This is a genomic window from Pseudomonas sediminis (genome assembly GCF_002741105.1).
Classification (GTDB): domain Bacteria; phylum Pseudomonadota; class Gammaproteobacteria; order Pseudomonadales; family Pseudomonadaceae; genus Aquipseudomonas; species Aquipseudomonas sediminis.
Map to the genome: position 1 here is coordinate 1 of NZ_NIQU01000008.1, position 57,671 is coordinate 57,671.

53 protein-coding genes, 2 tRNA genes and 1 rRNA gene (1 of these 56 running past the window's edge) are annotated in these 57,671 nt (G+C 61.7%); 24 read left to right on the forward strand and 32 right to left on the reverse strand.

Annotated elements, in window-relative coordinates:
* The 5 genes from CDO35_RS18070 to ilvC form a co-directional block, all read right to left on the reverse strand.
* Positions 1–98, reverse strand: a 16S ribosomal RNA gene (locus CDO35_RS18070); the annotation flags it as partial.
* Positions 99–664: 566 nt separating this feature from the next.
* Positions 665–1,291 carry a protein-methionine-sulfoxide reductase heme-binding subunit MsrQ gene (gene msrQ, locus CDO35_RS18080; protein ID WP_099526060.1) on the reverse strand — a complete coding sequence of 209 codons (627 nt, stop codon included), beginning with the start codon at positions 1,289–1,291 and terminating at the stop codon, positions 665–667.
* A complete protein-coding gene (msrP, locus tag CDO35_RS18085; RefSeq protein WP_099526061.1) occupies positions 1,291–2,301 on the reverse strand; it encodes a protein-methionine-sulfoxide reductase catalytic subunit MsrP in 1,011 nt (336 codons plus the stop codon). Before msrP ends, msrQ begins: the two co-directional genes overlap by 1 nt.
* 66 nt (positions 2,302–2,367) lie before the next feature.
* Positions 2,368–3,183 (reverse strand): CDP-diacylglycerol--serine O-phosphatidyltransferase, encoded by an 816-nt coding sequence (gene pssA / locus CDO35_RS18090; RefSeq protein WP_026088416.1) that lies wholly within the window; start codon positions 3,181–3,183, stop codon positions 2,368–2,370.
* A gap of 147 nt (positions 3,184–3,330) precedes the next feature.
* Positions 3,331–4,347 (reverse strand): ketol-acid reductoisomerase, encoded by a 1,017-nt coding sequence (gene ilvC / locus CDO35_RS18095; RefSeq protein WP_037001483.1) that lies wholly within the window; start codon positions 4,345–4,347, stop codon positions 3,331–3,333.
* 126 nt (positions 4,348–4,473) lie between these two features.
* Between ilvC and ilvY the strand changes: the two genes are divergently transcribed.
* Positions 4,474–5,355 (forward strand): HTH-type transcriptional activator IlvY, encoded by an 882-nt coding sequence (gene ilvY, locus CDO35_RS18100; protein WP_099526062.1) that lies wholly within the window; start codon positions 4,474–4,476, stop codon positions 5,353–5,355.
* Between the two features lie 52 nt (positions 5,356–5,407).
* Here the strand turns inward: ilvY and ilvN are convergent, their stop codons facing one another.
* The gene (gene ilvN, locus CDO35_RS18105) at positions 5,408–5,899 is read right to left on the reverse strand and encodes an acetolactate synthase small subunit (protein WP_003462832.1); all 492 of its coding nucleotides are present in this window, start codon (positions 5,897–5,899) and stop codon (positions 5,408–5,410) included.
* A gap of 1 nt (position 5,900) precedes the next feature.
* Positions 5,901–7,625: an acetolactate synthase 3 large subunit gene (locus CDO35_RS18110; RefSeq protein WP_099526249.1), complete on the reverse strand. Its 1,725-nt coding sequence runs from the start codon at positions 7,623–7,625 to the stop codon at positions 5,901–5,903.
* 402 nt (positions 7,626–8,027) lie between these two features.
* Between CDO35_RS18110 and CDO35_RS18115 the strand changes: the two genes are divergently transcribed.
* Complete coding sequence (locus CDO35_RS18115; protein WP_099526063.1) at positions 8,028–8,462, forward strand: DUF4124 domain-containing protein; 435 nt, start codon at positions 8,028–8,030, stop codon at positions 8,460–8,462.
* Between the two features lie 16 nt (positions 8,463–8,478).
* On the opposite strand, the gene CDO35_RS18120 is transcribed toward CDO35_RS18115, so the two are convergent.
* From CDO35_RS18120 to mrcB, 3 genes are all read right to left on the reverse strand, one after another.
* Positions 8,479–8,808: a YqcC family protein gene (locus CDO35_RS18120; RefSeq protein ID WP_099526064.1), complete on the reverse strand. Its 330-nt coding sequence runs from the start codon at positions 8,806–8,808 to the stop codon at positions 8,479–8,481.
* Positions 8,808–9,488 (reverse strand): tetratricopeptide repeat protein, encoded by a 681-nt coding sequence (locus tag CDO35_RS18125; protein ID WP_099526250.1) that lies wholly within the window; start codon positions 9,486–9,488, stop codon positions 8,808–8,810. The genes CDO35_RS18120 and CDO35_RS18125 overlap by 1 nt, the downstream gene beginning before the upstream one ends.
* A 67-nt stretch (positions 9,489–9,555) precedes the next feature.
* Complete coding sequence (gene mrcB, locus CDO35_RS18130) at positions 9,556–11,874, reverse strand: penicillin-binding protein 1B (protein WP_143507346.1); 2,319 nt, start codon at positions 11,872–11,874, stop codon at positions 9,556–9,558.
* 114 nt (positions 11,875–11,988) lie between these two features.
* Between mrcB and CDO35_RS18135 the strand changes: the two genes are divergently transcribed.
* The 4 genes from CDO35_RS18135 to CDO35_RS18150 all read left to right on the forward strand — a co-directional run bounded on the left by CDO35_RS18135 (position 11,989) and on the right by CDO35_RS18150 (position 15,270).
* Entirely contained in the window at positions 11,989–13,551 is a 1,563-nt protein-coding gene (locus CDO35_RS18135) for a bifunctional aminoglycoside phosphotransferase/ATP-binding protein (protein ID WP_099526066.1), read from the forward strand.
* A 93-nt stretch (positions 13,552–13,644) separates the two neighbouring features.
* Positions 13,645–13,989: a pentapeptide repeat-containing protein gene (locus CDO35_RS18140; protein ID WP_099526067.1), complete on the forward strand. Its 345-nt coding sequence runs from the start codon at positions 13,645–13,647 to the stop codon at positions 13,987–13,989.
* 105 nt (positions 13,990–14,094) lie between these two features.
* The gene (locus CDO35_RS18145) at positions 14,095–14,367 is read left to right on the forward strand and encodes a TfoX/Sxy family protein (protein ID WP_099526068.1); all 273 of its coding nucleotides are present in this window, start codon (positions 14,095–14,097) and stop codon (positions 14,365–14,367) included.
* 105 nt (positions 14,368–14,472) lie between these two features.
* The gene (locus CDO35_RS18150) at positions 14,473–15,270 is read left to right on the forward strand and encodes a cyclic nucleotide-binding domain-containing protein (protein ID WP_099526069.1); all 798 of its coding nucleotides are present in this window, start codon (positions 14,473–14,475) and stop codon (positions 15,268–15,270) included.
* A 295-nt stretch (positions 15,271–15,565) separates the two neighbouring features.
* Here the strand turns inward: CDO35_RS18150 and CDO35_RS18155 are convergent, their stop codons facing one another.
* The 6 genes from CDO35_RS18155 to CDO35_RS18180 all read right to left on the reverse strand — a co-directional run bounded on the left by CDO35_RS18155 (position 15,566) and on the right by CDO35_RS18180 (position 20,754).
* Entirely contained in the window at positions 15,566–15,973 is a 408-nt protein-coding gene (locus CDO35_RS18155; RefSeq protein ID WP_099526070.1) for a nuclear transport factor 2 family protein, read from the reverse strand.
* 61 nt (positions 15,974–16,034) lie between these two features.
* Positions 16,035–16,919: a ChaN family lipoprotein gene (locus CDO35_RS18160; protein ID WP_099526071.1), complete on the reverse strand. Its 885-nt coding sequence runs from the start codon at positions 16,917–16,919 to the stop codon at positions 16,035–16,037.
* 15 nt (positions 16,920–16,934) lie between these two features.
* Complete coding sequence (locus CDO35_RS18165) at positions 16,935–17,702, reverse strand: heme ABC transporter ATP-binding protein (RefSeq protein ID WP_099526072.1); 768 nt, start codon at positions 17,700–17,702, stop codon at positions 16,935–16,937.
* The gene (locus CDO35_RS18170) at positions 17,702–18,688 is read right to left on the reverse strand and encodes a FecCD family ABC transporter permease (RefSeq protein ID WP_166432425.1); all 987 of its coding nucleotides are present in this window, start codon (positions 18,686–18,688) and stop codon (positions 17,702–17,704) included. Before CDO35_RS18170 ends, CDO35_RS18165 begins: the two co-directional genes overlap by 1 nt.
* Before the next feature lie 50 nt (positions 18,689–18,738).
* Complete coding sequence (locus CDO35_RS18175) at positions 18,739–19,635, reverse strand: heme/hemin ABC transporter substrate-binding protein (RefSeq protein ID WP_099526074.1); 897 nt, start codon at positions 19,633–19,635, stop codon at positions 18,739–18,741.
* Positions 19,636–19,689: 54 nt separating this feature from the next.
* Positions 19,690–20,754: a hemin-degrading factor gene (locus CDO35_RS18180; RefSeq protein WP_099526075.1), complete on the reverse strand. Its 1,065-nt coding sequence runs from the start codon at positions 20,752–20,754 to the stop codon at positions 19,690–19,692.
* A gap of 192 nt (positions 20,755–20,946) precedes the next feature.
* Here CDO35_RS18180 and CDO35_RS18185 point away from each other — a divergent pair, with 192 nt between their 5' ends.
* Positions 20,947–23,157, forward strand: coding sequence for a TonB-dependent hemoglobin/transferrin/lactoferrin family receptor (locus CDO35_RS18185; RefSeq protein WP_099526076.1), 2,211 nt, complete (start codon positions 20,947–20,949; stop codon positions 23,155–23,157).
* Between the two features lie 137 nt (positions 23,158–23,294).
* Positions 23,295–23,612 (forward strand): Rieske (2Fe-2S) protein, encoded by a 318-nt coding sequence (locus tag CDO35_RS18190; RefSeq protein ID WP_041980719.1) that lies wholly within the window; start codon positions 23,295–23,297, stop codon positions 23,610–23,612.
* 54 nt (positions 23,613–23,666) lie between these two features.
* On the opposite strand, the gene sfsA is transcribed toward CDO35_RS18190, so the two are convergent.
* A complete protein-coding gene (gene sfsA / locus CDO35_RS18195) occupies positions 23,667–24,374 on the reverse strand; it encodes a DNA/RNA nuclease SfsA (RefSeq protein WP_099526077.1) in 708 nt (235 codons plus the stop codon).
* Entirely contained in the window at positions 24,364–25,545 is a 1,182-nt protein-coding gene (locus CDO35_RS18200; protein WP_099526078.1) for a pyridoxal phosphate-dependent aminotransferase, read from the reverse strand. Before CDO35_RS18200 ends, sfsA begins: the two co-directional genes overlap by 11 nt.
* A gap of 258 nt (positions 25,546–25,803) precedes the next feature.
* Here CDO35_RS18200 and dksA point away from each other — a divergent pair, with 258 nt between their 5' ends.
* The 16 genes from dksA (at position 25,804) to CDO35_RS18280 (ending at position 45,967) form a co-directional block, all read left to right on the forward strand.
* The gene (dksA, locus tag CDO35_RS18205; protein ID WP_099526079.1) at positions 25,804–26,250 is read left to right on the forward strand and encodes an RNA polymerase-binding protein DksA; all 447 of its coding nucleotides are present in this window, start codon (positions 25,804–25,806) and stop codon (positions 26,248–26,250) included.
* 50 nt (positions 26,251–26,300) lie between these two features.
* Positions 26,301–27,185: a tRNA glutamyl-Q(34) synthetase GluQRS gene (gene gluQRS, locus CDO35_RS18210; protein ID WP_099526080.1), complete on the forward strand. Its 885-nt coding sequence runs from the start codon at positions 26,301–26,303 to the stop codon at positions 27,183–27,185.
* A 142-nt stretch (positions 27,186–27,327) separates the two neighbouring features.
* Entirely contained in the window at positions 27,328–27,504 is a 177-nt protein-coding gene (locus tag CDO35_RS18215) for a hypothetical protein (protein WP_003244646.1), read from the forward strand.
* Complete coding sequence (locus CDO35_RS18220; RefSeq protein WP_099526081.1) at positions 27,488–30,442, forward strand: sensor histidine kinase; 2,955 nt, start codon at positions 27,488–27,490, stop codon at positions 30,440–30,442. Before CDO35_RS18215 ends, CDO35_RS18220 begins: the two co-directional genes overlap by 17 nt.
* Before the next feature lie 53 nt (positions 30,443–30,495).
* The gene (locus CDO35_RS18225; protein WP_099526082.1) at positions 30,496–31,929 is read left to right on the forward strand and encodes a sigma-54-dependent transcriptional regulator; all 1,434 of its coding nucleotides are present in this window, start codon (positions 30,496–30,498) and stop codon (positions 31,927–31,929) included.
* A 769-nt stretch (positions 31,930–32,698) separates the two neighbouring features.
* Positions 32,699–34,093 (forward strand): polynucleotide adenylyltransferase PcnB, encoded by a 1,395-nt coding sequence (locus tag CDO35_RS18230; protein ID WP_099526083.1) that lies wholly within the window; start codon positions 32,699–32,701, stop codon positions 34,091–34,093.
* Positions 34,090–34,578 carry a 2-amino-4-hydroxy-6-hydroxymethyldihydropteridine diphosphokinase gene (folK, locus tag CDO35_RS18235; protein WP_099526084.1) on the forward strand — a complete coding sequence of 163 codons (489 nt, stop codon included), beginning with the start codon at positions 34,090–34,092 and terminating at the stop codon, positions 34,576–34,578. Before CDO35_RS18230 ends, folK begins: the two co-directional genes overlap by 4 nt.
* 264 nt (positions 34,579–34,842) lie before the next feature.
* The gene (gene panB, locus CDO35_RS18240; protein WP_099526085.1) at positions 34,843–35,643 is read left to right on the forward strand and encodes a 3-methyl-2-oxobutanoate hydroxymethyltransferase; all 801 of its coding nucleotides are present in this window, start codon (positions 34,843–34,845) and stop codon (positions 35,641–35,643) included.
* Positions 35,640–36,497, forward strand: a complete 858-nt coding sequence (panC, locus tag CDO35_RS18245; protein WP_099526086.1) for a pantoate--beta-alanine ligase — start codon at positions 35,640–35,642, stop codon at positions 36,495–36,497. The genes panB and panC overlap by 4 nt, the downstream gene beginning before the upstream one ends.
* A gap of 80 nt (positions 36,498–36,577) precedes the next feature.
* Positions 36,578–38,242 carry a glucose-6-phosphate isomerase gene (gene pgi / locus CDO35_RS18250; protein ID WP_099526087.1) on the forward strand — a complete coding sequence of 555 codons (1,665 nt, stop codon included), beginning with the start codon at positions 36,578–36,580 and terminating at the stop codon, positions 38,240–38,242.
* 149 nt (positions 38,243–38,391) lie between these two features.
* Positions 38,392–40,329, forward strand: coding sequence for an acetate--CoA ligase (acs, locus tag CDO35_RS18255; protein WP_099526088.1), 1,938 nt, complete (start codon positions 38,392–38,394; stop codon positions 40,327–40,329).
* Positions 40,330–40,398: 69 nt separating this feature from the next.
* Positions 40,399–41,271 (forward strand): oxygenase MpaB family protein, encoded by an 873-nt coding sequence (locus CDO35_RS18260; protein ID WP_099526089.1) that lies wholly within the window; start codon positions 40,399–40,401, stop codon positions 41,269–41,271.
* Between the two features lie 73 nt (positions 41,272–41,344).
* Positions 41,345–42,361, forward strand: coding sequence for a class I SAM-dependent rRNA methyltransferase (locus CDO35_RS18265; protein ID WP_099526090.1), 1,017 nt, complete (start codon positions 41,345–41,347; stop codon positions 42,359–42,361).
* A 102-nt stretch (positions 42,362–42,463) separates the two neighbouring features.
* Entirely contained in the window at positions 42,464–45,346 is a 2,883-nt protein-coding gene (locus CDO35_RS18270) for a DUF748 domain-containing protein (protein WP_099526091.1), read from the forward strand.
* Complete coding sequence (locus CDO35_RS18275) at positions 45,343–45,651, forward strand: DUF2845 domain-containing protein (RefSeq protein WP_099526092.1); 309 nt, start codon at positions 45,343–45,345, stop codon at positions 45,649–45,651. Before CDO35_RS18270 ends, CDO35_RS18275 begins: the two co-directional genes overlap by 4 nt.
* A gap of 13 nt (positions 45,652–45,664) precedes the next feature.
* A complete protein-coding gene (locus CDO35_RS18280) occupies positions 45,665–45,967 on the forward strand; it encodes a DUF2845 domain-containing protein (protein ID WP_099526093.1) in 303 nt (100 codons plus the stop codon).
* A gap of 215 nt (positions 45,968–46,182) precedes the next feature.
* On the opposite strand, the gene CDO35_RS18285 is transcribed toward CDO35_RS18280, so the two are convergent.
* The 14 genes from CDO35_RS18285 to glmM form a co-directional block, all read right to left on the reverse strand.
* Positions 46,183–46,380 (reverse strand): CsbD family protein, encoded by a 198-nt coding sequence (locus CDO35_RS18285; RefSeq protein ID WP_017675326.1) that lies wholly within the window; start codon positions 46,378–46,380, stop codon positions 46,183–46,185.
* A 57-nt stretch (positions 46,381–46,437) separates the two neighbouring features.
* Complete coding sequence (locus CDO35_RS18290) at positions 46,438–46,791, reverse strand: BON domain-containing protein (protein ID WP_099526094.1); 354 nt, start codon at positions 46,789–46,791, stop codon at positions 46,438–46,440.
* Positions 46,792–47,139: 348 nt separating this feature from the next.
* Positions 47,140–49,245: a polyribonucleotide nucleotidyltransferase gene (gene pnp, locus CDO35_RS18295; protein WP_079782876.1), complete on the reverse strand. Its 2,106-nt coding sequence runs from the start codon at positions 49,243–49,245 to the stop codon at positions 47,140–47,142.
* A 171-nt stretch (positions 49,246–49,416) separates the two neighbouring features.
* Complete coding sequence (rpsO, locus tag CDO35_RS18300) at positions 49,417–49,686, reverse strand: 30S ribosomal protein S15 (protein ID WP_004424394.1); 270 nt, start codon at positions 49,684–49,686, stop codon at positions 49,417–49,419.
* A gap of 170 nt (positions 49,687–49,856) precedes the next feature.
* Positions 49,857–50,777 carry a tRNA pseudouridine(55) synthase TruB gene (gene truB / locus CDO35_RS18305; RefSeq protein ID WP_099526095.1) on the reverse strand — a complete coding sequence of 307 codons (921 nt, stop codon included), beginning with the start codon at positions 50,775–50,777 and terminating at the stop codon, positions 49,857–49,859.
* A gap of 3 nt (positions 50,778–50,780) precedes the next feature.
* Entirely contained in the window at positions 50,781–51,173 is a 393-nt protein-coding gene (gene rbfA / locus CDO35_RS18310; RefSeq protein ID WP_004424397.1) for a 30S ribosome-binding factor RbfA, read from the reverse strand.
* 109 nt (positions 51,174–51,282) lie between these two features.
* Positions 51,283–53,766, reverse strand: a complete 2,484-nt coding sequence (gene infB / locus CDO35_RS18315) for a translation initiation factor IF-2 (RefSeq protein ID WP_099526096.1) — start codon at positions 53,764–53,766, stop codon at positions 51,283–51,285.
* Between the two features lie 27 nt (positions 53,767–53,793).
* Complete coding sequence (nusA, locus tag CDO35_RS18320; protein ID WP_099526097.1) at positions 53,794–55,275, reverse strand: transcription termination factor NusA; 1,482 nt, start codon at positions 55,273–55,275, stop codon at positions 53,794–53,796.
* Positions 55,276–55,435: 160 nt separating this feature from the next.
* Positions 55,436–55,894 (reverse strand): ribosome maturation factor RimP, encoded by a 459-nt coding sequence (gene rimP / locus CDO35_RS18325; RefSeq protein ID WP_099526098.1) that lies wholly within the window; start codon positions 55,892–55,894, stop codon positions 55,436–55,438.
* A gap of 129 nt (positions 55,895–56,023) precedes the next feature.
* Positions 56,024–56,100 (reverse strand) — tRNA-Met (locus tag CDO35_RS18330).
* Positions 56,101–56,197: 97 nt separating this feature from the next.
* A tRNA-Leu gene (locus tag CDO35_RS18335) sits at positions 56,198–56,283 on the reverse strand.
* Between the two features lie 7 nt (positions 56,284–56,290).
* Positions 56,291–56,668, reverse strand: a complete 378-nt coding sequence (gene secG, locus CDO35_RS18340) for a preprotein translocase subunit SecG (RefSeq protein WP_099526099.1) — start codon at positions 56,666–56,668, stop codon at positions 56,291–56,293.
* Between the two features lie 3 nt (positions 56,669–56,671).
* Entirely contained in the window at positions 56,672–57,427 is a 756-nt protein-coding gene (gene tpiA / locus CDO35_RS18345) for a triose-phosphate isomerase (protein ID WP_099526100.1), read from the reverse strand.
* A gap of 65 nt (positions 57,428–57,492) precedes the next feature.
* A protein-coding gene (gene glmM, locus CDO35_RS18350; protein ID WP_099526101.1) for a phosphoglucosamine mutase crosses the window boundary here: on the reverse strand, positions 57,493–57,671 show its final stretch. The gene runs 1,159 nt beyond the window's last position; the window shows 179 of its 1,338 coding nt (coding positions 1,160–1,338); its start codon lies beyond the right edge, outside the window — the gene reads right to left on this strand; it ends in the stop codon at positions 57,493–57,495.

Below are 57,671 nucleotides of genomic sequence, written 5' to 3' on the forward strand. Positions count from 1 at the left end.
CGCTAAATCAAGGAGCAAGCTCCTCTCATCCGCTCGACTTGCATGTGTTAGGCCTGCCGCCAGCGTTCAATCTGAGCCATGATCAAACTCTTCAGTTCAATACTGCTTGGGTTTTGAGAAAACCCTAAACTTGGCTCAGCAATCGCAAAACTTTCAAATTAATGAAAGGTAACTCTCGAATTAACGAGTGTTGCTTTGTGATGCTGATAATCAGCTGACTATCAGTCTTACCTCACAAGCACCCACACGAATTGCTTGATTCAGTTGTTAAAGAACAGTTGGTTAAGTCTTTCGTCTCAACCGAGGCCGCGCATTCTACAGCAGCCTTACTACCTGTCAAGCTGTTTTTCGATTTTGTTTCCGGAGAAACTTCTTTCTACTCAACCACTTGCGCCTTCGATCCGAACTTCTTCTCTCCAGCGGGAGGCGCATTCTACAGCGTTCAAAACCGCTGTCAACACCTCTTTTCTACCGCTTTCGATCCATTCGACCGAACCACCAACAGGACTCAACCACCACCCTGTCGACCGGCGCGCATTCTACACACCAGATCCAGCTTTGCAAGCCCTTCATTCAACTTAACTTATTGATTAACAAGAAGTTTTTGAAGCGCTTCATCGCTGAAGTGGCGCGCATTCTACATCCGGCAGAATATGCGTCAAGCTTATATTTCAACTTTCTTCGGATTTTCTCGCCAAAGGACGCCAGCTCGCTGCAACCCACTTGCCACTGCAGAAACACGCATCAGCAACAGCGCCCCACCGATGAGCGCATAAGCGAGCCACTCACCCAGATCCGCACGCACCACCCAGAGCATGTGCAGCAAGGCCAGTAACAGGATGACGTAGACCAGACGGTGCAGAGCCTTCCACTTGCGGCCCAGCTTTCTGATGCTGAAACGATTCGAGGTAACGGCCAATGCCAGCAAGCCAATGAACGCCAGCGCCCCAACGATGATGTAAGGACGCTCGGAAAGATCGCGAAGCACCAGCTCCAGACGCAACCCGGCGATAAACAGCCCATAGCCGGACAGGTGCAGCGTTACGTAGACAAAGCACCATAGACCTAACTGTCGGCGTACAGCGATCCAACCGCTCCAGCGGGTCAGCTGCTGCAGTGGCGTCATTGCCAAGGTGATCAACAGAAGGATCAGAGCACCGAGCCCCAGGTTATCCACCAGAACCTTTCCAGGGTCAGGTCCCAACGAATCGAAGACAGCGCAGTACAGCCAATACAGCGGCGGCACCAATGCAGCCAGGAATACGCTGACGCGCCAGAGCCTGTAGCGCATCAGTAGTACCTCGCCAGATCCATGCCCGCGTAGAGGTCAGCGACCTCCTCGTAGCCATTGAACATCCGGGTGTCGATCACATTGGGGCTGAACAACCCGCTGGGCAAACGCCGCTCGGTTGCTTGAGACCAGCGCGGATGATCCACCTGCGGATTGACGTTGGCATAGAAGCCGTACTCGTTCGGCGCAATGCGCTCCCAAGTAGTTTTAGGCGCCTCGCTCACCAGGCTTATACGTACGATGGACTTGATGCTTTTGAAGCCATATTTCCAAGGCACCACCAGACGCAAGGGAGCACCGTTCTGGTTCGGCAGCACTCGGCCGTACATGCCGACAGCCATGAAGGCCAACGGATGCATGGCCTCGTCCAGACGCAGACCCTCGACATAAGGCCAATCGATCAGAGAGAACCCCGAGCGCTGGCCCGGCATGCGCTCACGATCGACCAGCGTTTCGAAGCGCACATAACGAGCCGATGAGGTGGGCTCGACCTGCTTGAGCAGTTCGGCCAGAGGAAAGCCCAACCAGGGAATGACCATGGACCAGGCCTCGACACAGCGAAGTCGATAGATACGCTCTTCGAACGCATGCGGTTTGACCAGATCCTCGATGGCATAGCGCCCCGGCTTGCCCACCTCGCCATCGACCATCACCGTCCAGGGCTCGACCTGCAGCTTGCCGGCATTGGCCACCGGATCGCCCTTACCTGTGCCGAACTCATAGAAGTTGTTGTAGTGCGTCGCGTCCTTGAACGGCGTGATGCTTTCACCTTCAGCCGTAATCGCTTGCCAGCGCGTGGCCGCCAGTTTCTCTTCGAACCAGCCAGGCGCCTTGGCGGGCTCGACATCGCTGTAGCGCCCTTGGGCTTCGGCACTGGCCCAACCAGGCATAGCCGCCATCGCAGCCAGCGCCAGCGAGCCCTGCATCAGCTTGCGACGGGAGAGGTAAACGGATTCCGGGGTGACTTCGGACTCAAGAGCCCGAGAAGAGGGAGGTACTCGGATGAGCATGGCGACTCCGCGACTACAGTTTGAGAAACGAACTGTAGACCACGGAGTGCAGGAGAAATTACAGCGTCAGGCAGATTTACGACGACGCAACTGCAGCAGGTACTGAATCGGACCGGAGGCTGCGTAAGCGAGGAAGATAAGCAGCAGGATACGGGGCGGGTCGCTGAATACCACCGCGAATACCAGCACCACGGCGAGAATGGCCACGAATGGCACGCGCCCTTTCAGATCCAGGTCCTTGAAGCTGTAGTACTTGATGTTGCTGACCATCAGGCAACCCGCAGCAGCGACCAGCAACGCCACCGCAAAGGACATGTTCGAGCCCTTGATACCGAAGTCGCTGAACGCCCACACCGTACCGGCAACCACGCCCGCCGCAGCCGGACTGGCCAGGCCGATGAAATAGCGCTTGTCGACGCTACCGATCTGCGTATTGAAACGGGCCAGGCGCAAGGCTGCACCAGCGACATAGATGAAGGCGACCATCCAGCCAACCTTGCCCATGCTGCCCAGCGCCCATTCGAATGCGAGCAACGCCGGCGCAACGCCGAAGGCAACCATGTCTGAAAGCGAATCGTACTCGGCACCGAACGCACTTTGCGTATTGGTCAGGCGCGCTACGCGACCGTCCAGACCGTCGAGCACCATGGCGACAAATACCGCGGCGGCAGCCACGTAGAAGTTGCCGTTCATCGCATTGATGATGGAGTAGAAACCGGCGAACAGGTTAGCCGTGGTGAACAGATTGGGCAGCAGGTAAATGCCACGGTGACGCACCTTGCGCCCTTCCGCGTCCTGCCCTTCCTCTATGTGCTCGTCGATCGGCAGCAGGCTTTCCAGATTATCGCCAGCCGGCTTTTGATCCTCGGGACCTTCACTCATGAACAGCACCTTGCAACGGGTTTGACAAATTTCGACCGGGACGACTGAACTCAGTTCGCCAATCAGCGAGCTGGCTTTATACCAGAAGCCTCGCCCCAGAATGAAAAAACGCGGCATAAAGCCGCGTTCTTTCGCACATCGCAGACCTTAGTTCTTGGCCTTGTCGACGATCTTGTTGGCAGCGATCCACGGCATCATCGAACGCAGTTGCTCACCGATGACTTCGATACCGTGAGCGGCGTTGTTACGACGCTTGGCGGTCATCGACGGGTAGCCAGTGGCACCTTCGCTGATGAACATCTTGGCGTATTCGCCGTCCTGGATGCGCTTCAGAGCGTTGCGCATGGCCTGACGGGATTCAGCGTTGATCACTTCCGGACCGGTGACGTACTCACCGTACTCGGCGTTGTTGGAGATCGAGTAGTTCATGTTGGCGATACCGCCTTCGTACATGAGGTCGACGATCAGCTTCAGCTCGTGCAGGCACTCGAAGTAGGCCATTTCCGGCGCGTAGCCAGCTTCAACCAGGGTTTCGAAACCGGCTTTGACCAGTTCGACGGTACCGCCGCAGAGAACGGCCTGCTCACCGAACAGGTCGGTTTCGGTCTCGTCCTTGAACGTGGTTTCGATGATGCCGGTACGGCCGCCGCCAACGCCCGAAGCGTAGGACAGAGCGACGTTCTTGGCATTGCCGGAAGCGTCCTGGTAAACAGCGATCAGGTCAGGGATGCCGCCGCCTTTGACGAACTCGGTGCGAACGGTGTGGCCCGGAGCCTTCGGCGCGATCATGATCACGTCGAGATCAGCACGCGGTACGACCTGGTTGTAGTGGATGGCGAAGCCGTGGGAGAAGGCCAGGGTGGCGCCCTTCTTGATGTTCGGCTCGATCTCGTTCTTGTACAGCTGGCCCTGGAATTCGTCCGGGGTCAGGATCATTACCAGGTCGGCAGCGGCGACGGCGGAAGCCACGTCAGCGACTTTCAGGCCATGGGCTTCAGCCTTGGCAACGGTAGCGGAGCCTTTACGCAGACCGACGGTGACGTCGACGCCGGAGTCTTTCAGGTTGCACGCCTGAGCGTGGCCCTGGGAGCCGTAGCCGATGATGGCAACTTTCTTGCCCTGGATGATCGAGAGGTCACAGTCTTTGTCGTAATAAACTTTCATGTTCTTGGCTCTTGTGTATCGAAAAGGATGGGGTGCGGAGCACCGCGACAGAGAGACCTTAAGTGATTCGAACCATTGCGTAAAATGATATATTTGCAACACCACATGCCGATTTATGAAATATAAATGGACAGTCACTCTCTCAGGCTTTTTCTCTCCCTGGCTGACAACCTGCACTTCGGTCGAACCAGCCGCGAGCAGCATGTCAGCCCTTCTGCGCTCAGCCGTAGCATCAAGCAGCTAGAGGACGAAGTCGGCGCTGCGCTGTTCGTTCGCGACAACCGCTCAGTCCGCCTGACCCGCGAGGGCCAGCAGTTTCGCGAGTACGCGAGCGAGGTCATCAATGGCTGGCAGGCCATTCGCCAGACCTTCATGCAGGACCAGTTGAACCTGCATGGCGAGCTGTCGCTGTACTGCTCGGTCACCGCGAGCTACAGCTTCCTCTACGACATCCTCAGCAGCTTTCGTCAGGACTACCCGCGTATCGAAATGAAACTTCACACCGGCGACCCGGCAAAAGCAGTCGAGCGCGTGCAACAAGGGCTGGAAGACCTGGCCATCGGCGCCCTACCCGACAGCCTGCCGGCCGGGGTCAAGTTTCAGTCGATCACGCGCTCTGACTTGCGCTTTATCGGCCCCCAAGCGCCCCAACTGCTGAACGAGGAACAACTAAAGAATCCAACGGCAGATAATTGGAAAGACGTGCCGATGATTCTTTCGGAAGAGGGCCTGGCACGGACACGCACCGATCGCTGGCTGAAAAGCCACAACATCAAGCCGCGCATCTATGCCCAGGTCAGCGGCAACGAAGCGATCGTCAGTATGGTCAGCCTGGGTTTCGGTATCGGGGTGGTGCCGCAGATCGTACTGGATAACAGCCCACTGACCGCACGCATTCGCATCTACGACATCCAGCCACCGCTAACCGCTTATGACATTGGTTTGTTCGCGCTGGAAAAACGCCTCAAGGACCCGCTGATCGCAGCTTTCTGGAATCGCCAACGCTGAATTTCGGGCAATAAAAAGCCCCGCACCAGGCGGGGCTTTTTCACCATGACGATCAGATACTCAGTACCTTGTCGCCACGTGCGATACCGGTGACGCCACTGCGTACAGTTTCCAGGATCGATGCAGTACCGACAGCCTGAATAAAGCTATCCAGTTTGTCGCTGGTACCAGTCAACTGCACGGTGTAGACGCTGCTGGTCACATCCACGATCTGGCCGCGGAAGATGTCGGTAGTACGCTTGACCTCGGCACGCTGAGCGCCAGTGGCCTTGATCTTGACCAGCATCAGCTCGCGCTCGATGTGGGCGCTTTCCGACAGGTTGACCAGCTTGACCACCTCGACCAGTTTGTTGAGGTTCTTGGTGATCTGCTCGATCACCTCATCCTGCCCAACGGTGGTGAGGGTCAGGCGCGACAGCGTCGGATCCTCGGTTGGCGCAACGGTGAGGCTTTCGATGTTGTAGTTACGCTGGGAGAACAGACCAACCACGCGCGACAGGGCGCCCGGCTCGTTTTCCAGCAGCAGGGAAATGATGTGTCGCATCTTAGGTCCGCTCCGTCTTGCTCAGCCACATGTCACGCATCGCACCGTCTCTGATCTGCATCGGATAGACGTGCTCGCTGGAATCCACCGCGATGTCGAGGAACACCAGGCGGTTCTTCAAGGCAAAGGCTTCCTCCAGCTTGGGCTTGAGGTCCTTCAGCGAAGTGATGCGCATACCGACATGGCCATAAGCCTCGGCCAGTTTGACGAAGTCCGGCAGCGACTCCATGTAGGAGTGCGAATAACGGCTGTTGTACTGCATGTCCTGCCATTGGCGAACCATGCCGAGGGCACCGTTGTTCAGGTTGACGATCTTCACCGGCAGGTCGTACTGCAGGCAGGTCGACAGCTCCTGGATGTTCATCTGGATGCTGCCCTCACCGGTGACGCATGCCACATCGGCTTCCGGGAAGTTCAGCTTGATGCCCATTGCGGCCGGGAAACCGAAGCCCATGGTGCCCAGGCCACCGGAGTTGATCCAGCGATTGGGCTTGTTGAACCGGTAGTACTGCGCCGCGAACATCTGGTGCTGGCCCACATCGGAGGTGATGAAGGCATCGCCCTTGGTCACGTCGCACAGGGTTTCGATCACGGTCTGCGGCTTGATGATCGAACCGTCGCCCTCGTTGTATGGGAACAGACGACCATTGCCACGCCACTCGTCGATCTGTTTCCACCAGCTGGCAACGGTGTCCTTGTTCGGGGTTTCACCGATTTCCTTGAGGATGGCGACCATCTCGGTCAACACGCTGTCCACCGGGCCAACGATCGGGATATCAGCCTTGATGGTCTTGGAGATCGAGGCCGGGTCGATGTCGATATGAATGATCTTGGCGTTGGGGCAGAACTTGGCCGCGCCGTTGATCACACGGTCATCGAAGCGCGCACCGACGGCCAGAATCACGTCAGCATGGTGCATGGCCAGGTTGGCGGTGTAGCTGCCGTGCATGCCGAGCATGCCGATGAACTGGCGGTCGGTACCCGGATAGCCACCGAGGCCCATCAGTGTGTTGGTCACCGGCAGGTTGAGCATCTGCGCCAGCTCGGTCAGCGGCGCAGAGGCGCCACCCATGATCACGCCACCGCCGGAATACATGACCGGACGCTTGGCGGCCAGCAGCATCTCGGCCGCCTTGCGGATCTGGCCGGAGTGACCACGTACCGCCGGGCTGTAGGAGCGTAGCTTGACCTTCTTCGGATAGACGTATTCGAACTTCTGGGTCGGGTCGCCCATGTCTTTCGGAATGTCGACCACGACCGGACCGGGACGGCCGGATTCGGCGAGATAGAACGCCTTCTTCAGCACCTCAGGGATTTCCGACGGGTGCTTGATGATGAAGCTGTGCTTCACGATCGGGCGGGAAATACCGACCATGTCGGTTTCCTGGAAGGCATCGGTGCCGACCATGGCGCTCGGCACCTGGCCGGAGATCACCACCATCGGAATGGAATCCATGTAGGCAGTCGCGATACCGGTGATGGCATTGGTCGCGCCAGGGCCAGAGGTCACCAGCACCACACCGGCCTTGCCGGTGGCGCGGGCATAGCCGTCAGCCATATGGGTCGCAGCCTGTTCATGACGCACCAGGATGTGAGTCACTTCCGGTTCTTTGAACAGGGCATCGTAAATGTGCAGGAGAGCACCACCAGGGTACCCATAGATATGCTTAACGCCTTCGTCACGCAGGAAGCGGACGACCATTTCAGCGCCGGATAAAAGCTCCACGTTGTTCACCTCTTGAACGCCAGTATGCCACCCGCCAACGGGCAGCCCTAAGTAGGTTCTTACTGTCAGCGGACACGCACGACGGTGATCGTGGATTCGAAACATCAGCTTGACGAGTAACGGAGCAGCCCATGGTCTTGCGGGGCTGGCCCTCCCAGCGCGAGGTAACGCGTTGCGGGTGTCACGGTTCGGCGCGGGTAGCGCCTCTTTTCCCCGAGCTGAAGGACGCTTGCGGCGGACTCCACTACGGGGGAAGGCTGGATTGTTCGGGTTCGGCGAGGGCAAGTCAAGCGATGGCTAACCTATTATTCAACCTGCTGCTGTGACGCAGCGCAGGATGAAGATTGCCGGCTTTTGGTTATAGTAACCATCAGCACCGCCGCTCTCGATAAAGGAAACAGCATGCGCCACATGATTCTTACTGGCACCTTGATGCTCGCGTTGAGCACGTCCGCCATGGCCAGCCAGGTGTACAAGTGGGTAGATGACAAGGGCGTGACCCACTTCGGCGCACAACCTCCGCAGGGCCAACAGGCCACCACCATCAATACCTCAGCACCACCTCCCCGACCGGCACCCAGTGAGCCGGCACCCAGTTTTGACGAGCAGCTCGACCCCGAGCAGGCGGCCATCGACAAGAAGGTCAAGGAAGATGTGGCGAAACAGGAAGCCGAGCGCAAGCAGTACTGCGAGACAGCACGCACCAACCTTGCTCAGCTGGAAAACAACCCACGAGTCAGGATTGAAGACGGTGGCGAGCTGCGCCGTATTGGCGAGGATGAGCGCCAGGAGCGCATCGCGGAGCTGAAGAAGTCCATCACGGAAAGCTGCAAGTAATGGACTACGCGCAACCTCAGGGCGTGCGCGTGATCAGGCGATCGAACTCGCCGAGTAGTTCAAGCAGCCGGCGCGCAATGCCCGGCTGCTGCTGATAGACCATCTCGGCCATCGCCTGAATACCCGACACCGACGGCAAGGCAGCGCCGCTTTCCAGTAGCACTTTCATTCGCGGCAGAAAAATCCACTGCAGCCATTGCTCGAACGCCAGCGTATCGACACAGAACGGCTCCGGGCTGGCAAGGGCCTCGGCGCTGGGCGCCTCCTCCTGCCACCAACCCAGCACACGCAACTCACGCTCGATCAGCAGCAAGTGTTCGGCCAGTGCGCTCACGCGAGCATCCATCAGAGATTGACTCGTGCGCGTTCACGGGCCTGGGCAGCACCAGCGGGATCACCCTGCCCCTCGCGAGCGCGGGCAATCAGATCCCACAGGCTGGCCTGCAGCGCCGGACGACCACTGGCTTGAGTCAGACCACGACGTGCCAGTTGCTCGGCCTGCGCTGCATCGCCTTGAGCCATACGTACCTCGGCAAGGCGGTAGAGCACCTGCGGCTCACGTGGTGCGATGCGCTGGGCACGCTCCAGGCTGGAGGCGGCACCATTCAGATCGCCACCACCCTGCTGCTGTTGAGCAGTGGTCAGCAGCGCGAGAACCGGTCCATCCAGTTGCTCGTCGGCCGCCAGGCCACCGCTGCTGGGAATGCCACTGGGCACACTCGGTGCCGAGGAACCAAAACTGCCTTGGCTCGGCGCAGAAGGTTGACTGCTCACGGGAGGATCAAAGGTCAGGCCGCCACTGGAGGTGATCGGCTGTGAGTCTGTCTGCAGCGGCGTGGAGACCGCACCCTGCGGCACCATCACGACAACCCCGGAGTCTTCCTCGATACGCTGCGGCGTAGCTGCGGGGGCTGGGCTGGTCGACGGACCAGAACCACCCGACGATAGCGGAGAGCCGGCATCGATCACCGGAATCGAACCCTGCGGCACCGTACTGCAACCACTCAGAACCGCTGTTGCCAGCATCGTGGCAAGCCACTTCTTGTTCACATCCAATCCTCTTCAGGTAACACCGAGCCACTCGACTCGGCCGTTATTCCAACCAACCCTTGACCCAATCCATCACCGACTCGACGGGTGCCTGGATACCGCAAGCGGAGCCCGGGGCAGGTTCACTGCCGCGAATATAAGGCATCTGTACCGCATTCGGGCAGCCCGAAGCCGAGCCCAGACCCGTCTGACGATCCACCCAGGCCTGGGTGACGTTGTCCGGCATCGGCATATCCAGAGGCAGCGGATCGGCCTTGCGCATGAAGCCGGTCCAGACCTGCAGCGCACCGGTCGCACCAGTCAGCGGGGTTGGGCCATTGTCATCGCGCCCCAGCCACACCACCGACAGCAGATCCTGACTGAAGCCAGCGAACCAGCTGTCACGCGAGTCGTTACTGGTGCCGGTCTTGCCCGCCAGATTCAGCGAGCTGGGCAGTTGGCTGTACACCGAACGCCCCGTACCTTCACGCATGGTGCGCTGCATGGCGTTCTGCACCAGGTAAATGGCCCCCGGATCAAAACGTTGCTGGATCTTGAATGGATAGCGCCCGAGCGGCTCGCCGTCAGCGGTCAATACGCTGCGAATGCCGCGCAACGGCGTATTGAAACCACCATTGGCCAGGGTCTGGTACATGCCCGCCACTTCCATCGGCGTCAGCGCCCCAGCACCGAGCAGCATCGACGGATAGGCTGGCCACTTGCGCTCGACACCCAATCGTTCGAGAGTCTTGAGCACATTGGGCACGCCGATCTCCAGGCCGAGCTTGGCCGTAGACAGGTTGTAGGACTGCGCCAGCCCCTGATACAGGTAGATGGTGCCGTGAGCCTTGCGGTCGTAGTTCTGCGGCGTCCAGACCTGGCCGTCCTGCCCCTTGATGGAGAAGGGTTCATCCTCCAGCCAACTGGTCAGGGTGTACTGGCTGGGACGCTCCAGCGCCGACAGGTAGATCGCCGGCTTGATCAGCGAACCTATCGGCCGCACGGCGTCCAGCGCTCGGTTAAAGCCAGCAAACCGCGGCTGACGGCTGCCAATCAATGCCTGAATTTCCCCGGTCTCGGGGTTGGTCACGACCATACCGGCCTGCACTTCATCCACGCCTTTGCGCCCGGCCAGGCGCTTGAGCGTCTCGGCCAGCGCCTCTTCGGCCTTGAGCTGCAGAATCGGATCGAAACTGGTGAAGATGCGCAGGCCTTCTTCGGTCAGGTCCTGCTCACGATAGTCCTCACGCAACTGACGCTTGACCAGGTCGAGGAACGCCGGGAACGAGCTATCGGCCATGCTGCCGCGCGACGTGACGCCCAGCGGTTTCTCCTTGGCAGTAGCGGCCTCCTCGGGTGTGATCGAACCTTGCTCGGCGAGCAGGTCAATCACCAGATTACGCCGCGCCAGCGCACGCTCGGGATTGCGTCGCGGGTTGAAGTAGGTCGGCCCCTTGACCATGCCCACCAGCAACGCAACCTGCTCCAACTTCAACTCGGATACCGGCTGACTGAAGAAGTACTGACTGGCGAGACCGAAGCCATGCACGGCGCGCTGACCGTCCTGACCGAGGAACACCTCGTTCATATAGGCTTCGAGAATCTCGCGCTTGTCGTAATGCAGCTCCAGCAGCACCGCCATCATCGCTTCGGTGCCCTTACGCAGCAGGGTACGCTCGTTGGTCAGGTAGAAGTTCTTCACCAACTGCTGGGTCAGGGTGCTGCCGCCCTGCACCAGGCGACCGGAGGAGGCGTTGATCCAAAGTGCGCGGGCAATACCCTTGGGCGATACGCCGAAGTGTTCGAAATAGTCGCGATCCTCGACCGCCACCAATGCATCGATCAGATAGGCCGGCACCTGATCCAGCTTGATCAGAATGCGATCTTCCTGGTGCGCCGGGTAAAGCCCGCCAATCAGCATCGGTTCCAGCCGCGCCACCGCCAGATTGCTGCCATCGGCCTGGGTCAGCCCGGCCACATAATCGCCAGAGAAGCGCACCCGGACTTTCCGTGCGGGCTCGGCGCCCTCGTAGAACTGAAAGCCGCGACTGTTAAGTTCGATGTTGTTACCCGCCACCGATACCGCGCCAGGTCCATTGACCGTGCTTTCACGGCGATAGCCCAGGGCGTCGAGTTCGCGCAGGAAGTCATCCTTGGCCAATTTCTGGCCCACGAAGAGCTCCAGCGGTCTGGCATAGACCTTTGCGGGCACGGTCCAGCGCTTGCCGGAGAATTTTTCCTGCACCACGGCATCGAGGTAAACGGCAAAGCCAGCCAGGATCACCAGGCCAACCAGACCGAGCTTGAGGCCCCATGCAAGCCAGGGACGCATGCCGGACGAGCGGGATTTTTTGTTTGAGCGGGGGGAGCGTTTTCGAGTCATGGCGGGATTATACGCACTTTACATAGGGGCCAGCAGGCCGCCCGGATGGTTTGCAGAGCAGCTCACAGCGGCCATAATGCCCAGCTCGAACAGCGTCTAGAACAAGGATCGAACGTGAGCCAAGCCCTGATTGCCGCATTGCAGAACCCGGCCCTGTATCCGCACCCTGTGGATGGGTTTCAGGTCATTGAGACCCACATTTCTTGGGTTTTGCTCACTGGCCCCTACGCCTACAAGATCAAAAAACCGGTCAACTTCGGTTTTCTCGATTTCACCGAGCTCGATGCACGCCGGCATTTCTGCGAAGAAGAGCTGCGTCTCAACCAGCGTTTGACCAAGGATTTGTATCTGGACGTGTTGCCGATCGGCGGCAGTGAAGACGCACCCAGCCTCGACGGCGGCACGCCAGCCATCGAATATGCACTGAAAATGCGTCAGTTTCCGCAGGAGCAACTGCTCAGCGCCATCCAGGCCCGCGGCGAACTGAACGACGCCCATATCGACGCCCTGGCCGAGCAGATCGCCACTTTTCACCTGAACGCACCGAAGGTACCGCAGGATCATCCGCTGGGCACTGCCGAAGCGGTAATGGTTCCGGTGCAACAAAATTTCGAGCAGATTCGTCCGATGCTCAGCGAGCAGGCAGACCTGCAGCAACTCGACGCCCTCGAGGCCTGGGCTCAGTCCAGCTACGAACGCCTGCAACCACTGTTGAGCGAACGCAAGACGCAGGGTTTCATCCGCGAATGCCATGGTGATATTCACCTGGGCAACGCCGCCCAGATCGACGGTCACGTGGTGCTGTTCGACTGCATCGAGTTCAACGAACCCTTCCGTTTTACCGACGTCACCGCCGATATCGCCTTCCTCGCGATGGACCTCGAAGACCGCGGCCTCAAATGCCTGGCACGCCGCTTCATCAGCGGCTGGCTGGAGCGCACCGGCGACTATGCAGCCCTGCAACTGCTGAATTTCTACAAGGCCTACCGCGCCATGGTTCGCGGCAAAGTCGCGTTGTTCCGCCTGGGTCAGGAACAGGACTCGGTGCAGCGAGCGGTGATCCTGCGCCAGTACCGTGGCTACGCCGCTCTGGCGGAGAGCTACAGCGCCATTCCATCGCCCTTCCTAGCCATCACCCATGGCGTATCGGCTGTAGGTAAAAGCCATGTCGCCATGCGCCTGGTCGAAGCGCTGGGCACCATTCGCCTGCGCTCCGACATCGAGCGCAAGCGCCTGTTCGGCGAGCAAAGTGCCGAAGCCAAGGACCAGTTAAGCGCCGGCATCTACAGCAGCGACGCCAGCCAGGCGACTTACCAACGCCTGCACCAGTTGGCGCGCCAGGCACTACTGGCAGGCTTTCCTGTGGTGATCGACGCAACCTATCTCAAGTCAGCGCAACGCCAGGCTGCCAGCGAAGTCGCTGAAGAGACTGGTGTGCCGTTCCTGATTATCGACTGCCATGCGCCGCAAGCCGTCATCGCCAGTTGGCTAGAGCAGCGCCAGAACGAAGGCCAGGACCCGTCCGATGCCACGCTGGACGTTATCCAGGCCCAACAAACCAGCCGCGAACCGCTCGACGACGAAGAGCAGAGCCACAGCAAGCGCGTCGACACGCACGACAGTGCAAGCCTGGACAGCCTGGTCGAACGTATTCGCCAGCGCCTGCCAGGGATCTGAGTATCGTTGCGCCCTTGACCCATGGCTTCAGCCTGCCAGGCAAACCCTGGCAGGGCTTCTATACTGCCGGTGAGACCACTACCGGTATCTGCCATGAGCCAGCCACGCCAGCTTGATCATCCGCTCTACCACCTCCTGCATAACGACGACGTGAAGGGCTTCAATGCGCAGAAGCCCAAGGGTGTCGAAGTCGACCTGTCCGGCGGCGACTTTCGCGGGCTCGACCTGCGCAACATGGACACCGACGCGATCAACTTCACCGACGCCTATTTTCGCGGCGCCGACCTGCGCGGCCTGGATTTCCGTAACGCCAAGATCGAAGGCGCCAGCCTGGCCCACGCACAGATCTCGGGCGCCTACTTTCCCGTCGAACTGACCGCTGATGAAATTCTCATGTCGGTGAATTTCGGCACGCGCCTGCGTTATCGCACCAAGTAGCAGCGTGCGACCACGGCATGCGCCTCTCAGCCCCAGGCAATTGGCCGCTACACTTTTTGGCAGGCACGCCAACGTGAACCTTTCACCCGCACGCATGGAGGCCCGATGAACGACGAACTGCAACACCTGAAGAACCTGGGCAAGACCTCGGCACAGTGGCTACACGCTGTGGGTATTCACAGCGCTAACGACTTGCGCCGCTACGGCGCTGTCGGCGCCTATCGCGCGGTCAGGGCGCGTGGCTTCCGTGCCTCCAAGGTGCTGCTTTACGCCATCGAGGGCGCGCTGCTCGATGTGCATTGGAGTGAGCTACCTGCGGCGCACAAGGCCGAACTGAACGGCAAGCTGGACGAAGCCCAGAGCCACAACAAGAGCTAGCTCACAACACCAGTGCAAGGTGATTTACTCGAAGAGCCGCACAGCCTATTGTTTCAGGGACCTTCGTGTGGTCAGCCAGCCCAGCCAGTTCAAGGAATTACGGTTATGTATTTACTCGGGGAGCAACCGGCCTACGCCGATCAGTTGATCAACCGCCTACAGAGTATCCCCACTCAGCTGCTGGAAGGGCTGCAACCCGCGGGTGAGCCACTGCGCCTGGAACGTGTCGATGACCTGGCTCAGGTACTGCCAGGCAATCAGCTATTCATCATCGAGAATGGCTTGTTGCATGCGCTGGTCGACGAGCGCCCGTTGTTCTATCTGCAGGAAGGCGATCTGGTCGGCCTGCGTCAGGGCATCGATCTGCCCTCCTGCCGCTACAGCAGTGAAGAACCTATCAGCCTGATTCCCTATTCGCGCAGTGAAGTGTTCCAACACATCTATGCCAGCGAGCAGCGCCAGGAACAGTTCATTCAATACCTGATCGGCCATACTGCCCTGCTGTCCGACGCACTGGCACGCCTGAAACAACCGGAGATCCGTCCGGCGACTGGCTTCCAGCATTTCGCGGCCGGCGAAGAACTGATCCACCAAGGCGATGAAGCCGACCACGTGTTCATCATCATCGAGGGCCACGCCGAGGCCTACGTCGACGGCCAGAAGGTCGGTGACGTGCAGAAGGACGAAATCTTCGGTGCCATGGCAGTGTTCACGCGCGAGAGGCGTAGCGCCACGGTGGTCGCCAGCGAACCTTGCACGGTCATGGTGATCCCCAAGGAGCAGTTCCTCAGCCTGATGCAGAGCAACCCGCGCATCGCTCACAGCCTGATCGAGAGCATGGCCCGACGCATCGACCTGCTGAACAAGGAAGTGACTCAGCTGCGCCTGCCCGGCGAATCCTGAGCCTTCATTTGTTCTCGACCAACCCCGGCCATCGCCGGGGTTTTGCATTTCTGAGCCCGGCAAAAACTTTCTGAGAAAAATTCTCAAAAGGGCGTTGACTATGAAATGAGAATTGTTATTATTACCTCAACTGGTCGCGAGATCAGCCGATAAGCTAAAGAGACCATTCAGTCGGACTCTTCAGATTATCTCCTCATCAGGCTAATCACGGTTATTGACCCGGCTCTTGCCGGGTCTTTTTTTTGCCTGGACGAACGTTCGTCCTGCTGTCTCCAGCCGATACCCCTAGCCGGATTTAATCGTCGACCTGCGCCAACCAGTCCGGCAGGTTGAAATGCAGACTGATGCGCGTAATCAGCCCATTGCCGATTTCGAAGAACGCGCCCACCCGTACCTCGTAACGCTGCCCGCAGGCCTCCGGCAGCCCATCGTCGGTCGCCAGGTACTCGCCAATGACGCGGTACTCGCAGGCAGCATGCCGCCCCTGTGGTTCGGCCAGAATCACCAATGCATCGACCGTCTCGCGATAGCAATGCAGTTGCCGCTCGAGAAAAGCGGCGAAGGCGTCGCGCCCGTGCTCGGCGAACCCCTGATTGGGCTCCAAAATCAGCTCGTCACTGACCCGTGCCAGGCAGGCACGAATATCCCGATCATTGAGGGCGTTGAAATAACCTTGCAGCAGGTCGCGGACGTCAGTGGACATAGGGCAGACTCCAGAGCGGCAAAGCGCCAAGGATACCTTGCGGTCTGCCTGCGAAAGGCGGCTAGGGTCGCAGTTTGGCGCAGTGATCCTGCGCAGGCTGCGCGGCGGTGAACCAGACGTAGTCAGCCATGGACGCGTCCATCGCACGGCCGACCTCGGCCAGTATCAGCACCACATTGCCGGTCTGCGCATCGAGATCATCCAGGTGCAGCGGCACGCCGAGGTCCTTGCGCACGTGGAAGGCGCCAGCCAGCAGCAGGCTTGGCTGCGGTGCGGCCAACAGCGCCTCGGCCATGCGCCGGTCGCGCTGCTGCTGCACGGCGAGCATCGCCGGCAACTGGCTGTCCGGCAGCAAGTCGCAGTGCGATTCGCGGATATCCGCCAGCAAACGCGCCTGCACCTCGCCTGCGCTGGAGCGCTCGCCCTGCAAGGTCGGGCGCTGGCGGTAGATCTGCATGATCTCGGCACGGTCCAGATTGGCCGCGAGCAGGGGATAAGGTTGACGCAACTGATGCTGCACCAGCGGTCCGTACAGCGACCAATCCCATCCCGACTGCCAGGCCAGCGCGTCGAACGGATCTGCAGGCACCTGCCCTGTGCGTGCAGCGGCCTGGGCCTGATCAACCCTGCTCTGCTGATCGGGATTGAGCATCTCCATCAGCACACTGCCCTGCGGGCGTTGCCGGGATAGCTCACGCGACAGCCAGAGCTGCACGGCATGGTGATCGGGATTGTCATGCTGTTCACCAACCAACACCCGCTGGGCCGGCGCCAGGCGACTCAGCAGCTGCTCAGGACTGATGGTTTGCCCACTGGCAAGATCGACGATACGGCCCAGGTCGGCATGCTCGCGGCCCAGTGGGGCGAGGGGCGCCGGGGGCGGTAGCACATCTCGACTCTGGCAGGCGGCCAGCAGCATCAGACAACTCAGCAGAACCACTCGCATCGAACTCTCCAAGGCTCAGCGTGCGACGATCAGGGGATGGCCGCGCTCGGGGTGAGTCTGCACCAGCACCTCCAGGCCGAAAACGGCCTGCAGTGGCTCGGCCCGCAATACCTCGGCAGGCGTGCCCAGTGCATGCGCCCTGCCCTGCTCCAGCAACAACAGGCGATCACAGTAACGCGCAGCCAGATTGAGGTCGTGGAGGATCACCAGCACTGCCGCACCGGATTCAGCCAAACGACGAACCGCCTGCAGGCAGGTGTGCTGATGCAGGGGGTCGAGCATCGAGGTTGGCTCGTCGAGCAGCAGAATCTGCCCCTCGCCGCCCGGCCACAGCTGCGCCAGCACTCGCGCCAGGTGCACGCGCTGACGCTCACCACCGGACAGGGCCAGGTAGCTGCGCCCGGCCAAATGCGCGGCATCAGCTGCGTGCAGCGCCTCCTGGACGATCTGCGCATCGCGCACGCGCCCGCTGTCGTGAGGCAGACGGCCCATGGCGACCACCTCCTCGACGCGGAAGGCGAAGTTCAGGCTCGAACTCTGCGGTAGCACGGCCAGGCGCCGGGCGCGCTCCGGCCCCGACCAGTCATCGAGCGCGCGCTGCTCCAGCGTCACCTGCCCGGCACTGGCCGGCAACTCGCCGGTCAGCGCTGCCAGCAAGGTGCTCTTGCCCGCACCATTCGGCCCCAGCACACCCAGCACTTCGCCTGGACGCAGCTGCAGATCGATGCCACTGAGCACCACACAGGGCCCGCGGCGAACTTCCAGCTGTTCGACCTGCAGCATCAGCTTCGCCCCCGCACCAACAGATAAAGAAAGAACGGTGCGCCGATCAGCGCCGTGACGATGCCGATCGGCAACTCGGCAGGTGCCAACGCCAGGCGTGCAACCAGATCAGCCAGCAGCAGCAGGCTGGCACCGGCCAGTGCGGATGCCGGTAATAGCAAGCGATGATCGGGGCCGACCAACAGACGCATCAGGTGCGGAACCACCAGCCCGATAAAGCCGATCAGGCCGGCGGCGGCTACTGCTGCGCCGACACCTAGCGCCGTGCAGAACACCAGCTCGCGCTTGAGGCGCTCCACATCGAAACCGAGATGGCGCGCCTCCGACTCGCCCAGCAGCAGCGCGTTCAGCGCTCGTGCCCGCCGCGGCAACCATAGCGCCACGGCCAGCGTTGCCAGCAACAACGGCCAGAGCCGTGCGTAACTGGCGCCATTGAGACTGCCCAGGTTCCAGAACGTCAGGGTACGCAACGTCGCATCGTCAGCCAGATAGGTGAACAGGCCGATGGCCGCGCCAGCGAGTGCGGTCAAGGCAATGCCGGCTAGCAACATGGTCGCCACGTGGGTCTGCCCATCACGCCGGCCCAGGCGGTAGACCAGCGCCGTCACCAGCAAGCCACCGACGAAGGCACAGACCGACAGTAGATAAGGCGCGAAGGCTTCGGGCAAACCGCCGAACGCGGCGCCGCCAACGATGGCCACCGCAGCGCCGAGTGCGGCACCGCTGGAGACGCCGACCAGGCCAGGGTCCGCCAGAGGGTTGCGAAACAGCCCCTGCATCGCCACACCACAGAGCGCCAGCACCATGCCCACGGCGAGCCCGAGCAGCGTGCGCGGCATACGGATCTGCGCCAGGATCAATTCCGCCTGCTGCACCGACGCATCTGCTGCAAGCGGCACGCCCAGCAGACGCAGCGCGGCACGCAGAGTGTCGCCCAGCGGCAGGCTGACCGGGCCGAGCGCCAGCGAGAACCACAGCGCAAGCACGAGCAGTAGGCCCAGTGCGATGAACAATGGGCGCGTCGAAAGAGGTGAGGTCATGGCGCGCGTTTGGCTTCAGCTGTCAGAGAGTGGCTGGCAGGATAAAAGCCTGCGCCGAGCATCGCCAGCCCATCCGGCACACGCGGTCCAAGACCGCCGACCAGCAGGGTCGGGTCGAGCGCCAGCAAACGCCCCTCACGCGCCGCACGCGTACCGGCCAGGGCCGGGTTCTGCTGCAGCAGGGCCTGCCTCGCGGCATCGCCTTCAAGGGCGCGATCAGCGACCACCACGACCTGTGGGTCTAGCGCCAGCAGTGCTTCACTGGACAGCGCCTTGTAGCCATTGTGACTGGCCAGGTTGCGCCCACCGGCGCGACTGATCAGCCAGTCGGCCGCCGTATCGACGCCGCCCACCAACGGGCTGCCACCGGCGTGCCCGAGCAACAGCAACACACCGGGCGCTTCCTGGCTGCGCTGGGCCTGCTCGACCCACTGCTGCTGAGTCTGCAGACGCGCCTGGTAATCGGCGAAGGCGCGTTGCGCTGCCGCTTCATCCCCGAGCAACTGGCCCAGACGTTTCAGGTTGGCCTGCAGGCTGTCCAGCTCCGCGCGCGCCGTCAGACGTTCGATACGCACGCCGGCTGCAGCCAGTTGCTCGAGTACCGGCGGCGGGCCCATCTCCTCGCTACCCAGCAGCAGGTCCGGGCGCAGGGCGAGAATGCCCTCGGCAGCCAGTTGCCGTTGATAACCGACGCTGGGCAGCTTGGTCAGCGACGCCGGATGACGACTGGTGGTATCGACACCCACCAGTTTGCTCTCGCCGCCCAGCAACACCACCCACTCACTCAGGGCACCGCCGGAACTCACCCAGCGCTGCGGCAATGGCTCGGCAAACGCCATATTGGGAAACAGCAGGACAGCCGCCAGGCCGCCCAGAATATTCGCAAGACGCATGGTCTCGACTCCTCGAACGTGACATCGACCGGCCCCGCTGGGAGCCGGCACGGATCAGGCCAGCACCGGCAGTGACTCGGCCAGCTCGCGCCAATCATCACGCTCGGCCATACCGGGCTTGCGTGCGCCGAACAGCTGAATGACCAGCTCGCCCTCGGCATCGAAGGCTTCCAGGCTGGTGATCACGCCATCGACGCTAGGCTTGCGCACGCGCCACAGCTCGACCACACCACGGGTCTGCAGGTGCAGGTTGAAGTCGGGGTCAAGTACGTTGAACCAGCTGTCCATCCAGCGCAGGTTGTGCACCGGGCCAGTGTGGATCTGGATGCAGTGACGGTTACCGACGAACACCATGATCGGCACTTCACGGGCAGCGGCCTGCTCCATCAGCACTGTCAGCTCGGAGGTCGCCAGCGGCTGCGCCCATTGCTCACCCGCCAGGCGCAACGCCTGGGTGCGCGCGACTTCATGCTTTTTCAGCAGGGCGAAGAAATGGTGGGTGTCCTGCAGTGTCGACCAGCCCTCACGCAGCGCCTGGCTGTCGACCTCCGCATCGGCCTTGCGCGCTGGTGCGGCTGGCGGTGGCAGCAATTGCAGCTCGGCATTCTGCTCGCCGGCGAAACGCTCGACCAACGGCTGCCAGGCGCTTAACTCGCTGTGCTCGGTCAGGTAGACCTTGTGCACGGCGACGCCCTGTTGGTCGAACACCTGGATGCTGCGTTGGGTGCCCTTGGCGGTTTCCTCGGCGATGGCGAACACGCTAGCCCAACCACCGAGGAACAGGCGCAGGTCGATGTCGGCAGACACCACCAGGCCCATCTGCCCGGATGCGGCAACGCTCACTTCACGGTACAGCCCCTTGCGCTCATGGACGCAATGCTCGTTACGCGTCAGCACCATGACCCGACCGAGCTCGCCAAGCGCCGGCAGCAACGCGGCCCAATCCGGGCGCAGGCGCTGCGCGTCGATGCCCAAGCGGCTGGCGGTCAACTCGGCCTCGCTGACACCTAGCTGCGCCGCTGCTTCCCTGGCGCGCAGACGGGGCTGCTGATCACGCAGCGTTTGCCAGGCCTGGTAAAGACCGGCAGCCGGCGCTGCCAAGTTATTTGCGGTACTCATCGGGATTTCCTCTCTCACGGGCAGTTACCACCACCGTCGGCGACGCGAACGAGTACCGACACGGCAGTGCAATTTGAGAGAACGATAATCTACCTGAGAATTATTTGCACCAAATAAGTAATCTGGTTAACGTCTTGCGCCGTCGCCAACCAGGCAGTCGCAGAGCTGCCACGCATGCACCGGAGTACCACCATGCACGTTCGCCCGCCCTTCGCTCGCCGCTCCTGGCTCGCGCTGCTGTTGCTGTGCCCTTCGCTGGCTCTGGCTGAAACGCCAGCCGAGCTACCCGCTGTCGAGGTCACTGGAGTGGCGGCCAAGCAACCGCTGCCGACCACGACCCAGACCGACGCCCAGACGCTGGAACGCCGACAGATTCGCAGCTTCGATGACCTGTCGCGCCGTGCCGAGCCGGGACTGAACTACAACCGCAGCAACAACAGCATCAACATCCGTGGTCTGGACCGCGACCGTGTGCTCACCACCCTCGATGGTATTCGCATGCCCTGGCTGAACGACGCCGTGCGCGAGGTGAACGGCGGTCTGGACAGCATCGACTTCCAAAGCCTGTCGTCAATCGATGTGGTGCGCGGCGCCAACTCCAGCCAGGTTGGCTCAGGCGCCCTTGGCGGAGCGCTGCAATTGCGCACGCTGAACCCGGACGACCTGCTGGGCGACAAGGACGAGTTTGCCGGCATGATCAAGAACGACTACGACAGCGCCGACCGCAGCTGGGGGCTCAATGCCGCGCTGGCCGGCCGCTTCAACGACACCTCCTGGTTGCTCCAGGCTGGCGGGCGCAAGGGGCACGAGCTCGATAACCAGGGCAACCGTGATGTTCTGGGCAGCCAGCGCACCGAAGCCAACCCCAGTGACACCGATCAGCACAGCCTGCTGCTCAAGGTTCAGCAGAAGCTCGGCGGCGGGCACCGCGTCGGTGTGACCGCCGAACTGTTCGAGCGCACCGAGAACATGGATAGCCGCATCAACCAGGGCACCGCCAACTATCCACGGCACTATGAAACCCGCGAGAGCAACGAGCGCAAGCGCCTGTCCTTCGACCACCAGTACCGTGCCGAGAGCAGCGACAGCCTGCTGGATTGGGCCGACACCATCGTCTACTGGCAGAAGCTGCGTCGCGAAGACGAGGTGGACGCCACTCGCGCCGGAACCCTCGCCGGACCGTTCGGCCGTAACAACGAGATAGAGAAAACCCAGTACGGCATCAACGGCAGCCTGGGCAAGCAACTGGGGCAGCACAACCTGACCCTGGGTGCGGAGTGGAGCCGCATCGAGGCCGAGCAGTACAGCGGCGGCTACGATGCCTGCCCCAGCGTACTGGTACCGCCCTTCCCGCCGCGCCCGGACAGCACGCCCGCCGGCATCTACTTTTCCTGCATCAACCTGCACACCAATCAGGCCGAAATGCCGAAGACGCCGGGCAACCTGTACGGCCTCTACCTGAAAGACGACATCGCCCTCAGCGACACACTGACCCTGACGCCAGGCGTGCGCTATGACCGCTACGAGTACAAACCCAAGAGCGGCACCAGCGGTTACGTGCTGGCCGGCGACAGCGTGATGCTCACCGAAAACAAGGACTCCAACTGGGCCGGCAGCCTGCTGCTGACCTGGCAGGCGCACGAGCTGGCGACCCTCTACGCGCAATGGGCGCAGGGCTTCAAGGCGCCGGACGTCAACGAGCTGTACAGCACCTTCACCAACTCCGGCATGGGCTACGCGCGCGTCGGCAACCCCAACCTCAAGCCCGAGGAAAGCACCGGCTACGAAGTCGGCGCGCGCCTGGGCGACCAGCATCTGGGCGGCTCCGTCAGCCTGTTCGACAACCGTTACAAGAACTTCATCGACAGCATCACCGCCAACGAAGAGGACTATGGCTTCCAGGCCGGAGAATTCCCGACCTTCTTCGAGGTGATGGAGAACCGCGACAAGGTGCGCATCTACGGCGCCGAAGGCACCGCGCATTGGCAGTTCGCACCCTCCTGGCAAGCCTGGAGCTCGGTTGCCTGGGCCGTGGGCAAGGACCGCGAAACCAAACAACACCTGAACTCGGTCGCCCCGCTGACCGGCACCCTCGGCCTCAGCTACACCCAGCAGCACTATGGTGCGGACCTGATGCTGACCGCCGCCCGCCGTCGCGACAAGGTCGAGAACGACAGCGACTTCAAGGCCCCCGGCTATGGCGTGGTCGACCTCACCGGTTACTGGCAACCGGCAGCGCTGGATGGCGTCCGGCTGCAAGCCGGTCTGTTCAACCTGTTCGACAAGAAGTACTGGAACGCCCTCAATGTGCCCAGCATTGGCGGCCGCACCACACCTCAACCGGTCGACTACTACAGCGAGCCGGGTCGCACCTTCCGCGTGTCGGCCTCCTGGCAGTTCTGAGTTCCACTTGGCGCAAGGATGCGCCCTCCTCCTTCTTGCGGGATAATCCGCCCGCCTTGCGGCGCTATGCGCCACCTTCTTCCTGCCGGAGGAAGGTCATCCGAGGTCGTCGACCTTCACGCTAACGGGAAACCGCGATGATTCGCTTGTGCGCCCCACAGGAACTGGCCGAGGGTCAGAGCCGGGGCTTCGTGCTCGACCAGTTGAACCTGCTTGCAGTACGCAGGGACGGTCAGGTGCACGCCTATATCAACCGCTGCCCACATCGCGGCATTGCCCTGGAGTGGCGGCCAGACGACTTTCTCGATGACAGCGGCAGCCTGATCCGCTGCGCGACTCACGGTGCGCTGTTTCTGATCGAGAGCGGTGAATGCGTGGCTGGCCCGTGCGAGGGCCAGGCGCTGCAGAGGCTGGCGTGCAAGGAAGACGCGAACGGAATCTGGATTGCGCCGTAGGATGCGCTGTGCGCACGGCGTTCCCAAAGCAGTAGCCGGTGCGCACAGCACACTCTACGTCAGGACATCCAGCCGGCGCACCAGGGTGATCCCTTCAGGGCTGAGCTCGGCGCCGTAGGCCAGCACCTCCACACCCGCAGCCTTGGCATCACGCAATCCCGCCCCGTAAGTCGGATCGATTTCCTCCGCGGCGCGCACGGCGCGAATGCCGGAGAGATTCACGCAATACAGCTGCACCGTGCGCACACCGGCACGCGCCAGCGCGGCCAGCTCGCGCAGGTGCTTGGCACCGCGCTGCGTCACTGCATCGGGAAAGGCCGCCACATCGCTGCCATCGAAGCCCAGCGTCACGCTCTTGACCTCGACAAAGGCCGGCCCGTCCGGGTAATCCAGACGAAAATCGGCGCGGCTGTTTTCCACCCCGTAAGCCACCTCGCGCTTGAGCGCGGTAAAGCCAGCCAGTTCGCGGATTACGCCGGCACGCAGCGCTTCTTCCACCAGCGCGTTGGCCCGTGCGGTGTTGATGCAGGCCAGGCGCCCCTGCGGCGTTTCGCTGATTTCCCAACTGCCCGGCAACTTGCGCTTGGGATCGTTGCTGCGGCTGAACCATATCCGACCGCCTTCGCTCATGCAGTTGAGCATCGAGCCGGTGTTGGCGCAGTGGATGGTCATCTGCTCGCCGCTGGCCGTCTCGATATCGGCGAGAAAGCGCTTGTAGCGGCGCAACAGCCGCCCTTCCTCCAGCGGCGGATCAAAGCGCATCGGGCTTCCAGCTCTTCAGGCCGCGCGCGATACGCTCGACCGCCTGCTGCAGGCGCTCGACGTTCTGCGTATAGGCGAAGCGCACATGGTGCCCAGCCTGGTAACGGCCGAAATCCAGACCCGGGGTGAAGGCCACATGCTCGGTTTCGATGAAGTGCCGGCAGAAAGCGAAGGCGTCGCCGCCAAAGGCGCTGATGTCGGCATATAGATAGAAGGCGCCTTCAGGCGTGGCGGCGATACCGAAGCCCAGCTCACGCAGGGCCGGCAGCAAATAGTCGCGGCGACGCTGGAATTCATGACGCCGCTCTTCGAAGATCGCCAGCGTGGCCGGTTCAAAGCAGGCCAGCGCGGCATGCTGGGCCATGCTCGGCGCACTGATATAGAGATTCTGCGCCAGCTTCTCCAACTCAGGCACCGCCGCCTCAGGCGCCACCAACCAACCCAGGCGCCAGCCGGTCATACCGAAATATTTGGAGAAACTATTGAGGACGAAGGCATCGTCGTCCACTTCCAGCACGCTCGGTGCATCGCAACCGTAGGTCAGGCCGTGGTAGATCTCGTCCACCACCAGATGACCGCCACGCTGTTTGAGGCAGGTCGACAGGGCCGCCAGCTCATCCTTGTGCAGCAAGGTGCCGGTCGGGTTGGCCGGCGACGCGACCAGGGCGCCGACGCTGCCAGAGTCCCAGTGCCGTTCCACCAATTGCGGGGTGAGCTGGTAACGCACGTCCGGGCCGACAGGCACCAGTTGCGCGGCGCCTTCGACCAGGCGCAGAAAATGGCGATTGCACGGGTAGCCCGGGTCGGCCAGCAACCAGTGCTTGCCCGGGTCGACCAACAGGCTGGCGGCCAGCAGTAGTGCACCGGAGCCGCCCGGTGTCACCAGAATGCGCTGCGGGTCGATGCTCAGCCGGTAACGCTCGGCGTAGAAGCCGGCGATGGCTTCGCGCAGCTGCGGCAGGCCGCGGGCCGCAGTGTAGCGCGTGTGCCCGGCGGCCAACGCGGCCTGGCCGGCACGGATGATCGGCTCGGCCGTGGTGAAGTCCGGCTCGCCGATTTCCAGGTGAATCACATCATGGCCGGCGGCCTGCAACTCGTTGGCACGCGCCAGCAAGGCCATCACATGGAAGGGTTCGATGGCGCGACTGCGCGCACTGTAGAGCTGAGCCATGGGTCTGTCTTCAGGGTTGCGAGGCGCGGATTCTAGCAGGGCAGCTCAAGGCCACGGCAAGGGCGCCAAAGCGCCGCTACGCTTGTAGAGCAGTCCCTTGCGGATTTCGCTCACACCCCGGACAAGGCAGAGACAACCGGGAGTAGCGCGCCCCGATTTGATCTGGTAAGTTCGCCGGCTTGCAGTCGCAGGGCCGGACAAACGCCTGGCAATGGAATAACCTGCGCGATGGATTTGAAAGAGTGAGAGGCGTCATCCATGCCCACAAAAGAAAAAGCCAAAAGCACCAGCCAGCTGATTCGTGGTTTCGAGCCTTATCCAGAGAAGAAGGGCGAGGAATACATGAGCGAGCCGATGCGCGCTCACTTCACCGGCATCCTCAATAAGTGGAAGCTGGAGCTGATGCAGGAAGTCGACCGTACCGTGCACCACATGCAGGACGAAGCGGCCAACTTCCCGGATCCGGCCGACCGCGCCAGCCAGGAAGAAGAATTCAGCCTGGAACTGCGTGCCCGCGACCGCGAGCGCAAGCTGATCAAGAAGATCGACGAAACCCTGCAGCTGATCGAAGACAACGATTACGGCTGGTGCGACTCCTGCGGTGTAGAGATCGGCATTCGCCGCCTCGAAGCCCGCCCGACCGCCACGCTTTGCATCGACTGCAAGACGCTGGCGGAAATCAAGGAAAAGCAGGTCGGTTCCTGATCTGACGACGGGGCGCTTAGGCGCCCCGCTCTGTTTCTGGCCCTAGCTCCATGAACACTGCCTATATCGGGCGCTTCGCCCCCACGCCCAGCGGCTATCTGCACTTCGGCTCGCTGGTCGCCGCTCTCGCCTCTTACCTCGATGCTCGCGCCGTTGGCGGTCGCTGGCTGCTGCGCATGGAGGACCTCGACCCGCCACGGGAAGTGCCTGGCGCTCAGGATGCGATTCTGCGCACGCTGGAAACCTACGGTTTCGAGTGGGACGGCGAGTTGGTGCGCCAGAGCGAGCGCCACGCCGAATACACAGCGGTGATCGCCCGGCTATTCAGCCAGGGCCTGGCCTACGCCTGCATCTGCTCGCGCAAGCAGCTCGAAGGCCACGCCGGCATTTATCCGGGGTTCTGCCGTAACGCCTGCCACCCCGACCACGACGCGGCCATCCGCCTGCGCGTGCCAGAGCTGGACTATCACTTCACCGACCGGGTGCAGGGCGAATTTCGCCAGCAGTTGGGCCGTGAAGTCGGCGACTTCGTGATTCGCCGGCGTGACGGCTTGTTCGCCTATCAGCTCGCCGTGGTGCTGGACGATGCCTGGCAAGGTGTTACCGACGTGGTGCGCGGCGCCGACCTGCTCGACTCCACCCCGCGCCAACTCTATCTGCAGGAACTGCTGGGGCTGTCGCAACCGCGTTACCTGCACGTGCCGCTGATCATTCAGCCGGACGGTCACAAGTTGGGCAAGAGCTACCGCTCGCCACCACTACCCGCCGATCAGGCCGGGCCTCTGCTACTACGCGCCCTGCGCGCGCTGGGGCAACAACCACCCGCCGAATTGCAAGGCGCGGCATCTGCCGAGCTGCTGGCCTGGGGCATCGCCAACTGGGACGCCACACGCATTCCGCACAGCCGCACCCTGGCCGAAACGCAATTAAGGTAGGGTGCGCCGCGCGCACCGTTGACCACCAAGCAAACCTTGTACGGTCCCGGTGCGCACTGCGCCCCCTACGGTAAGCCTCAAGTTTGTGGCTTGCGATGCGCAGCTTCCTTTACCATCGCGGCATCTTTCGACGAGATGTCACATGTATATCTACCGACTGGTTCTGATCCTGGTAGTGGGGATCTACCTGTTCTCACCGGCCATCATGGACTGGTGGATCGACCCCAATGGTGCCTGGTATCGGCCTTATCTGCTGTGGCTGATCCTGATCGTCGTTACCTTCATCCTTCAGAGCCAACGCGATGCTGACGAGCTTTAGCCTGAGCGAACTGATCCTGATCAGCGCCGGCTATCTGCTGGTGCTGTTCGGCGTCGCCTGGGTCAGTGAACACGGTCTTATCCCCCGCTGGATCATCCGCCATCCACTGACCTACACCTTGTCACTGGGCGTCTACGCCAGCGCCTGGGCCTTCTATGGCACGGTGGGTCTGGCCTACCAGTACGGTTACGGCTTCCTGGCCAGTTACCTCGGCGTATCCGGGGCCTTCCTCCTCGCGCCGGTGCTGCTCTACCCAATCCTGCGTATCACCCGCACCTACCAGCTGTCATCGCTGGCCGACCTGTTCGCCTTTCGCTTTCGCAGCACCTGGGCCGGCGCACTGACCACTCTGTTCATGCTGATCGGTGTGCTGCCGCTGTTGGCCCTGCAGATCCAGGCGGTGGCCGACTCCATCGGCATCCTCAGCCGCGAACCATTGCAGGAAAAGGTCGCGCTGAGCTACTGCGGTCTGATCATCCTGTTCACCATCCTGTTCGGCGCGCGCCATATCGCCACCCGCGAGAAGCACGAGGGCCTGGTGTTCGCCATCGCCTTCGAGTCGCTGGTCAAGCTGGTGGCGCTGGGCGTCATCGGCTGGTACGCGCTGTATCAGGTATTCGGCGGCCCACGTGAGCTGGAGCTGTGGCTGGTGCAGAACCAGGCCGCGCTGTCGACCCTGCACACACCGCTGCAGGAAGGCCCGTGGCGCACCCTGCTGCTGGTGTTCTTCGCTTCGGCCATCGTCATGCCGCACATGTACCACATGACCTTCACCGAGAACCTCAACCCACGCGCCATGGTCAGCGCCAGTTGGGGCCTGCCGCTGTTCCTATTGCTGATGAGCCTGGCGGTACCGCTGATTCTCTGGGCTGGCCTGAAACTTGGCGCGACTACCAACCCCGAGTACTTCACCCTGGGCCTGGGGATCGCGGTCAACAGTGAAACCCTGGCGTTATTGGCTTATGTCGGTGGGCTGTCGGCCTCCAGCGGCCTGATCATCGTCTCGACCCTGGCGCTGTCCGGCATGGCGCTGAATCACCTGGTGCTGCCGCTGTACCAGCCCCCAGCCGAAGGCAACATCTACCGCTGGCTGAAGTGGACGCGCCGCGCCCTGATCGCCTTCATCATCATGGCCGGCTACGGCTTCTACCTGCTGCTCGGCGCGCAGCAGGACCTGGCCAACCTGGGTATCGTCGCCTTCGTCGCCACCCTGCAGTTCCTGCCCGGCGTGCTATCGGTACTGTATTGGCAGACGGCCAATCGCCGCGGCTTCCTCGCCGGCCTGCTGGCCGGCATCAGCGTTTGGGCGCTGACCATGCTGTTGCCGCTGCTGGGCAATCTGGAAGGCTTCTACCTGCCGCTGTTCAACGTCATCTATGTGCTCGACGATGCCAGCTGGCACCTGGCGGCCATCGCTTCGCTCGCCGCCAACGTGCTGGTGTTCACCCTGGTATCACTGTTCACCGAAGCCAGCCCCGAGGAGAAGAGCGCCGCCGAAGCCTGCGCGGTGGACAACGTGCGCCGCCCGCAACGGCGCGAACTGGTCGCCGATTCGCCGCAGGACTTCGCCGCGCAACTCGCCAAGCCGCTTGGCGCCAAGACCGCACAGCGCGAGGTGGAACAGGCCCTGCGCGACCTGCACCTGCCCTTCGACGAAAGCCGTCCCTATGCCCTGCGCCGCCTGCGCGACCGCATCGAGGCCAACCTCTCCGGCCTGATGGGCCCGAGCGTGGCGCAGGACATCGTGGAAACCTTCCTGCCCTACAAGTCCGGCACCGAGGGCTACGTCACCGAGGACATCCACTTTATCGAAAGCCGCCTGGAGGACTACCAGTCGCGCCTCACCGGCCTGGCCGCCGAGCTCGATGCGCTGCGCCGCTACCACCGCCAGACCCTGCAGGAATTGCCGATGGGGGTGTGCTCGCTGGCCAAGGACCAGGAGATCCTGATGTGGAATCGGGCCATGGAAGAGCTCACCGACATCCCCGCGCAGCGCATCGTCGGCTCGCGCCTGAGCACCCTGAGCGAACCCTGGCAGAGCCTGCTGCAAGACTTCATCGAACGCCCCGACCAGCACCTGCATAAACAGCACCTGGCGCTCGATGGCCAGATCCGCTGGCTCAACCTGCACAAGGCGGCCATCAACGAGCCACTGGCACCCGGTAACAGCGGCCTGGTGCTGCTGGTCGAGGACCAGACCGAAACCCAGATGCTCGAAGACAAACTGGTGCACTCCGAGCGCCTGGCCAGCATCGGCCGTCTCGCTGCGGGCGTCGCCCACGAGATCGGCAACCCCATCACCGGCATCGCCTGCCTGGCGCAGAACCTGCGCGAAGAGCGTGAAAACGATTCCGAGCTGACCGAAATCAGCGGGCAGATTCTCGAACAGACCAAGCGCGTGTCACGCATCGTCCAGTCGCTGATGAGCTTCGCCCACTCCGGCAGCCACCAGCGCAGCGACGAGCCGGTGTGCCTGGCCGATGTGGCGCAGGACGCCATCGGCCTGCTGTCGCTGAACAAGCGCAACTTCGATATCCAGTTCTACAACCTGTGCGATCCGCAGCACTGGGCCTGCGGCGACCCGCAGCGCTTGGCCCAGGTGCTGATCAACCTGCTGTCCAACGCCCGCGATGCCTCGCCACCGGGCGGCGCCATCCGCGTGCGCAGCGAAGCCAGCGAGCACACCGTTGATCTGATCGTCGAGGACGAGGGCAGCGGCATTCCCAAGGCGATCATCGACCGCCTGTTCGAGCCATTCTTCACCACCAAGGACCCTGGCGAAGGGACGGGCCTGGGCCTCGCGCTGGTCTATTCGATCGTGGAAGAGCATTATGGACAGATAACAATCGACAGCCCGGCTGACCCCGAGCGCCAATTGGGCACTCGAATTCGGGTCACCCTACCGAGGCATGTCGAGGCGACGTCCGTAGCGATGTAAACAGCGAGAGAGGCTGCCCATGGCACCTCCGTGACCGTCGAGAGACCGAATTGATGCCACATATTCTTATCGTCGAAGACGAAACCATTATCCGCTCTGCCTTGCGCCGCCTGCTCGAACGCAATCAGTACCAGGTCAGCGAAGCTGGCTCGGTACAGGAAGCCCAGGAGCGCTACAGCATTCCCACCTTCGATCTGATCGTCAGCGACCTGCGCCTGCCTGGCGCACCGGGCACCGAACTGATCAAGCTGGCCGAAGGCACGCCGGTGCTGATCATGACCAGCTACGCCAGCCTGCGCTCGGCGGTGGACTCGATGAAGATGGGCGCAGTCGATTACATCGCCAAGCCCTTCGACCACGACGAGATGCTGCAGGCAGTCGCTCGCATCCTGCGCGACCGCCAGGAAGCCAAGAGCGCACCCGCGCCAGCCACCGGTAGCAGCGCACGCAGTGGCAATGCCGAGAAGGTGGTGGATAACGCCAATGGCGAGATCGGCATCATCGGCTCCTGCGCCGCCATGCAGGAGCTCTACAGCAAGATTCGCAAGGTCGCCCCCACCGACTCCAATGTGCTGGTGCAGGGTGAGTCCGGCACCGGCAAGGAGCTGGTTGCACGCGCCCTGCACAACCTGTCCAAGCGCGCCAAGGCACCGCTGATTTCGGTGAACTGCGCCGCCATTCCGGAAACCCTGATCGAGTCCGAGCTGTTTGGCCACGAAAAAGGCGCTTTCACCGGCGCCAGCGCCGGGCGCGCGGGCCTGGTGGAAGCTGCCGACGGTGGCACGCTGTTCCTCGACGAGATTGGCGAACTGCCGCTGGAAGCCCAGGCGCGCCTGCTGCGCGTGCTGCAGGAAGGCGAGATTCGCCGGGTCGGCTCGGTGCAGTCACAGAAAGTGGACGTGCGCCTGATCGCCGCCACTCACCGCGACCTGAAGACCCTGGCCAAGACCGGCCAATTCCGTGAAGACCTCTATTACCGCCTGCACGTCATCGCCCTCAAGCTGCCAGCGCTGCGTGAGCGCGGTAGCGACGTGATCGAGATCGCCCAGGCCTTCCTGGTGCGCCAGTACACCCGCATGGGCCGCGAGCCGTTGCGTTTCGCTCATGATGCCGAGCAAGCGATCCGCCACTACCCATGGCCGGGTAACGTGCGCGAACTGGAAAACGCCATCGAGCGCGCAGTGATTCTCTGTGAGGGTGCGGAAATTTCCGCCGACCTGCTGGGCATCGATATCGAGCTGGACGATCTGGATGACGAGGACTTCGGCCTGCCAGCAGTGGCCGGGCAAAGCAATGGCAACAGCCACGAGCCGACCGAGGACCTGTCACTGGAAGATTACTTCCAGCACTTCGTCCTCGAGCACCAGGATCACATGACCGAGACCGAGCTGGCGCGCAAGCTGGGCATCAGTCGCAAATGCCTGTGGGAACGCCGCCAGCGCCTGGGCATTCCGCGACGCAAATCCGGTGTGACCAGCGGCCCTTGACGGCACGGCGACGGTGACAACTTGCCCGCACAGGGGTTCCACAGGTTGTTACCGTTTCAATATCTCGTAACAAAGGCCGGGTCTATCGGTAACGAAAACCCGGCCTTTTTATCCCCCACCGAACACCCACAAATGCCTCAAGCCCTTGATTTACAAGGAATCACAAAAACTGGCACGGCATCTGCTTTATCTCTGGCACAACAACAATAACAAGCAATGCCCTACACAATAAGAACAAGACGTAACGACTCCAGAACAACAAAAACAACAAGGTACGGAGGCGCAGCTAACTGATTCTTTTGGAGAGGAGTTGCCGCGAGGGGTTCGCCCCAGCGACCAGGCTGAGAACAATAAAACTGCTTCAAGGCAGCGCTAGAACTGGTTGATTAAGGCAGCATCAGCGTCCAAAGAAATCCGTTTGCTATTGGCTCCCCTCTCTGGGGAGCACCCGGTAAGCCACGGCAAGCCGGGAAGGGCCAAACAACAAAAACAACAGGCCCTCAATAACAATAAAAACAGAGCACGCACCAACTTGGGGGGGAGCTTCGGCTCCCCCAGTAGCTTCCGGTCCTCAGATCCCCGCCTGCCGCCCTTCTACACACCTTCTCCCTACACGATGCTAGAATCCGCAGCAATCATGCGGTCATCGTTTCGCATGCAGTTGAAAAACCTTGCCAAAGCAAACTGCGTTTAACGCCGTGATGCCCACGCAATTCGATTTTCAAGCGCATGCGCAGCAGGCCGACCACTACTCCAAACAGTGCATCCCATGCTGAAAAAGCTGTTCAAATCTTTCCACTCACCTCTGCGCCGTGCCCCACGCCCACGCAGCACTCCCGAAGTGCTGAGCAGCAGCCAACATCCGCTCAAGCGCAACGAGATCAGCCGTCACGCCATCAGCGTGGTCGAGCGCCTGCAGAAGGCCGGCTACCAGGCCTATCTGGTCGGTGGTTGCGTTCGCGACCTGCTGCTGGATATCGACCCCAAGGATTTCGACGTCGCCACCAGTGCCACGCCTGAGCAGGTACGTGCCGAATTCCGTAACGCCCGGGTGATCGGCCGCCGCTTCAAGCTGGTTCACGTGCATTTCGGCCGCGAGATCATCGAAGTCGCTACCTTCCGCGCCAACCACCCACAAGGCGAGGAAGAGGAAAACAGCAACCAGGCGGCACGCAACGAAAGCGGCCGCATCCTGCGCGACAACGTCTACGGCACCCTGGAAGACGATGCACAGCGCCGCGACTTCACCATCAATGCGCTGTACTACGATCCAACCCAGGAACACATCCTCGACTACGCCCGCGGCATGCACGATGTGCGCAACCATCAGGTACGCCTGATCGGCGACCCGGAGCAGCGTTACCTGGAAGACCCGGTGCGCATGCTGCGTGCGGTGCGTTTCGCCGCCAAGCTGGATTTCGATATCGAGAAGCACAGCGCCGCGCCGATTCGCCGTCTGGCGCCGATGCTGCGCGACATTCCCTCGGCGCGCCTGTTCGACGAAGTGCTCAAGCTGTTCCTCGCCGGTTACGCCGAATACACCTTCGACCTGCTGCTCGAGCACGACCTGTTCGCCCAACTGTTCCCGGCCAGCGGCGCAGCGCTCAAGCAGAACCCGCAGTACACCGAGAAGCTGATTCGCCAGGCGCTGATCAACACCGACGACCGCATCCACGATGGTAAGTCGGTCACCCCGGCCTTCCTCTTCGCCGCACTGTTGTGGCCTGCCCTCCCGGCCCGTGTACTGCAGTTGCAAAGCAAAGGCATGCCGCCGATTCCGGCGATGCAGGAAGCCGCCCACGAGCTGATCGCCGAGCAATGCCAGCGCATTGCCGTGCCCAAGCGCTTCACCATCCCGATTCGCGAGATCTGGGATATGCAGGAGCGCCTGCCACGACGCAGCGGCAAGCGTGCCGATCTGTTGCTGGAGAACCCTCGCTTCCGCGCCGGTTATGACTTCCTCCTGCTGCGCGAACTGGCCGGGGAAGACACCGGAGGCCTGGGCGAATGGTGGACGGACTATCAAGACGCCAACGACAGTGAGCGCCGGCAGATGATTCGCGACCTCGCTGGCAAAAGCGAAAGCACCGGCGCCGCGCCACGCAAACGTCGCCGCAGCAACAACAATCGGCGTAAGCGCAGCGACGAAAGCGGCGGCGAATGATGGAGCGGGTCTACATCGGCCTTGGCAGCAACCTGGCCGAGCCGCTGCAACAGCTACGCGCGGCCTTGCATGCTATCGCCCAGTTGCCGCACAGCCGCTTGCAGGCGCACTCGTCGTTCTACATCAGCGATCCACTGGGCCCGGCGGATCAACCGCGTTACGTCAACGCCGTGGCAGCGCTGGATACCGCGCTGGAACCCTGGCAATTGCTCGACGCGCTGCAACGCATCGAGCAGGAGCAGGGTCGCGTGCGCAAGGCCGAACGCTGGGGACCGCGCACACTGGACCTGGATATCCTGCTGTTCGGTAAGCGCCTGATCGACGACGAGCGCCTGACCGTGCCGCACTACCACATGCACGCGCGGCCCTTCGTGCTCTACCCGCTGGCCGAGCTGGCCGCAGAGCTGCAGTTGCCGGACGGCCGCAGCCTAAACGCATTGCTCGAAGCCTGCCCCTTCACCGGCCTGGAGCGCCTGCCGGAGTGACACCCGAGCAAGCGCCAGCCACCTTCAGGTTGTTCTGCGCCTGCTACCCGCCGCAAGCCCGCGCCAGCTCTAGCTCGGCCGTTCGCCACGGGCATTGGCGGTAACGCCAGTAACAGAGCGGTAACACCTGCAATTGACTTCACGCCCCCCCATCAGGACTATAGGCGTCCCGTCGCCCAGCGCCGGGCGCACCTTTGATGCCAATCCAGGCCGGATTGCAGCCAGATAGAAGCGGTATACCGAGCCTGAGCGAGGACCTTTGAAATGCCTGACGTTACCCTGACCACCCTGCAGAGCCTCAAGCAGAACGGTGAAAAGATCGCCATGCTGACCTGCTATGACGCCACCTACGCCCATGCGGCCTGCCAGGCGGGTGTCGACGTATTGCTGGTCGGCGATTCCCTGGGCATGGTCCTGCAGGGCCACGACAGCACCCTGCCGGTCAGCGTCGAGGAAATGGCCTACCACACCGCCTGCGTCAAACGCGGCAACCAGGGCGCACTGATCGTCACCGATCTGCCATTCATGGCCTATGCCACCACCGAGCAGGCTCTGCACAACAGCGCCAAGCTGATGCAGGCCGGCGCGCACATGGTCAAACTGGAAGGCGCTGGCTGGCTGGCCGAGCCGATCCGTCTGCTGGCCGAGCGCGGCGTACCGGTGTGCGCGCATCTGGGCCTGACCCCACAAGCGGTGAACATTCTCGGCGGCTACAAGGTTCAGGGCCGCCAGGAAGCGCAGGCGCGGCAGATGCGTGCCGACGCCATGGCACTGGAGCAGGCCGGGGCGGCCATGCTGCTGCTCGAATGCGTACCGAGCGACCTGGCCGCGGAAATCACCCAGGCGGTGAAGATTCCGGTGATCGGCATCGGAGCAGGCAGCGCCACCGATGGCCAGGTGCTGGTCAAGCACGACATGCTCGGGCTGTCGCTGTCCGGTCGTTCGCCGAAGTTCGTGCGTAACTTCATGGAGGGCCAGAGCAGCATTCAGGGCGCCTTCAGCGCTTACGTACAGGCCGTCAAAGACGGCAGCTTCCCGGCCGCCGAACATGGCTTTTCCGCATGACCACGGTGAAGACACTGCGCGAGCTGCGCGCAGCCATCGCTCAGGCACGGGCCGAGGGCAAGCAAATCGGTTTCGTGCCGACCATGGGCAATCTGCACGCGGGCCACGTTTCGCTGGTACAGATCGCAGCCCAACGCGCCGATTTCGTGGTTGCCAGCATCTTCGTCAACCCACTGCAGTTCGGCGCCGGTGAAGATCTGGACACCTATCCGCGCACCCTCGCCGCCGACCAGGAGAAACTGCTGGCGGCCGGCTGCCACCTGCTGTTTCACCCCGATGTCGCGGAAATCTACCCGCACGGCATGGGTGACCAGGCTCGCGTCATAGTTCCCGGTGTTTCCGAAGGCCTCTGCGGCGCCAGTCGTCCGGGGCATTTCGAGGGCGTCGCGACGGTGGTGACCAAGCTGTTCAACATGGTCCAGCCTGATCTGGCCGTGTTCGGCGAGAAGGACTATCAGCAACTGGCAGTGATCCGCGCACTGGTGCAGGACCTGAACATGCCGATCCAAATCATCGGTGCGCCAACTCAACGCGCCGAGGACGGCCTTGCGCTGTCCTCGCGCAACGGCTACCTCAGCGAGGAGCAACGTGCCGCCGCCCCAGCGCTGTATCGAGGCCTGCAAGCGATCGCCGAAGAGCTGCAGCGTGGCGCTCGCGATTACGCACGGCTTATCGACAGTACCCAGGCGCAGCAACGTGCTGCCGGCTTCATCCCCGATTACCTGGAGATCCGTAACGCGGTGAACCTGCGCCCGGCCCAGCTCGACGATCATCACCTGGTGGTGCTGACTGCTGCACAGCTGGGTAGCACCCGCCTGATTGATAATCTGGTGGTTGAACTGCCACGCCAGTAGCTGCCTGCAAAGGCAGCCGGTTACACTCTCAAAGGCCCGGATCGATCCGGGCCTTTTGCTTTTGTGGACCAGGAGCTCCGATGGCCTATTACCAGCAGCCTCAAGACGTCACCACCCTGCCCGCCTGGCAGGCCCTGCAGCAGCATCGCGCCAAGATGGCCGGTTTCAGCATGCGCGAAGCCTTCGCTGCAGACGCACGGCGCTACCAGCGCTTTTCCCTCGACAGCTGCGGGCTACTGCTGGATTACTCGAAGAACCTGATCGATGAGCACGGCCTCGATCTGCTGATTCAACTGGCCGAGCAGGCCGGTCTGCAGGAGTCCATCGCCAGCCTGTACCACGGCGAACAGGTCAACGCTTCGGAAGGCCGTGCCGCGCTGCATACCGCCCTGCGCAGCCCGATTGGCCGCCGCCTGCTGGTCGACGGCCATGACATCATTCCCGAGGTTCACCGCGTCCTGAACCAGGTCACCGAGCTGGTCAGTCGCATTCACAGTGGCCTGTGGCGCGGCTACAGCGAAAAACCGATCAAGGAAGTGGTCAACATCGGCATTGGCGGCTCGTTTCTCGGCCCACAGCTGGTGTCAGAGGCGCTGCGCCCGTTCACTCAACGCGGTGTGCGCTGCCACTATCTGGCCAATATCGACGGCAGCGAATTCCGCGAGCTGACCGCCCGCCTTAATCCTGAAACCACGCTGTTCATCGTCTCCAGCAAGTCCTTCGGCACCCTGGAAACCCTGAAGAACACCTTGGCCGCGCGCGACTGGTACCTGGCCATGGGCGGCCCGGAAGAAGAGCTGCACCGCCACTTCATCGCCGTAACCAGCAACCGCAAGGCTGCCATCGAGTTCGGTATCGGCGAAGAGAACATCTTCCCCATGTGGGACTGGGTCGGCGGCCGCTACTCGCTGTGGTCAGCCATTGGCCTGCCCATCGCCCTAGCCATCGGCGTGTCCAACTTCAAGGAACTGCTGGCCGGTGCCTATGCCATGGACCAGCACTTCACCCAGGCACCGCTGGCCGAGAACATGCCAGTGCTGATGGCCCTGCTGGGTATCTGGTACACCAATTTCTGGGACGCGCAGAGCCACGCCATCCTACCCTACGACCACTACCTGCGTAACTTCACCAAACACCTGCAGCAGTTGGACATGGAGTCCAACGGCAAGAGCGTGCGCCAGGATGGCAGCGCGCTGGACATCGCCACGGGGCCGATCATCTGGGGCGGTGTCGGCTGCAACGGCCAGCATGCTTACCACCAGTTGCTGCACCAGGGCCGCCTGCTGGTACCGGCGGACTTCATCGTCCCGGTCAACAGCTACAACCCGCTATCCGACCATCACCAGTGGTTGTTCGCCAACTGCCTGTCGCAGGCCCAGGCGCTGATGCAGGGCAAGACCCGCGAAGAAGCCGAGGCTGAACTGCGCGCCAAGGGCATGGCTGAAGCCGACGTGCAGCGCCTGGCGCCGCACAAGGTGATCCCCGGCAATCGCCCGAGCAACATCCTGGTGATGAATCGCATCGCACCATTCGAGCTGGGCGCGCTGGTTGCCCTGTACGAGCACAAGGTCTTCGTGCAGAGCGCCATCTGGGGCATCAATGCCTTCGACCAGTGGGGCGTGGAGCTGGGCAAGGAGATGGGCAAGGAGGTGTATCAGCGCCTGACCGGCCAGCTCGATGGCAGTGCATCGGATGCATCGACCCAGGGCCTGATCGCTCATTTCCGCGAACATCATCGCGGCTGATGCACGCGTCTGACGCTGCCCGGGGCCAAGCGCCGGGCAGTGCTCACGGCGCTCAGCCGCTCCTGCTGCGAATATCGCCCCTTGAACCAAGCGCCTGCTTGGGTGCACCCTTGTGATTGTTGCGGACAAACAATTACAAGGAGCCCGCCATGTTCGAGATCACCCGCCACCCCGTGGCCGACACGGTACGTCAGCGCGCACACCTGGATAACGATGCCTATCTGCGCCTGTATCAACAGTCCGTCGAGCAACCCGAGACCTTCTGGGGCGAGCAGGCCAAGACCTTTCTGGACTGGTTCAAACCCTGGGACAAGGTGCATACCAGCGACCTGAAACAGGGCCACGCAGAATGGTTCAAGGGCGGCCAACTCAACGTCGCTTATAACTGCATCGACCGCCACCTGGAAAAGCGCGGCGAACAGGTGGCCATCATCTGGGAAGGCGACAACCCCGCCGAATCGGCACACATCACCTACAACAAGCTGCACCACAACGTCAGCCGACTGGCCAACGTACTCAAGGGCCGTGGCGTGAAGAAAGGCGACCGGGTGTGCATCTACATGCCGATGATCCCCGAGGCAGCCTACGCCATGCTCGCCTGTGCACGCATCGGCGCCGTACATTCGGTGGTGTTCGGCGGTTTCTCTCCCGATGCCCTGCGCGACCGCATCCTCGATGCCGACTGCCGTGCGGTGATCACTGCCGACGAAGGCGTGCGCGGCGGCAAGTACATTCCCTTGAAAGCCAACGTCGACAAGGCCCTGCAAAGCTGCCCGGACGTCTCCACCGTGGTGGTAGTCGAACGCACTCAGGGCGATATCGCCTGGGTGGAAGGTCGTGACCTCTGGTACCACCAGGCGCTGAAGGAAGTCGATGCCGACTGCCCGGCCGAGCCGATGGACGCCGAGGATCCGCTGTTCATCCTCTACACCTCGGGCTCCACCGGGAAACCCAAGGGTGTACTGCACACCACTGGCGGCTACCTGCTCGGCGCGGCGATGACCCATAAGTACGTGTTCGACTACCACGAGGGCGACATCTACTGGTGCACCGCCGATGTCGGCTGGGTTACCGGGCACAGCTACATCGTCTACGGTCCCCTGGCCAACGCTGCCACCACCCTGATGTTCGAAGGCGTGCCCAACTACCCGGACGCTTCGCGCTTCTGGCAGGTGATCGACAAGCACCAGGTGAACACCTTCTATACCGCGCCCACGGCCCTGCGTGCACTGATGCGCGAGGGTCAAAGCCCGGTCAAGAGCACGTCGCGCAGCAGCCTGCGCCTGCTCGGCACGGTGGGCGAGCCGATCAACCCGGAAGCGTGGGAGTGGTACTTTCATGTGGTGGGCGATAGTCGCTGCCCCATCGTCGACACCTGGTGGCAGACCGAAACTGGCTCCATCCTGATCACTCCGCTGCCTGGCGCCACCGACCTCAAGCCCGGCTCGGCCACCCGTCCGTTCTTCGGCGTGCAGCCGGTGCTGCTCGACGAGCAGGGCAAGGAAATCGACGGCCCCGGCAGCGGCGTACTGGTCATCAAGGCGAGTTGGCCGAGCCAGATTCGCAGCGTCTACGGCGATCATCAACGCATGATCGATACCTACTTCAAGCCTTACCCCGGCTACTACTTCACCGGTGACGGCGCACGCCGCGACGAGGATGGCTACTACTGGATCACCGGCCGTGTGGATGACGTGATCAACGTCTCCGGCCACCGCATCGGTACCGCCGAAGTGGAGAGCGCGCTGGTGCTGCACGACGCAGTGGCCGAAGCGGCAGTGGTCGGCTACCCGCACGATGTGAAGGGCCAGGGCATCTATGCCTACGTCACCCTGATGAATGGCCAGGAGCCTTCCGACGAGCTGAAGAAGGATCTGCTGACCCTGGTCGGCAAGGAGATCGGCAGCTTCGCCAAGCCGGAACTGGTCCAGTGGGCACCGGGCCTGCCCAAGACCCGCTCGGGCAAGATCATGCGCCGCATCCTGCGCAAGATCGCCTGCAACGAGCTGGAGAACATGGGCGACACCTCGACCCTGGCCGACCCCAGCGTGGTCGACAGCCTGATCGATCAGCGCCTGAACCGCTGACCCTCCGCCCGGCCCGAAAGGGCCGGGCTCATCTTGTCTTGCGCCAGCCAAGCGCCGAAACTGCGGGCCATGGAAACCCTACGCAGACAAATCGAAAAACAGGTGCACAGCCTCACCGGCGCCTCGCTGGGCGTGCTCGACCTCGATCAGCCGCACGGTGATGCCGGTCTTTTCGGCCCCGAGTCGATGGTCTGGAAAGTCCACGCTGACTTCACCGCGATGATGGTCGGCGGCATCTCCGCCCTGCTCCTGCAGATGCTCCACCCTTTGGCGTTGGCCGGCGTATGGGACCACTCTACCTTTCGTCAGGACATGCTCGGCCGCCTGCGCCGCACCAGCCTGTTCATCGCCGGCACCACCTATGGTGGCCTGCACGATGCCGAGCAATTGATCGACAAGGTGCGCCGCATCCACCTTCAGGTGGTCGGCAGCGCGCCGGACGGTCGCCCCTATGCCGCCAGCGACCCCGAGCTGCTGACCTGGGTGCATGTCTCCGAGGTCAGCCAGTTTCTCGCCGGCTACCTGCGCTACGTCGACCCGCAACTGCCGGTGGCCGAACAGGATCGTTACTACCGCGAAGTGGCATTGATCGCCGAACGCCTCGGCGCGCAGGACGTGCCTAAATCGCGCCAGGCCATCAGCGACTACCTCCAGCGCATGCGCCCGCAATTGCTGTGTGACGCGCGAACCCGCGAAGTGGTGCGGCTGCTGTATGCCGCACCGATGCCCAATATTCTCGCCAAACCCTTCGGCAATCTGATGATGCAGGCCGGTGTAGACCTGCTGCCGGACTGGGCCAGCGACCTGCTCGGCGAGCACCAGGCGCCCTGGCGCCGTCCGCTGATTCGCAGCAGCGTGCAACGCACCGCCACGCTGTTGCGCTGGGCAATTCGCAACAGCGCCTCACAGCGCGCCCACCGTCGTTTAGTGCCGCGCCTGTAGGCCACCTCCCCACGCCCATCTCCCGTGGTTTTTCTTGATAAACTTGCGCCTTCCTTTCTCCGAGACGCCGCGCATGCCTTCTCTTGACCAGGCGCTGCGCGCCGCCCTCGTCGCTCGCGAAAACCTGCTCGCAGAGCTGCACGCCCAAGGTACCGACTGCTACCGACTGTTCCACGGCAGCCAGGAAGGCGCACCTGGCCTGACCGTGGACCGCTACGGCCCACAGCTGCTGGTACAGAGTTTTCATCAACCACTTGAGGCCAGCGAGCTACACAGCATCGTCGGCAACGTCGAAGCCCATCTGGGACAGCCGCTGCTCCTGGTCTACAACGACCGCTCCAAGGGCAATTCGCGGATTGATCGCGACCCAACCCTGTTCCAGGCCGACGAGGCAGCGCTGGAGGATATGGTCGGCCACGAATGGGGGCTGAGTTACCGCGTACGCGGCCGGCATGCCGGACAGGACCCGCTGCTGTTTCTCGACCTGCGCAACGCCCGCGGCTGGGTCAAGGCCAACAGCGCCGACAAGTCCGTGCTCAACCTGTTCGCTTACACCTGCGGCGTCGGCCTGTGCGCCGCGGCGGGTGGCGCACGCGAGGTGATCAACCTCGACTTCGCCCAGGGTAACCTTGCTGTGGGCCGCGAAAACGGTGCGCTCAACCCCGAGTTGCCCGCCATGCAGTTCATCCAGTCCGATTACTTCCCGGCGATTCGTCAGTTGGCCGATCTACCGATCAGCAGCCGACGCGGACAAAAACTGCCGAGTTACCCGCGCCTGCAACCGCGTCAGTTCGATCTTGTGTTCCTCGACCCGCCAGCCTGGGCCAAGAGTGCCTTCGGTACGGTCGATTTGCTGCGTGATTATCAGAGCCTGCTCAAGCCAGCTCTGCTGGCCACTGCCGAAGGCGGCACCCTGGTGTGCTGCAACAACCTGGCAAAAGTGGAGATGAGCGACTGGCGCGCCCAAGTGCTGCGCTGCGCCGAGAAACTCGGCCGCTCAGTGCAGGATTGCCAGATCATCGTCCCTGCATCCGACTTCCCTTCGCATGATGCCAAACCGCCGCTGAAAACCCTGATCCTGCAGCTTTGAAGCACGGCCGGCACGCAATCTGAGTGCAGCGATAACGACCGGAACCGAACCGCCGTGCCATACTCCAAGTCGTCTCCTCGTCTGGATAGATGACGCCAAGCCATGCCCAAAGGACTGAAGCGCGCGCTAAGCGCACTGTTGATCACCGTTTTCCTCTACAGCCTGATCGGCTTTCTGATTCTGCCGGGCATCGCCCTGCGTGTCGCCAATCAGCAGTTGGCGCAGTACGCCACGCTGCCCGCCTCGCTGCAGCGCGTGCAGCTCAACCCCTTCACGCTCGAGCTGAGCCTCTGGGGCCTGCGTATCGGCGAGAGTGGCCAGGAGCAAGTGAGCTTCCAGCGCCTCTACGCCAACTTGCAAAGTGACAGCCTATGGAGCGGTGCCTTGCACCTGAGTGACGTCGAGCTTGACGGTGCGCGCACCGAAATACTCTTCGCCAAAGACGGTACGCTCAATCTCACCCAGTTGTTCCATCTGCCGGAAAGTCAGGCGGAACCCAAGACAGAGAGCAGCGAGCCCTTCCCGCTGCGCATCGACAGCATCCGTCTGCGTGAGAAGTCACTGCGCTTCCAGGACCTGCGCCCGAGCGAGGCCGTGGAGTTCGCCTATGACGCGCTCGATCTGGAATTGCACAATCTCAGCACCCTGGCCGGCGATAACGCCGAAATGACCATGACCGCCAGTGGCCCGCACGGCTCGCAGATCGACTGGCGCGGCCAGGTCAGCCTGACGCCCATCACCTCCAGCGGCAGTCTGAGCGTCAGCGATGGCCGCCTGAGCACCTTCTGGCCTTACGTGCGGGATGCCTTGCCGTTGGTGCTGAAAGAAGGCCAGGTCGACCTCAGCAGCGACTATCGCCTCGACCTCTCCAGCGGTACCGAGCTGCAACTGAGCAAGGTCAAGGTGCAGTTGGCCCCCTTCGCCATCGACGATCCGCAAGGCAAACCGCTGGTACGCCTGCAGCGGCTGGATATCGACAACACCAGTCTCGACCTGGCCAAGCAGCAGGTGGTGATCGGTCAGGTGCGTAGCCAGGGCCTCGAAGCCTGGGCGGCGCGCGAAGCCGACGGCCAGCTGGATTGGCAGAAGCTGTTCGCCAAACCCGAAAGCGCCAGTAGCGAGACTGCCGAGCCAACGGCGCAAGCCGGCGAGAACAAGCCCTGGCAAGTGCTGCTGCAAGACGTGCAGCTACGCGACTACAAGGCTCACCTGGCCGACCGTGTGCCGCAGCAGGAAGTGGCGGTGGAGGTCGGCCCACTGAACCTGGATCTGAAGAATTTCGACAGCTTGGGCGACAAGCCTTTCGAACTCAGGCTCGATAGCGGTCTCGGCAAACAGGGCAAGCTGCAGGCCGCCGGCAACGTACAACTGAGCCCGACCAGCGCTCAACTCAAGGTCGCCACCCAGGACATCGACCTGCGCCTGGCGCAGGCCTACCTGAGCCCTTTCATTCGCCTGGAGCTGCGCAGTGGCCTGCTCGGCAGTGACCTCGACGTGCAACTCAAGAGCACCGAACCGCTGGCGCTCAGCGTCACCGGCAGCGCCAAGATCGATCAGCTGCACACCCTGGATACCCTGCGCGAACGCGATTTCGTGCGCTGGAAGCAGGTTCGGGTTAATGGTCTCGATTACCGCCACGGTGAAAGCCTGGCCATCGAGCGCGTCGAGTTGGATCAGCCCTATGCAAGATTCGTGATAAACGAGAACCTGACCACCAACGTCAGCGAGCTGATCGTGCCGCAGCCGGCGACGCCGAACGAGAGCAAGGCCGATGCGGGCAAACCACTGGCGATCCGCATCGGCGGCGTAGCCATCAATGACGGCTCGGCCAACTTCGCCGACTTCAGCCTGACCCCCAGCTTCGCCACCGCCGTTCAGCAAATGAACGGGCGCATCGGTGTACTCGACAACCAGAAGCCGCAAGCCGCCAGCGTCGATATTCAGGGCAAGGTCGACCGCTACGCGCCAATGAGCATCAAGGGCAAACTGACGCCGTTCGATCCGCTCAACAGCCTGGATATCGCTACCAGCTTCAAGAACGTCGAACTGACCACCATCACCCCCTATTCCGGCAAGTTCGCCGGCTATCGTATCCGCAAGGGCCGCCTCAACCTCGACCTGCACTACCGCATCGAGAAAGGCCAGCTCAATGCCGAGAACAAGGTGCTGGTGGAGAACCTGCAACTGGGCGAGCGTGTCGACAGCCCGGACGCGGTCGACCTGCCGATTCGCCTGGCAGTGGCCCTGCTCAAGGACACTCAGGGGCGCATCGCCATCGAGTTGCCGGTACAGGGAGACCTGAACAATCCGCAGTTCAGCGTCATGCCCATCGTCTGGCAAACCTTGCGCAATCTGGTGTTGCGCGCGGCACAGGCACCATTCAAGTTCATCGCCGGGCTGGTCGGCGGCAGCAACGTCGACCTCAGTACCGTGCCGTTCGCCGCGGGTTCTGCAGAGCTGGAGGGCGACGCACGCCAGGCCCTGGACACCCTGGCCAAAGCGCTCGAGGAACGCCCGAATCTGCGTCTGGAGGTGGAAGGTCAGGCCGCACAGCGTGCCGACGGCCCGCTGCTGGCCGAACAGCGTCTGCAACGCGAGTTTCGCGAAGGCTGGTACAAGGTGCTACAACGCCGTGGTGACAAAGTACCGGCCAGCCCCGATGAACTGACGGTCGCGGAAGATGAACAAGCCGCCCTGCTCGAGGGCATTTATCGCACCCGACTCAAGCAGCAGCCGCCAGCCGAGTGGGCCGAGCTGGACAAAGAACAACGCCAGCAGAACATGCGCAAGGCAGTATTGGACTCCTGGGCGCAAAGCAAGTTGTTGCTGCGTCAACTGGCTCAGCAACGCGCTGCAACGATCAAGGATTATCTGGTTGAACAAGGTGGGTTGTACGATGAACGTGTCTATCTGATCGATGCCAACCTGGGTGAGCCCGAAGCCGACGGCCGCGTGCTCACCACTCTGCACCTGGACAGCCAATGATCATGCGCAGCTTATCCATCATCACGTTCACCGCCTTGATCACCGGCCTGAGCACTGCCAACGCGCAGGCCGACACGCTGCGTTGCGGCAGCGCACTGGTCAGTCTGGGCGACCGCCCTTTCGAGGTCGAGCGCAAATGTGGGGCGCCGGTGCACCGTGACCCGGTCGGCTACACCCTGGGCTCCTATGACCGTCGTGAGTACATGATCGAGGAATGGGTATACGGCCCGAGCAACGGTATGCTCAGCATCCTGCGTTTCGAGGGTAACCGTCTGACCGTCATTGAACGCCGGCGCGAACGCTGAGCAGGAGGTTTTCATGCGCAAATTCAGCTGTCTGCTCACCCTGCTCTGCCTGCCCCTGATGGCCGAGGCGTCCTCCACCTATCGCTGCGGTAGCGCCCTGGTCAGCAAGACAGCGCCCACTGCAGAGGTGCTGAACAAATGTGGCGAGCCTTCCAGCCGCGACTTTATCGGCTACAAGGAAGTGGTCGACAGCTATGGTTTTCGTAACGAGGTGAGTGTCGAGGAGTGGATCTACGGCCCGAAAAGCGGCATGTACCACTTTCTCCGCTTCGAGGGCGGCCGCCTGATCGAGGTCCGCAGCAAGCGCGGTAGCTGATCTAACGATGTATGCCGGGTGCACCTGCCTGACGCATTTCTAGTGCTCAGCACAAAAATCAAGGCCCCGCCGGTCACACCGGCGGGGCCTTCGCGCATCCATGCTTTCGCTATCCGTGCAGATCAGGCGTCCTGCCTGCAGCCATCCGTGCTGCTGAGACATCCGTTTCCATAGCTGTCCGTGCTTAATCGGCATCCTTACCAGATAATCCCTACTTAGAGCTTGTCGCTGAAATCGCGTAGCTCTTGCTGGGCCTTTTCCTTGGTCCAGCCATAACGTTCTTGCAGCTTGCCAGCCAGGTACTCGCTGTGGCCCTCGGCGACGTCCAGGTCGTCATCGGTCAGGTTGCCCCAACGCTCCTTCATACGACCGCTAAGCTGCTTCCATTTGCCTTTGATGATGTCGCTATTCATGGTCATTCTCCCAGTGACAGAAGGTGGGGCCGGGCGCTAGCCCGGCCGGCCCGGCTATCAGTCAGCGGTTTTCAGGGCATCGGCGGACACATCACGCACACCCTCGATTTCCTTGGTCTTGGCGATAGCCAGATCACGCTCGGCGTCGGTAGCGACCACGCCGGACAGGGAAACTACGCCCTGGTTGGTCTCGACCTTGATGTCCAGCGCGCTGAGGTTCGAGTCAGCGACAAAGGTGGATTTCACTTTGCTGGTGATCCAGGTGTCGGATACCGCCTGCTCGGCTTTATCCACAGTGTCACTGGCTGCCAGCATGGTCGGCTCAGCGGCGAAGGCTGCGGAGGCCAGAGACATGCTCAGCACGGCAGCGGTCAGGGTAGTAGCGGCAAAACGGTTGATTGGCTGTTTCATGATTCGACTCCTGTACATTCCAGACAATCTGCAAACCAACTCCTGGTTGCAGGTTCACTAGTACTATTGCAGGGCCTGTGCCAGGTTTTAAAATAATAAAAAACACTTTAAAAACAATGACTTAAATAAAATGACCATTACGCTTTTGATTGCATTTCGCCGAGTCGCATAAAAGACCTCGGGCAATTTGCATGAACATGGCACCAAGCCACCACCGGCGCGCGTCTAAAGCAATATGGAGCAGCCCCTGGATGATCTGGACAGTGGCAGAGTTCGAGCGCCCCCTGACGATCAGGCACAAAAAAAGGCTCCCGAAGGAGCCTTTTCGTTCGAACAGGTCAGCCGTACTTAGACGCCAGAGGCCTCGGCAGCAGCTACATCCTTGATCGACAGTTTGATACGGCCGCGGTTGTCCACGTCCAGTACCAGTACCTTCACCTCCTGGCCTTCCTGCAGCACGTCGGTGACCTTCTCTACGCGCTGATCGCTCAGCATGGAGATGTGCACCAGACCGTCCTTGCCCGGCAGGATGTTGACGAAGGCACCGAAGTCGACGATGCGCTCGACCTTGCCGACGTAGATCTTGCCGATCTCGGCTTCGGCAGTGATGGCCAGCACGCGCTGCTTGGCAGCCTCGGCCGCTTCCTTGGTTTCGCCGAAGATCTTGATCGAGCCGTCGTCTTCAATATCGATCGAAGCCTTGGTCTCTTCGCAGATCGCGCGGATGGTGGCGCCACCCTTGCCGATGACGTCGCGGATCTTGTCCTGGTCGATCTTCATCGCCAGCATGGTCGGTGCGTTGGCCGACAGTTCGCTGCGCGATTGGGCGATGACCTGGTTCATCTGGCCGAGGATGTTCAGGCGCGCTTCCAGCGCCTGCTCCAGCGCCTGCTCCATGATCTCTTCGGTGATGCCCTGGATCTTGATGTCCATCTGCAGTGCGGTGACGCCTTTGGCGGTACCGGCTACCTTGAAGTCCATGTCGCCCAGGTGATCTTCGTCGCCGAGGATGTCGGTCAGCACGGCGAATTTCTCACCTTCCAGCACCAGACCCATGGCGATACCGGCAACCGGTGCCTTCATCGGCACACCGGCGTCCATCAGCGCCAGGGAGGCGCCGCACACCGAAGCCATGGAGGAAGAACCGTTGGACTCGGTGATTTCCGACACCACGCGGATGGTGTACGGGAACTCGTCGGCGCTCGGCAGCATGGCGGCAACGCCACGACGGGCGAGGCGACCGTGGCCGATTTCGCGGCGGCCAGTGGCGCCCATCCGACCACACTCACCGACCGAGTACGGCGGGAAGTTGTAGTGCAGCATGAAGGGGTCTTTCTTCTCGCCTTCAAGGGTGTCCAGCAGCTGTGCGTCGCGGGCGGTACCGAGGGTGGCAACGACCAGCGCCTGGGTTTCGCCACGGGTGAACAGCGCCGAACCGTGGGTCTTGTCCAGTACACCGACTTCGATGTTCAGGCCACGCACGGTGCGGGTGTCACGACCATCGATACGCGGCTTGCCGTTGACGATGTTCTCGCGCACGGTGCGGTATTCGATTTCGCCGAAGGCTTCCTTGACTTCACCGGCCGAAGGCTGGCCTTCTTCACCGGAGAACTTGGCCACGACCTGATCGCGCAGCTCGCCCAGACGCGCGTAGCGGTCCTGCTTGACGGTGATGGTGTAGGCCTGGGAAATCGCGTCACCGAACTCGCCACGGATGGCGTTCAGCAGTGCGGTGTTTTCCGGCTTCGGCTGCCAGTCCCAGGTCGGCTTGCCGGCTTCGGCAGCCAGCTCGGCGACAGCCTGGATGACCACCTGGAATTCTTCATGGGCAAACAGCACGGCGCCCAGCATCTGGTCTTCGGTCAGCTCTTTGGCTTCCGATTCGACCATCAGCACGGCGTCCTTGGTACCGGCCACGACCATGTCCAGGCTCGAAGCCTTGAGCTGCTCGTAGTTCGGGTTCAGCAGGTAGCCGGTTTCCGGATGGAAGGCGACGCGCGCAGCACCGATCGGGCCGTTGAACGGGATACCGGAGATGGCCAGGGCGGCCGAGGTACCGATCATCGCAGCGATGTCCGGATCGGTCTTCTTGCTGGTGGAAACCACGGTGCAGATGACCTGCACTTCGTTCTGGAAGCCTTCCGGAAACAGCGGACGGATCGGACGATCGATCAGACGCGAGGTCAGGGTTTCTTTCTCGGAAGGACGCGCTTCACGCTTGAAGAAACCACCCGGGATCTTGCCGGCAGCGTAGGTCTTTTCCTGGTAGTGCACGGACAGCGGGAAGAAGCCCTTGCTCGGGTCGGCAGTTTTGGCGCCGGTTACGGCGACCAGTACGCTGACGTCGTCGTCAACGGTGACCAGCACTGCGCCGGAGGCTTGACGGGCGATACGGCCAGTCTCGAGGGTAACGGTCGACTGACCGAACTGGAATTTCTTGATTACCGGGTTCACGGTGTTTTCCTTCTCGTTGTTGCCTTGGGGGAAATTGGAAAGAAGCGCGGGAGTCGGACCCGGTGCATCCCTCGAAAAGCCAAAAGCTGGAAGCCCAGCGCCACGAGGTGAGGATCACTCCCCACTCGCGACGCCGAACTCCCAGCTTCCAACTTGTGCAGCTCGCGTCTATTAACGACGCAGGCCCAGGCGACCGATCAGGGCGCTGTAACGACTGGTGTCTTTACCCTTCAGGTAGTCCAGCAGCTTACGACGCTGGTTAACCATACGGATCAGACCACGACGGCTGTGGTGATCTTTACCGTTGGCCTTGAAGTGGCCTTGCAGCTTGTTGATGTTGGCGGTCAGCAGGGCAACCTGCACTTCCGGGCTACCGGTATCGCCTTCAGCTTGCTTGTAGTCGTTAACGATCTGGGCTTTTTCTTCAACGCTGAGTGCCATGTTGGCTTCCTCTCATCTGGAAACTGCCGAAGCAGTCTCAATAGGCCGGGAATCGCTTCCCGTGTTTTAAAAAGAGGTATGACCGTGCCTACTGACAGCCACCCTCGCAGTACCTGATGACGACATCGTCAGCATCAGGCTTTCAGCCATCTCGGCCGAATCGTTCGGTGCTACGCACCGGTATAAATCAATCGACGCGGGGCAACACGCCCATCGTCACTCACTTCACCGATGCCGATGAAGCGACCATTGTGATCCTGCACCCGCACCATACCGAACTTCGGCGCTTCAGGCGCTCGCACTGGCTGCCCTTGCAACCAGTAGAACGCGCTGTGCTCGGAGAACTGCAGCAAAGGCCAGTCCTGCAGACCGCTATCGGCCGGTAGCAGGAAGCGATCCAGCGCCTCGTTGCCACCTTCGGCATGTGCAGCTTCCAGTTCTTCCAGCGTCACGGTGCGCGTCAAATCGAACGGTCCGGCCTTGGTACGGCGCAACTCGGCGACATGCGCACCGCAGCCCAGCAATTGGCCGAGATCCTCGACCAACGTACGAATATAGGTGCCTTTACTGCAATCAACCGCCAGACGGGCCTGCTCGCCTTCGCAGGCCAGCAGTTCCAGGCGCGCAATAGTAACAGAACGCGCTTCGCGCTCCACTACTTCACCCGCACGGGCCAGCTTGTAGAGTGGCTGACCGTCCTTCTTCAACGCCGAGTACATCGGCGGTATCTGTTTGATTTCACCGCGAAAACGCGGCAGTAGTGCCTCGATTCCGGCGCGACCGACGGTCACCGGGCGCCGTTCGATAACATCACCTTCGGCATCACCAGTGGTGGTGGTAACGCCCAACTGAGCGACGGTCTCGTAGCCCTTGTCAGCGTCGAGCAGATACTGGGAAAACTTGGTCGCTTCACCGAAACACAGCGGCAACACACCGGTGGCCAGTGGATCGAGGCTGCCGGTGTGACCGGCCTTCTCGGCATTGAGCAGCCAACGCACTTTCTGCAGTGCGGCGTTGGACGTGAAACCGTGCGGCTTGTCGAGCAGGATGATGCCGTCGACCTTGCGGCGAATACGTTTGACCTGCGCCACGCCTTACTCCTTGGAACCTGCGGTGTCGTCGTGCAGACGATCTTCCGCTACGGCACGCTCGATCAGCGCCGACAGGTGAGCACCGCGCTGGACGCTCTCGTCATAGTGGAAGTGCAGCTGTGGCACGCTGCGCAGCTTCATCGCCTTGCCCAGCTGCATGCGCAGGAAGCCGGCCGCGTCGTTGAGCACCTTGAGGCTCTCCTTGATCGCCTCGGCGTCGTCCTGCCCCATGACGGTGATGAACACCTTGGCGTGACCGATATCACGACTGACGTCGACGGCGGTGATGGTCACCAGCCCCAGACGCGGGTCCTTGACCTCACGCCGGATAAGCTGGGCCAGTTCGCGCTGCATCTGGTCGCCGATACGCTGGGTACGGCTGTAATCTTTGGCCATTTTCTAGTTACCTTTACTTCCTCCGCTGCCTGTTCGCCAGCGGACTCAAAAGCGGCAAACGCCCGGCCGCGCGAATGCGGGGCCGGGCGTTGCGTGTTGCGGCTCGCGATTACAGGCTGCGAGCCACCTGGACTTTCTCGAACACTTCGATCTTGTCGCCGACCTTGACGTCGTTGTAGCTCTTCACGCCGATACCGCACTCCATGCCGTTGCGCACTTCGGCGACGTCGTCCTTGAAGCGACGCAGCGATTCCAGCTCACCTTCGAAGATCACCACGTCTTCACGCAGCACGCGGATCGGACGGTTGCGGTAGACGGTACCTTCGATGACCATGCAACCGGCAACCGCGCCAAACTTCGGCGAACGGAATACGTCACGCACTTCGGCGGTGCCCAGAATGTTCTCGCGAACATCGCTGCCGAGCATACCGGTGAGCGCCTTCTTGACGTCTTCGATGATGTCGTAGATGACGTTGTAGTAGCGCATGTCCAGGCCTTCGGCCTCGACGATCTTGCGCGCACCGGCGTCAGCACGAACGTTGAAGCCGAACAGTACGGCGTTCGAAGCCAGCGCCAGGTTGGCATCGGACTCGGTGATACCACCGACGCCGCCACCGACCACGCGCACTTGCACTTCGTCGTTGCCCAGAGTGCTGAGCGAGCCTTGCAGGGCTTCCAGAGAACCACGTACATCGGACTTGAGCACGATGTTGAGGGTTTTCTTCTCTTCCTGGCCCATGTTCTCGAAGATGTTTTCCAGCTTGCCGGCGTGAGCACGGGCCAGCTTGACCTCGCGGAACTTGCCTTGACGGAACAGGGCAACTTCGCGGGCCTTCTTCTCGTCGGCGACCACGGTCATGTCGTCACCGGCATCCGGCGTACCATCGAGGCCGAGAATCTCGACCGGAATGGACGGACCGGCTTCCTTGATCGGCTTGCCGTTCTCGTCGAGCATGGCGCGCACGCGACCATAGTTGACGCCGACCAGCACCATGTCGCCCTGACGCAGGGTACCGTCCTGAACCAGCACGGTGGCTACCGGGCCACGGCCCTTGTCCAGACGCGATTCGACCACCACACCACGACCCGGGGCCGACGGAGTGGCTTTCAGCTCGAGGACTTCAGCCTGCAGCAGCACGGCCTCGAGCAACTCGTCGATACCGGTACCGGCCTTGGCGGAAACCGGTACGAATGGCGCGTCGCCACCCCACTCTTCCGGAATCACATCCAGTGCGGCTAGGCCGTTCTTGATGTTGTCCGGGTTGGCTTCCGGCTTGTCCATCTTGTTCACTGCAACCACGATCGGCACGCCAGCCGCTTTCGCGTGCTGTACGGCTTCCTGGGTCTGCGGCATCACGCCGTCGTCAGCTGCGACGACCAGGATGACGATGTCGGTCGCCTTGGCACCGCGTGCACGCATCGCGGTAAACGCGGCGTGACCGGGGGTGTCGAGGAAGGTGACCATGCCGCGGTCGGTTTCCACGTGGTAGGCACCGATGTGCTGGGTGATGCCACCCGCTTCGCCGGAGGCCACTTTGGCGCGACGAATGTAGTCGAGCAGCGAGGTCTTACCGTGGTCGACGTGGCCCATTACGGTCACGACCGGAGCACGGGAGAAGGCTTCACCTTCGAACTTCAGCGACTCGGCCAGGGAATCTTCCAGAGCGGTGTCGCTGACCAGCTTGACCTTGTGGCCCAGCTCTTCGGCGATCAGCTGGGCAGTTTCCTGATCCAGCACCTGGTTGATGGTAGCCGGGGTGCCCATCTTGAACATGAACTTGATGACTTCGGCGGCCTTGACCGACATCTGCTGAGCCAGATCGCCCACAGTGATGGTCTCGCCAATAGCCACATCACGCACCACCGGGCCGGCCGGAGCCTGGAAACCATGCTGGTTGCGCTTCTTCATCTTCGACTTGCCGCGGCCACCACGACGGAAGCCGTCGCTTTCTTCATCGACGCTACGCGGAGCGACGCGCGGAGCCGGCGCCTTCTCCTTGGTAGCAGGACGATGCTGGGTGTGCTTGCGGTCGCGACGATCGTCTTCATCAGAACGCGTCTTCTCAGGACGGCGCACTTCTTCTTTCTTGCGCTCGACTTCGATGACCGGAGCGGCAACCACCGGCTCGCTGACAGGCGTCGGCGCGGCAGCAACTGCAGTCTCGGTGGCAGCAGTGGCTGCCTGGCGCTTGGCTTCTTCTTCGGCCTTGCGCTTGGCATCTTCCTCGACCTTCAGACGCTCTGCCTCGGCGGCCGCCTGCTGAGCTTCCAGCTCACGCTGCTTCTCGGCTTCGAGCTCTTCGGGGCTGCGCTTGACGAAAGTTTTCTTCTTGCGCACTTCAACACTGATGGTCTTGCTACCCGCAACGCGCAGCGTGCTGGTGGTCTTGCGTTGCAAGGTGATCTTGCGCGGCTCTTCGACCTTGTCGCCGTGACTGCTCTTGAGATGGGCCAGCAGGGCCTGTTTCTCACTATCGGTCACTACTTGTTCGGCACTGTCGTGGGACAGGCCAGCTTCACGCATCTGCTGCAGCAGGCGCTCAACCGGGGTGTCGACCACTGTGGCCAGTTCTTTCACCGTGACTTGCGTCATGCATCTTTCTCCTCAGGCCGCAACCGCTTATTCGAACCAATGGGCTCGGGCGGCCATGATCAGCTTGCCGGCACGCTCTTCGTCGATGCCGTCGATGTCGAGCAGGTCGTCAATCGACTGCTCGGCCAGGTCTTCACGGGTAATCACGCCGCGCAGCGCAAGCTCCAGAGCCAGCGCCTTGTCCATGCCTTCCAGTTCCAGCAAATCATCTGCCGGATGGGCATCGGCCAACTTCTCCTCGTTGGCGATCGCCTTGGTCAGCAGACGATCCTTGGCCCGTGCACGCAGCTCATTGACGATCTCCTCGTCGAAGCCGTCGATGCTGAGCATTTCTTCCATGGGTACGTAGGCAATCTCTTCGAGACTGGTGAAACCCTCTTCGACCAGGACTTGAGCCAGTTCTTCGTCGACTTCCAGCTCGTCGATGAAGGACTGCATGATGTCGCCGGTTTCTGCCTGTTGCTTGGCCTGGATGTCCGCTTCGGTCATCACGTTCAGGGTCCAGCCGGTCAGTTGACTGGCAAGACGCACGTTCTGACCGCCACGCCCAATGGCCTGGGCCAGGTTGTCTTCGCCAACGGCGATGTCCATGGCATGGGCATCTTCATCGACGATGATCGCAGCCACTTCAGCCGGCGACATGGCATTGATCACGAACTGCGCGGGATTGTCGTCCCACAGCACGATATCGACGCGCTCACCGCCCAGTTCGCCGGATACGGCCTGGACACGCGAACCACGCATACCGATGCAGGCACCCTGCGGGTCGATACGCTTGTCCTTGGAGCGCACGGCGATCTTGGCGCGCGAACCCGGATCACGGGAGGCGGCCTTGACGTCGATCAGCCCTTCGGCGATTTCCGGTACTTCGATGCGGAACAGCTCGATCAGCATTTCCGGAGCGGTACGCGACAGGATCAGTTGCGGGCCGCGGTTCTCGGTACGAATTTCCTTGAGCAGGGCACGCAGACGCACACCAACGCGGAAAGTCTCGCGCGGGATGATGTCTTCACGGGCCAGCAGCGCCTCGGCGTTGTTACCCAGGTCAACGATGACGTTGTCGCGGGTGACCTTCTTCACGGTGCCGGAGATGATCTCACCCAGGCGCTCGCGGTAGGCGTCTACCACCTGGGCACGCTCGGCCTCACGCACTTTCTGCACGATGACCTGCTTGGCGGTTTGCGCGGCGATGCGGCCGAACTCGATGGAATCGACCTTCTCTTCGAGCACGGTACCGATCTTGGCGTTGGCCTCAACGGCCTGCGGCATATCCTCGGTCACCTGGTAGGCAGGGTCCTCGAACTCGGACTCGTCGACCACGGTCCAGCGCCGGAAAGTTTCGTAGCTACCGTTCTGACGGTTGATCGACACACGCAGGTCGACCTCGTCCTCGAAACGTTTCTTGGTGGCGGTCGCCAGAGCCAGCTCCAGCGCCTCGAAAATCACGCCGGCCGGTACACCTTTTTCGTTGGATACCGACTCAACAACCAGCAGTACTTCTTTGCTCATCGTACGCCTCGCCTTTCGCAATCCATTGGTTCTGCGCAGTCCGCGTCACGTTCACGCCATTGGCGCTATCGTCGTGAGCTGCCGCGCTACCTTCGCGCCATCTGTGTCGCTCGCGCTGCGCCGAAAATCGGCAGTTCAGCAGCGCCACAAAATCCGCATATCAATCAAATCGGGGGATGATATTGGCCTTGTCGATCAGGTCGATCGGCAACAGATACTCGTGGTCATCCACCTGAACTACCACGTCCTGCTCCTCCACACCGCGAAGGAGGCCCTGGAAGTTACGACGCCCGTCGAAAGGCGAACGCAGCTTGATCTTCACCTGTTCACCGGCATGCGTCGCAAACTGTTCGATGGTGAACAACGGACGATCCATGCCAGGAGAAGAAACTTCCAGTGTGTACTCCGAGGTAATCGGATCCTCGACATCGAGTACACCACTGAGCTGACGGCTGACGATTTCACAATCATCGATGAGGATGCCATCGGCTTTATCGATATAGACACGCAGCAGCGAATGACGCCCCTGCGACAGGAACTCGATGCCCCAACATTGGTAACCGAGCGCCTCGATTACTGGGGCCAACAAGGCCTGCAACTGTTCTAGCTTGCTCGACACTTAACGGCCCTCGTGCATGCTGTGCAAATAAAAAATGGGCGAAACGCCCATCCCTTCAATCCGCCGTGAATACCAACGGACACTGTCTTTCAGCTAACAAAAAGCCCCTGAAAAGGGGCCTGCTGAAACTGGTTGCGGGGGCAGGATTTGAACCTACGACCTTCGGGTTATGAGCCCGACGAGCTACCAGACTGCTCCACCCCGCGTCAAAGCTGGGCCGGAATTATACGGCCACCCCCTGGCGAGGGTCAACCAAACACTCCAGCAACAAGAAAGCCCGCGAACTGCGGGCTTTCTTGAGTATGGTACCGAGGAGGGGACTCGAACCCCTACAGCCTATGGCCACTACCACCTCAAGGTAGCGTGTCTACCAATTCCACCACCTCGGCAAAACTGTTACTGCTCTGGAGCCTCCGGCACGTCCGAAGCATCAGACGCCGGAACTTGCTCTTCGAGCACCGGCACGTCTTCGACAGCCGGTTTTTGTTGAACTTCCAGAACCGCTGGATCTGGCAGACCAACCTGAGTCAGCGCATCAGCTTTTTCTTTAGCAAAGTACGCTAAACCCAAGCTGGTAATGAAAAAAGCTGCGGCGAGTATACCAGTAAACTTACTCAGAAAGGTAGAGGAACCTTGGCTTCCGAATACAGTTGCCGAAGCACCCGAACCGAACGACGCACCTGCGTCAGCGCCCTTACCCTGCTGCAACAGCACCAGCGCTACAATCCCGATCGCACCCATCAGGTGCAAAACAACAATGACTGTTTCCAGCATTCTTCAGTTTCCTGCAGCGCGACAGATCGCACCGAATTCATCCGCATTCAGAGAGGCACCACCCACGAGCCCCCCATCGATATCCCGCATGCCGAACAACTCGACAGCACTGGCGGCCTTTACGCTGCCGCCATAAAGAATTCTCAACTCACTCGCGACACCAGCATCGAGCTGCGCAACTTGCGCGCGGATCGCCGCATGCACTTCCTGAGCTTGCTCGGGCGTAGCGGTCAACCCAGTGCCAATGGCCCACACAGGCTCATAGGCCACTACGGCGTTTTTCAGTGCATCGACACCTAGCGCATCGATCACTGCAGCCAACTGGCCACCCACTACACCCAGCGTTGCATTCGCTTCACGTTGCTCGCGGGTTTCACCAACACAGAGCACGGGAGTCAAACCTGCAGCCTGTACCGCTGCAAACTTGTGTGCGACCACTTCATCGCTTTCACCCAGAATCAAGCGACGCTCCGAGTGACCAACCAGCACCAGCTCACAACCACCATCGACCAACTGACTGACTGCCAGCTCACCGGTCAAGGCGCCCTGCTCGACTTGCGCCGCGCAATCCTGCGCCCCAATCTTCACCGCCTTACCATTCAGGCCTTCGACGACCTGAGCGATATGCAGACTGGAAGGAAACACTGCAACCTCTACATCCGCAGGCAGCACCTGCTGACGCAACCCTTCGATCAGCTCTGCGACGCTTGCGCGGGTACCGTGCATTTTCCAGTTACCGGCGACTAAGGTGCGACGCATGTTTTGCCTCGTCGATCAAAGAGGGCGCAGATGTTACCCAAGAGCACCCTCGGTAGCAAGCTCAATCAAGCACAGACTTCGGCAACAATCTTAGCCAATTCATCGGCATAGCCGCGAACCGAGCTTTCCTCGTCACCCTCGACCATTACCCGCACCAATGGCTCGGTGCCAGATTTGCGTAGCAGTACGCGACCGCGCCCTGCCATGCTCTCGGTCACCCGCGCGCAAGCCTCTTTAACGGACG

Coding starts and splice junctions, on each gene's coding strand:
- msrQ (WP_099526060.1), bottom strand. CDS start 1,291: ATGCGCTACAGGCTCTGGCGCGTCAGCGTATTCCTGGCTGCATTGGTG.
- msrP (WP_099526061.1), bottom strand. CDS start 2,301: ATGCTCATCCGAGTACCTCCCTCTTCTCGGGCTCTTGAGTCCGAAGTC.
- pssA (WP_026088416.1), bottom strand. CDS start 3,183: ATGAGTGAAGGTCCCGAGGATCAAAAGCCGGCTGGCGATAATCTGGAA.
- ilvC (WP_037001483.1), bottom strand. CDS start 4,347: ATGAAAGTTTATTACGACAAAGACTGTGACCTCTCGATCATCCAGGGC.
- ilvY (WP_099526062.1), top strand. CDS start 4,474: ATGGACAGTCACTCTCTCAGGCTTTTTCTCTCCCTGGCTGACAACCTG.
- ilvN (WP_003462832.1), bottom strand. CDS start 5,899: ATGCGACACATCATTTCCCTGCTGCTGGAAAACGAGCCGGGCGCCCTG.
- CDO35_RS18115 (WP_099526063.1), top strand. CDS start 8,028: ATGCGCCACATGATTCTTACTGGCACCTTGATGCTCGCGTTGAGCACG.
- CDO35_RS18120 (WP_099526064.1), bottom strand. CDS start 8,808: ATGGATGCTCGCGTGAGCGCACTGGCCGAACACTTGCTGCTGATCGAG.
- CDO35_RS18125 (WP_099526250.1), bottom strand. CDS start 9,488: ATGCTGGCAACAGCGGTTCTGAGTGGTTGCAGTACGGTGCCGCAGGGT.
- mrcB (WP_143507346.1), bottom strand. CDS start 11,874: ATGACTCGAAAACGCTCCCCCCGCTCAAACAAAAAATCCCGCTCGTCC.
- CDO35_RS18140 (WP_099526067.1), top strand. CDS start 13,645: ATGAGCCAGCCACGCCAGCTTGATCATCCGCTCTACCACCTCCTGCAT.
- CDO35_RS18145 (WP_099526068.1), top strand. CDS start 14,095: ATGAACGACGAACTGCAACACCTGAAGAACCTGGGCAAGACCTCGGCA.
- CDO35_RS18150 (WP_099526069.1), top strand. CDS start 14,473: ATGTATTTACTCGGGGAGCAACCGGCCTACGCCGATCAGTTGATCAAC.
- CDO35_RS18155 (WP_099526070.1), bottom strand. CDS start 15,973: ATGTCCACTGACGTCCGCGACCTGCTGCAAGGTTATTTCAACGCCCTC.
- CDO35_RS18160 (WP_099526071.1), bottom strand. CDS start 16,919: ATGCGAGTGGTTCTGCTGAGTTGTCTGATGCTGCTGGCCGCCTGCCAG.
- CDO35_RS18165 (WP_099526072.1), bottom strand. CDS start 17,702: ATGCTGCAGGTCGAACAGCTGGAAGTTCGCCGCGGGCCCTGTGTGGTG.
- CDO35_RS18175 (WP_099526074.1), bottom strand. CDS start 19,635: ATGCGTCTTGCGAATATTCTGGGCGGCCTGGCGGCTGTCCTGCTGTTT.
- CDO35_RS18180 (WP_099526075.1), bottom strand. CDS start 20,754: ATGAGTACCGCAAATAACTTGGCAGCGCCGGCTGCCGGTCTTTACCAG.
- CDO35_RS18185 (WP_099526076.1), top strand. CDS start 20,947: ATGCACGTTCGCCCGCCCTTCGCTCGCCGCTCCTGGCTCGCGCTGCTG.
- CDO35_RS18190 (WP_041980719.1), top strand. CDS start 23,295: ATGATTCGCTTGTGCGCCCCACAGGAACTGGCCGAGGGTCAGAGCCGG.
- sfsA (WP_099526077.1), bottom strand. CDS start 24,374: ATGCGCTTTGATCCGCCGCTGGAGGAAGGGCGGCTGTTGCGCCGCTAC.
- CDO35_RS18200 (WP_099526078.1), bottom strand. CDS start 25,545: ATGGCTCAGCTCTACAGTGCGCGCAGTCGCGCCATCGAACCCTTCCAT.
- dksA (WP_099526079.1), top strand. CDS start 25,804: ATGCCCACAAAAGAAAAAGCCAAAAGCACCAGCCAGCTGATTCGTGGT.
- gluQRS (WP_099526080.1), top strand. CDS start 26,301: ATGAACACTGCCTATATCGGGCGCTTCGCCCCCACGCCCAGCGGCTAT.
- CDO35_RS18215 (WP_003244646.1), top strand. CDS start 27,328: ATGTATATCTACCGACTGGTTCTGATCCTGGTAGTGGGGATCTACCTG.
- CDO35_RS18220 (WP_099526081.1), top strand. CDS start 27,488: ATGCTGACGAGCTTTAGCCTGAGCGAACTGATCCTGATCAGCGCCGGC.
- CDO35_RS18225 (WP_099526082.1), top strand. CDS start 30,496: ATGCCACATATTCTTATCGTCGAAGACGAAACCATTATCCGCTCTGCC.
- CDO35_RS18230 (WP_099526083.1), top strand. CDS start 32,699: ATGCTGAAAAAGCTGTTCAAATCTTTCCACTCACCTCTGCGCCGTGCC.
- folK (WP_099526084.1), top strand. CDS start 34,090: ATGATGGAGCGGGTCTACATCGGCCTTGGCAGCAACCTGGCCGAGCCG.
- panB (WP_099526085.1), top strand. CDS start 34,843: ATGCCTGACGTTACCCTGACCACCCTGCAGAGCCTCAAGCAGAACGGT.
- panC (WP_099526086.1), top strand. CDS start 35,640: ATGACCACGGTGAAGACACTGCGCGAGCTGCGCGCAGCCATCGCTCAG.
- pgi (WP_099526087.1), top strand. CDS start 36,578: ATGGCCTATTACCAGCAGCCTCAAGACGTCACCACCCTGCCCGCCTGG.
- acs (WP_099526088.1), top strand. CDS start 38,392: ATGTTCGAGATCACCCGCCACCCCGTGGCCGACACGGTACGTCAGCGC.
- CDO35_RS18260 (WP_099526089.1), top strand. CDS start 40,399: ATGGAAACCCTACGCAGACAAATCGAAAAACAGGTGCACAGCCTCACC.
- CDO35_RS18265 (WP_099526090.1), top strand. CDS start 41,345: ATGCCTTCTCTTGACCAGGCGCTGCGCGCCGCCCTCGTCGCTCGCGAA.
- CDO35_RS18270 (WP_099526091.1), top strand. CDS start 42,464: ATGCCCAAAGGACTGAAGCGCGCGCTAAGCGCACTGTTGATCACCGTT.
- CDO35_RS18275 (WP_099526092.1), top strand. CDS start 45,343: ATGATCATGCGCAGCTTATCCATCATCACGTTCACCGCCTTGATCACC.
- CDO35_RS18280 (WP_099526093.1), top strand. CDS start 45,665: ATGCGCAAATTCAGCTGTCTGCTCACCCTGCTCTGCCTGCCCCTGATG.
- CDO35_RS18285 (WP_017675326.1), bottom strand. CDS start 46,380: ATGAATAGCGACATCATCAAAGGCAAATGGAAGCAGCTTAGCGGTCGT.
- CDO35_RS18290 (WP_099526094.1), bottom strand. CDS start 46,791: ATGAAACAGCCAATCAACCGTTTTGCCGCTACTACCCTGACCGCTGCC.
- rpsO (WP_004424394.1), bottom strand. CDS start 49,686: ATGGCACTCAGCGTTGAAGAAAAAGCCCAGATCGTTAACGACTACAAG.
- rbfA (WP_004424397.1), bottom strand. CDS start 51,173: ATGGCCAAAGATTACAGCCGTACCCAGCGTATCGGCGACCAGATGCAG.
- infB (WP_099526096.1), bottom strand. CDS start 53,766: ATGACGCAAGTCACGGTGAAAGAACTGGCCACAGTGGTCGACACCCCG.
- nusA (WP_099526097.1), bottom strand. CDS start 55,275: ATGAGCAAAGAAGTACTGCTGGTTGTTGAGTCGGTATCCAACGAAAAA.
- secG (WP_099526099.1), bottom strand. CDS start 56,668: ATGCTGGAAACAGTCATTGTTGTTTTGCACCTGATGGGTGCGATCGGG.
- tpiA (WP_099526100.1), bottom strand. CDS start 57,427: ATGCGTCGCACCTTAGTCGCCGGTAACTGGAAAATGCACGGTACCCGC.